This window comes from Flavobacterium maritimum, assembly GCF_040049085.1.
GTDB classification, from domain to species: Bacteria; Bacteroidota; Bacteroidia; order Flavobacteriales; family Flavobacteriaceae; genus Flavobacterium; species Flavobacterium maritimum.
Map to the genome: position 1 here is coordinate 1 of NZ_JBDLZY010000005.1, position 57,671 is coordinate 57,671.

Consider the following 57,671-nt stretch of genomic DNA (forward strand, 5'->3'; position numbering starts at 1 on the left):
ACCCTGTTCTAACGAACGGGGTTTTTTCGTTTAGAACGCTTTTTTAAATTAGACTATATTATTCCATAATCTGAACAAGAAGAGAAAACTTTAAGAGCGTAGTACTAATAAGTTAATTGCTAAGAGTTTATAAAAGTATTTTTTGTATGTTTGTAAGTGTAAAAAAAACACTTAATCATGAAAAAAATAATTTTTGTAGCTTTATTAGCGCTAACATTAACTTCTTTCGTTAGAAAAAAGACAGATTACTTTTTTGTCAATGCAGATCAAAGTATAAAAGTTGAATTTAATTTAAACCAAAATAATACGCCATATTACAAGGTTTTCTTCAAAGGTCAATTGGTTGTCAATACTTCTGATCTTGGAATCATAAGAGAAGATGCGAATTTCTATAGGGATTTGTCAATAGTGAAGGTTTCTAAAGCGCAAAAAATTTTCAATGAGTATTCAATGCTTCAAGGCAAACGAAAAAATATTGGGTATGCTGCCAACCAATACACCATTCAATTAAAAAATAAGGATGGAAAATTAATGAATATTATTTTTCAACTTTCTCATGATGGGATAGGATTGAGGTATCATTTTCCTGAAACTTCAAAAGAAATCAAGAAAATTGTGGAGGAAAAAACCACCTATAATTTTGACGGTACTACAAAGGCTTGGTTGCAACCGATGTCAAAAGCTAAAACAGGATGGAAGGAAACCAATCCATCCTATGAAGAGCATTATGCCATGGGTGTGCCCGTAAATACAAAACCAGAAATAGGAGAAGGTTGGGTATATCCTGCTTTATTTTATGCCAATGACACCTGGGTTTTGGTTTCTGAAACTGGTTTACGTGCGAATTATTGTGGTAGTAGATTAGTCCATAATGACACCGCAAAGGCTTTACAGGTAACTTTTCCTCAAAAAGAAGAAATCTTCCCAGGCGGAGCCTTAAATCCTGAATCTGAACTACCATGGTATACTCCTTGGCGAATTATTACAGTAGGGTCGTTGCAAACGATTACAGAAAGTACTTTGGGAACTGATTTAGCAGATCCATCAACTGTTGAGGATACTTCTTTTATAAAAAGTGGTATTTCATCCTGGAGCTGGGTTTTATTGAAAGACGAATCTGTAAATTACGAAACTACCCATAAATTTATTGATTATGCAGCAGCCATGAATTGGCCGTATTGTTTGATTGACGCTGATTGGGATACGCGAATTGGTGATGAAAGAATGAAAGAGCTATCGGCTTATGCCAAAGGCAAGAATGTTAAACTACTCGTTTGGTACAATTCGTCAGGGTCATGGAACAGCACAGAGTACCATCCTAAAAGCAAATTGATTACGCATGCCGACAGAGTTAGAGAGTTTACCAGATTGAATGAGATGGGAATCGCAGGAATCAAGGTGGACTTTTTTGGTGGAGACGGACAATCGATGATTGCCTATTATCATGATATATTGACGGATGCTGCCGCTCACAAATTAATGATTAATCTTCACGGCGCCACTTTGCCAAGAGGATGGCAACGTACCTATCCGAACTTGTTGACAACGGAAGCAGTTAAAGGATACGAATACATTACTTTTTTTCAAGATATTGCCGATTTAGCACCTACACATTGTGCGATGCTTCCTTTTACCCGTAATGTTTTTGATCCGATGGATTTTACTCCGATGGTTTTGGATTCGATTCCAAATATTACTCGTAAAACTACACCTGCTTTTGAATTAGCCTTACCCGTTTTATTCCTATCAGGAATTCAGCACATGGCCGAAACTCCCGAAGGAATGGCGAAAATGCCTGCTTATGTTGTGGATTATTTAAAGGATATTCCAACCAATTGGGATGAATCTAAATTCATTGACGGTTATCCCGGAAAATACGTCGTTATGGCGAGAAAAAAAGATAATGTTTGGCATATCGTGGGCATCAATGCTGAAAACACTGCAAGGGAGATGGAGATTGATCTTTCGTTTGTTTCGAATGCCTCTGGTTTTATGATTTCTGAAAATGAAAAAGGATTTCAACTGAATCTAGTGTCAAAAAGTACTAAACTAAAAGTTACGATGAAACCTCACGGTGGGTTTGTAGCGAAGCTGTAGTTCTATGTCCGGAATTCAATTCATTCAAAACCTCGAAAGTTGGCGCTTTCGAGGTTTTTTATTTTTTTTAAAATTCAAACCTAAAACCTACTTGATTGGTACTTGCTATTAAGGTTACTTTATGTGTCGAAATGTAATTGTCAGCTAAACCATCGTTGTACTTGCTAAGAGCAGATTTGATTTTTTTAGGATAACCTACTTTTATCGGTATTGAAGCAACCAAAAGAGCACCGCCTATTATGGCCGCTGTCATATCAGTACGTTCGGAACTAATAGAGGGAGAACTGTAGGGATTGCCACTATTGTATCCTGAAACAGTTGTGTTATCCGTATTGGCTCCAACAATCAAATTGGTTGCGATAAGGCCAAGTCCGCTATAAAATAGAACATTGCCCCATGTTTTTTTGTTTCGGCCTGCATTATAAAGCGCTAATGCTTCAGTATTGTCAGACAAAAGTTTTCGTACTTCGTCCGGTGATAATTTTTTATTATCTGCATTATAGACCGTTCCTCCACTTTTGTATTGGAGTTGTTGTGAGAAGCTTGCCAATGAGATTGTCAAAAAAAGCGCAACGATAATTTTTTTCATGGGGTTTTCTTATATTTAGTTTATTTCTTAAGGGAATTTTTAACAAAAAATTTCCAGTAAAAATAAACATTTAGCTTTAAAAAACGTAAGAAATTTAAATTGGTTATTAGAAGAATTGAGTCTAAATTATATAAGTATTACAAACAAAAAAGCCCGGAAGTATATCTTCCGGGCTTACTAACTAGTTCCATATTTAAACCAAACCATTTAACTTATTTATGGGTATAGAAAACTAATCTATTATAGTTAGTGTATTATTTAACTGAGAATTTAAAACTTGTTTTTGTTTTGTAGTTTTCTCCTGGATTCAAAATCGTAGATGGGAAATCTTTTTGATTTGGTGAATCCGGATAGTGTTGTGTTTCCAAACAAAAACCGGTTCTGTGGGCATATGTTCCACCATTTCTCATCGGTAAAGTTCCATCTAAGAAGTTACCTGAATAGAATTGGATTCCCGGTTGATCAGTATATACTTCCAATAATCTTCCGCTTCCTGCATCATAGGCCGAAGCTGCAAAACGATAGCCTTTGTCCTGATTGTTTAAAACCCAGCAATGATCGTAACCCAATCCTTTTTTCAACTGATCGTCTTTGGCTCCAATTTCTTTTCCGATGGTTTTCGCTTTTCTGAAATCGAATGGCGTATTGGTTACGTCTGTTAATTCACCTGTTGGAATAAGTGTTGCATCTACGGGAACTAATTTATCAGAATCGATAGTGATTTCATGATCTAAGATTGGCTTAGAAAAATCAGAAGACAAATTGAAATAAGAATGTTGTGTCAAATTCACAACCGTTTTCTTGTCGGTTGTTGCTTCATAAAGGACGTCTAATGAGTTGTCATTATTCAGTGTATACGTTACAAAAACGGTCAGGTTTCCAGGATAGCCTTCTTCCATGTCTTTACTCACATACTTCAGTTTTAGCGACGCGCTGTCTCCACCTTTTGCTTCTTCGGCTGTCCAAACGACTCTGTGAAAGCCTTCTGGTCCACCATGCAAAGCATTAGGTTCGTTGTTGATAGCTAATGAATATTGCTTTCCGTCTAAAGTAAATTTTCCTTTTGCAATTCGGTTACCATATCTTCCGATAAGGGCTCCAAAATAAGGATTGGCTTTCATGTATTGGTCCAATGAATTAAAACCGATAACAACCTCTTCGGATTTACCTGCTTTATTAGGTACTTTTAAAGAAGAAATAATACCACCGTAAGTGATAATATCCACTTCCATTCCTTTTTGATTTTTAAGTTTGTAACTGTCAATTTTCTCTCCTTTTGGAGTAGTTCCGTAAGCAGATTTTTCGATTGTTACCACTTCAGTGGCTTTTGCTTCTGCAGTAGTATCTTCCACTTTTTTATCGCTTTTACATTGAACATTCATACTTGCAATACTTATTATGGAAATTCCATAAATGCAACGTTTTAATACATTCATAATTCGTATTTTTTTTAGTTTTTTAAAAGCCTTAAAGTCGAAAGTTTAAAAATTAACCAAAACTTTAATCCTATACATTAGGACTTTAAGACTTTATGACATTAGACGTAAATTATAGACCATGTTGAAACAAATGATAGTACGCTTCGTTAGCATTAATTTTATCCTTGAATTCTCTAACGGTAGTTTTCTCATCGATAACAAGCAATTCTATGCCTGCAATATCGGCAAAATCTTCCATATATTCGGTAGTAATAACTTGACTGTAAACGGTATGATGTGCACCACCAGCTAATATCCATGTAGTTGCTGCAATATCTAGGTTTGGTTTGCAATCCCATAGGACGCGGGCAACAGGAAGTTTAGGTAAATCAGCCATAGGTTTTACTGCTTCAACCTCGTTCACAATTAATCTGAAACGGTTACCCATATCAATTAAGGAAGCATTGATTGCATTTCCGGCAGCAACATTAAACACCAAACGAACAGGATCTTCTTTTCCTCCAATTCCTAATGGATGTACTTCGCAAGAAGGTTTGGCATCTGCAATAGAAGAACAGATTTCCAACATGTGCGAACCTAAAACATATGATTTTTGAGGGGTGAAATGATAGGTGTAATCTTCCATGAAAGAAGTTCCACCTTGATTTTCAAGACCTACATTCATTACTTTCATAGCACGGAGTAAAGCGGCTGTTTTCCAGTCACCTTCACCACCAAAACCGTATCCATCCGCCATAAGACGTTGTACTGCGATTCCAGGAAGTTGTTTTAATGAACCCAGATTTTCAAAAGTATCGGTGAACGCTCCAAAACCTCCTTCTTCCAGGAATGCTCTCAGTCCTAATTCAATGCGGGCAGCTTCTACCAATGAATCTCTTTGTGCTCCTCCTTTTTGAAGTGCAGGAGCCAAGTTATAAGATGCTTCATATACTTCCACTAATTTATTCGTATCAGCATCGGATACTTTTTCAATTTGTTTGGTTATATCCGAAGAGTCGAAACCATTTACCGAAAAACCAAAACGGATTTGGGCTTCGACTTTATCACCTTCGGTTACAGCAACTTCACGCATGTTGTCTCCAAATCTTGCCACTTTTAAGTTTTGGAATTCATCCCAACCTAAAACGACTCTGGACCAAATGCCTAATTTTTTCTGAACACGTTCGTCTTCCCAATGACCAACTACTACTTTACGTTTTTTACGCATTCTTGACATGATAAAACCAAACTCTCTGTCTCCGTGAGCCGATTGGTTTAAGTTCATAAAGTCCATATCGATAGTACTCCATGGAATTTCAGCATTGAATTGCGTGTGCAAGTGGCACAACGGTTTTTTTAGAATACTTAATCCGCCAATCCACATTTTAGCTGGCGAAAAAGTATGCATCCAAGCCACAATACCAATACAGTTTTTGTTTGAATTCGCTTCTAAACATACGTTGGTAATTTGAGCTGGAGATTTAACGACATCTTTATATACTAATTTTACCGGTATATGTGATGACGCATCTAAACCTTTTGCTATAATTTGTGAATGTTCGGCTACTTTTCTTAATGTTTCTTCACCGTATAATTCTTGGCTTCCTACTACAAACCAAATTTCTTTTTGCGATATATCTATCATTATATTTTGTTTAAACGTTTATTTTTTGACTTATTTATTTGTTTAACTGTTTAATGGGCTTTGCGATTAAACGATTCAACAAATAAACGATTTGACTATTGCCCGTAATACGAATCTTTTCCGTGTTTGCGTTCGTAATGTTTTTTGATTAAGGAATCCTTTAATCTTGGGGCATTTGGGTTTATTTGTAAAGTCAGGTATGCCATTTCGGCCACTACTTCCAGAACTTTACTGTTATAAACCGCTTTTGCTGCATTCTTTCCCCAAGCAAAAGGACCGTGATTTCCTATCAGAACCATTTCTACTTCTTCATAAGAAAGATTTTTTTCTTTGAAGCAGTCTAAAATTTGAATTCCGGTATTGTGCTCATAATTTCCTTCGATAAGTGCATCACTCATTGGAGCTGCACAAGGAATATCGGATGTTAAGTGATCGGCATGTGTGGTTCCAAAGATTGGAATGTCTCTTTGTGATTGCGCCCAAGCAACCGAATAAGTAGCGTGAGTATGCGCCACACCGCCTATGTTTGGCCAGTTTTTATACAAATAAGCATGTGTTTTTGTATCCGATGAAGGACGCATGTTGCCTTCGATAATGTTATTGTCGAAATCTACGATAACAATGTCTTCCGGTTTCAAATCTTCATAAGGGACACCACTTGGTTTTATGGCAAAAACACCATTTTTTCTGTCAACGGCACTAACGTTTCCAAAGGTGTAGACTACCAAATTCAAAGCGTTCAATTGCATATTCGCTTCGTAGCATTCTTGTTTTAAATCTTTATACATAGAGCTCATCTTGTAATTTTTTAAGGGATGGATCTGCGAAATAGCTTAATTGTTCATAGGCCAAAAGTAATTTGTGATAAGCCGCTACTTTGTCTAATTGCGGAAAGTATTCACCATCAAAACCGCTACCCATTTTTTGGCTGGCTTCAATTACATTAGGATATATTCCTGCTGCAACCGCTGCATAGATTGCTGCACCAAGAGCTGGTGTTTGGTCTGAAGCAGCAATTTTGATTGGCTTATTTAAAACATTTGCCAAGGTTTGCATGATATAAGGTGATTTTCTGGCTACCCCACCAATCCCGATTACACTGTCTATTTTCACTCCTTCTTCTTCAAAACGATCTACGATTTTTTTAGATCCAAAGCAGATGGCGTTTACTAATGATTTGAATAAATGAGGCGCTTTCGTACCCAAAGACAAATTAGAAATAGCACTTTTGATTTCCTGGTTGGCATCTGGTGTTCTTCTTCCGTTAATCCAGTCTAAGGCGATTGGCACGCTTTCGGAAACTGGAATTTTCTCCGCCTCTTCCGTTAATTTCACGATTAATTTATCGCTGATTTCTTCTTTTAATTGTTCTTTTTGTGTGTCATTCAAAAGGGTAGAAGTAGCTAATAAATTTTCTGTTGGCCAAAGCAGTAATTCTTTGTACCAAGCCAATAAGTCTCCAAAAGCGGATTGACCAGCTTCAAGACCTACATAGCCCGGAATTACAGAACCATCTACTTGTCCGCAGATTCCACGAACTGTTTTAGTTCCAACTGCTTCTTCCGAAGCGACCAAAATATCACAGGTTGAAGTACCCATCACACGTACTAATGTGTTTTCTTCTATTTTAGCTCCAACAGCTCCTGAATGTGCATCAAATGTACCTACTGCAATAACGGTATCTGTAGAAAGTCCTAATCGGCTAGCCCATTCTTGGCTTAGATTGCCCGCAACAACATCAGAAGTATAGGTTTCATCGTATAATTTTCCGCGAAGTGCAGCTAGATAAGGATGCAATTTTCCTAAGAATTCTTCTGGTGGTAAACCGTTCCAGTCTTCATGCCACATCGCTTTATGACCTGCGGCACAACGACTTCTTTTGAAGGATTTTAAGTCTTTATTATCAATCAATAAATACGTCATTAAATCGCAATGTTCCATCCAGGTATAAGCAGCATTTCTTACGGCTTCATCTTCTCTTGCGATATGTAGAATTTTTGCCCAAAACCATTCTGATGAATAGATTCCTCCTTCATATTTGGTGAAATTTTCTCCACCCCAGTTTGCAGCTAATTCATTGATTTCGTTTGCTTCATTTATAGACGTATGATCTTTCCATAAGACCATCATGGCATTTGGATTATGTTCAAAACCTTTTGTCAAAGCCAAAGGTGTTCCGTCTTCGGTAACCGGTACTGGAGAGGATCCTGTGGTGTCGATACAAATGCTTCGTATAAGAGAAGGGTCTACTTTGCTGTTTTCAACAACATATTTTATGGTAGTTTCCAATCCTTCGATATGATCTAAAGGGTGTTGACGAAACTGATTGATAGAGGCGTTACAATATTCTTTATTTTTCCATCGCTTGTAGTGACAAACGTTTGATGCTAATTCTTGTCCATTCTCAGTGTCTATTAACATCGCTCGAACAGAATCTGTTCCATAATCTAATCCTATTACATAATTTTTCATCACAAATCTTTTTAAATATGTACAAATATAATATAATTATTTTATAAGTGTATAAAAAACACTTAATTTAATTTGGCAATATAATTTTTATGAAAACAGCAACATAACAGCTGTTTGCGTATAAAATAAAAAACAAATGTTGTGTTTACACTTATTGTGTTGCGATTATTTCATTTTTAGCTTCAAGACAGTCACAGAATAGGCAGGAAGGATCATTGTCGCTTTGTCACTTTTTAACTTATATTCGCTTTCCGTCGGACTTATTTTCTTTGGATTAGCAAAAGAATTCTCGTCTTGTAAATTTGGACTGGTAAGTGTTGTAAGTGTTCCTTTAGGTTGCAATTTGCTTCCTTTTAAATCAACACTAACCTCTTGTGCAGTTGCAGCAGTATTTACCAATTTTACAATTACTTCTTTGGTATTTACATCTTTCACCGCTGATGCATAGAGATTGTTTTGTCCTGTTACAGCTTTTCCGTCTTTGGTAATATTTATTAAATCGGTTCCTCTATTGGTTGCGAATAATTTTTGCACATAATAGTTCGCAGAACCATAGGCTTCTAAATTATTGAACCAAAGTAAATCCGGCGTCCACTGCCAAGCTTCTTCATGCGCCATCAAAGGAGCGTAGGAGGTAAGGTTAACCACTTCAGCATTTCTTTCTAAACCGGTCATAAAAGCAGCTTCAGAGAATGCGCATTCCCAGTTGTTCCTGTTGTCAGGACTTGCGATGGCTACGCTTTGTGCGGCATATTCTCCAGCAAATACTTTAGGTCCTTTTCTGTCGTATTTGTCATAACGGGTTGCGTTTTCTCTAAACCATTGTGGGCTCTTATAATAATGCTCATCTACGATTTCTGCATTCAATTTTTTAAGTTCTTGCATGCCATAGTCAAAATAGTCTCCTTCTGGAAACGGACCACTTCCGGAAACGATAATCATTTTTGGATATTTAGCTTTAATGGCTTTTTCAAATACTTTGTATCTTTCAATGTAATCTGGTCCCCATTGCTCATTTCCAACACCAATATATTTTAGGTTAAAAGGTTTTGGGTGTCCCATATCAGATCGCACTTTACCCCAAGGAGTGTCCACGCTTCCGTTTGCGAATTCAATCAGGTCTAAAGCATCTTGTACGTACGGATCTAATTCGGCTAATGGAACTAATTCTCCGGTATTAAATTGACAAGCCATTCCACAGCTTAAAATAGGTAATGGTTGTGCGCCTAAATCTTCTGAAAGTTGGAAATATTCAAAAAATCCTAAACCAAAAGTCTGGAAATAATCAGGAGCCGGCTTGTGGCTGAATTCGGTATTCCAACGGTTAATCAATGTTTCTCTTTTCTCAACATCGCCCACAGTTTTTTTCCATTGGTAACGCTGTGCCAAAGTTCTTCCTTCAACGATACATCCTCCAGGGAATCTCAAAAATCCCGGTTTCATATCATAAAGTAACTGAACAATGTCTTTACGCATTCCGTTTTTTCTGTTTTTCCAAGTATCTTCCGGGAATAAAGAAATCATATCCAAATCGATAGTTCCTGTTCCTTCAAAGGTAATTTTCAATTGAGCTTTTGCTTCGGTTTGCGTAGCTGTAAATGACGCAGTATATGCTTTCCAGTCATTAGCTGTTGGTACAATACTGGTTTCGCCTAGAACTTTTTTGTTTTTATCAATAAATTGGATGATGATTTTTTTGATGGAGCCGTTAGGATTTGCCGCTTTTAGCGAAAGATTGTATTTGGCATCTTTCTTAATTCCCATCCCACGGAATCCCTCATTAATCATTGAAAATCCTTTGTCATCATTGATCAATACTCTGCAAAAATTAGGATTGGTTTTGTTTTCCAATACTTTGATAGTGGTGGCAATACCCGATTGTTTGTTGAAAGAATGCTTGTCACTATTTGGTTGTTCCCAACCCATAAGTGGTGCTTCAAATTCAAAAGATCGGTTTTTGATCATTTCCGCATACAATCCTCCATCCGCTGCAAAGTTGATGTCTTCAAAAAAGACACCATACATCGTTGGCTGAATTTTAGTTACGGTATTGGTGATATCAACTTCTAGATTCGTTTTTTGCGCATTGGCATACAAACCATTTAGCAAAAGGCCGCAGAGGGTTATCTTAGTGATTAAATTTTTTTTCATGCTTCTTTATATTTATTTATTTTAAAAATCTTAGTCCCGATAGCTATCGGGATAGAATCCTAGTCTCTTAATTTATTTTTTCCCATTATAATTAATCCACACCTTCATTTTTCCTACGCCTCTGTTTGACCAGGAATAATATGGAATGGCTTTTAATTTTTCAGTTCGGATGGTATTTACACCTTCCAAAAGGGTTGGTTCGTTTGTTACTTTAAAAGTATCACCGGCATTAACAGTAATTTTATCAAAATCGGTTGCGTTGTCAATTTCTTCGATAGCATATACAATAGGGCCATATTCTAAAGCTACTTTTCCGACGTTTCCTTCTACTTTGCTGTTGGTAACCACTTCTTTTACTTCCATTGGAAAGTCAAGTGCAATGGTTTCTCCTTTTTTCCATTTTCTGGTGATGGTGATGTATCCTTTATCTTCTTGATAAGCGATAGGTTTTCCGTTTATGGTTACGGTAACTTTCGCGTTTGAAGCATTTTTATAAGTGTATAAATCTCCCGGTAAAACTTGGTTTCTGGCCCAACTCGGGATACGTAATTTCAGGGTGAATTTTGCTTCTTTTTTTGGTGTAACCGTAATGGCAACTTTACCATCCCAAGGGTAATTTGTTTTTTGAGCAATTTCTAAATTAGTATTTTCTAATGCTACTGAAGCAGTATTCGAAGCATATAAATTCACATATAGAACGTCTTTGCTTGTCGAATAAATCAATCCCGGAATAGAAGGAATGAAGCGGATTAAATTGGTAGGGCAGCAAGAACAGTCAAACCAAGATTGACGGGTGCATTCCCCACGGTTGAATTTATAAACCCCATCTGATTCTAATGCATTTGGATAAAAGAATTTTTTTCCGTCCAAAGACAATCCGGAAATAAGGCCGTTGTATAAAGAACGTTCGATTACATCAAAGTAATCGGAGCTTCCCGATAAATTATGCAGTCTGTGATTCCAGTACACATTTCCAATAGCCGCACAAGTTTCGTTATAAGCAGTAAGGTTTGGCAATTCATAGTTTTCACCAAAAGCTTCTCCATCATGCTTCGCGCCAATACCACCAGTTATGTACATTTTTTTGTTCACCATATTATCCCATAATTTGTTCACCGCATTAAGGTAGGCCGAATCGTTTTCTAAAGCGGCTATGTCAGTCATTCCGGCATACATATAAACCGCTCTTACGGCGTGACCCACAGCTTCTTTTTGTTGAATAACGGGAATGTCATCTTGTGAGTAAGCACCATATAATGCATGGTTTTTTGGATTTCCTCTGTTGTCCAAAAAGTATTTGGCCAAATTCAAATAAGCTCTGTTGTTGGTGATTTGATAGAGTTTTACCAAGCCTGTTTCTACAATTTGATGACCGGGAACACCATGAACTTGGTCGGCCTTGTCGCCGAAAGTATGCACCAACATATCGGCATTTTTGATGGCAATATCTAAGAAGTTTCTTTTTCCTGTCGCTTCAAAATGCACTACCGCAGCTTCAATTAAATGACCGGAATTGTACAATTCATGACTGATTTGCAGGGATTCCCAACGTTTTCCTTCTATTACGGGTACCCATGGGGCTGGTGGTTTGGCAGGATTGATGGTTCTCCAAGTGGTTATATAACCGTCTTTTTCCTGGCCAATTTTAATAATGCCGATGAGCGAATCTAATAGTGTTTCCAGTTTTGGATTTGGTTCACTGATTAAGGTATTCGAAGCTCCTTCGATAATTTTGTACACATCGGTATCGTCAAAAGGCATTTGACCTTTTACAGTTCCTTGCATTTTGCCCCCTGCAATTAAGAAATTATCCAGACGACCTTCTTCCTCACATTTGTGAATAGCATATTCTATGGTTTTTTCCTGAATCTTTTTTATGATGGGTAACCAAAAGGCATCGGTCACCTTAACATTCTGAATGTTCACCGGTGTGATGTTATAACTTAAGGTCTTTTGTGATGCGTCCGTTTTTTTGGTGCGTTGCTGCCCATGTCCGTACACGGTCATTAACAGGGAAACGGCTATTGTTGTTTTTTTGATGAATGTCATTTTTCCTAATATTAATCGTTTTTATTTCACTGGTACAACCAAAGGCCAAAGTGCATCGTCCCATTGTAATTGGTCTATTTTTAGGACAGGTCTTCCGTTTTGTTTGGCGTCATACGCATGAAAAACAATATAGTCTTTCCCGTCAAAAGTGTACGCACTGTTGTGCCCCGCTCCATACCAGTTTTCGTTTCCTTGAATAAGGAGTGTTCCGCCGCCTTCGTTTAATGATTTTCCATCTTTATCAAAGTATGGACCTGTAATATTTTTGGATCTTCCAACGACTACTTTGTAGGTGCTTTTTTCGCCTCTGCAGCACAAGTCCCACGAAAGGAACTGATAGTAATAACCATTCTTTTTAAATATAAATGGAGCTTCGAGTGCACCATCTCCGGGATCAGTATCAGCTAATTCGAAAGTTCTTTTACGTTTTGATATTGTATACCATTCTTCAGGCTGTGCCACTGATTTTAGATTGGCATTTAATTTTACCATTTTGAGACCATTCCAAAAAGAGCCAAAAGCCAACCAAGGGGTGTTGTTCTCATCAAAAGTCAAATTGGGATCTATGGCATTCCATAAATCACGATTTGGAACTGATTGGATGACAATTCCGTGATCGACCCATTTGTATGCCGGGTCTTTTGGGTCCAAAGTGGTATTGGTTGCCAAGGCTATCGCCGACGTATTTTTTGCGAAAGCAGAAACTGAATAGTATAAATAGTAGATGTTGTTGTGAAAGGAAACATCCGGTGCCCAAATATGATTATCGAAATTAGGGACAACTTTATCTACCCAGACTGGCTTTTCTTTGAATATAGCCGGTTCCGGTTTCCAGTTTTTTAAGTCCTTGGAACTAAAGACGCTGATTCCTTTTCCGGTGCAATACAAATAGTAAGTATCTTTTTGTTTAATCATTACCGGGTCATGAACGGTAATATCTTGTGCCATTGATGACGCCCCGATTAAAACAACTAGGGATAAGAATAGGTTCTGTATTTTTTTATGTAATTTCATGTTTCAATTTTTTAAACCATATAAGTCATTTGATAAAATGTTTAAATGGTTTTATTAATCGTTTATGTTTAAAGCAATTCCTGAAAACTGGAACTGCAAACGGTTTACTAATTTTTATTTTTAATCAATTCCTGAAAACTGGGATTGAAAACTGAAAACTGTCTACTGCGTTATCCCTTCGGTTGTCATAATCACTCGTTTCATTGTTCCGTCTTCATTGTAATACAAGCGGTCTATACAAACTGATCTTCTGAAACTGCCGCCATTAGGTTGGATGCTTCCATTGTGATAAATAAAATAATCTTTGCCTTTAAACTCAATAATGGATTGATGGTTGGTATTGGAGTTCCCTGCTATTTCATTCAAAATCCCTTTGTATTCCCAAGGTCCGTTGATGGATTTACTCATGGCGTAGGCAATTTTTTCGGGGAACTGATAAGCATAGGATAAATAATACCAATTATTTTTTTTGTGAATCCAAGGTGCTTCGGTGAAATTAGGTAAGGAGATGGTTTGTATTGGACCATCAAGTTCAATCATATTCGATTTCAATTTTGCATAATGACAAACGGTGTTTCCCCAAAATAAATAGGCTTGTCCATCATCATCAATCATCACGGTTGGGTCAATATCGTCCCAGCTAATATTGGTTTGGGTAGTCATGTCATTGGTGATAATTGCTTTTCCCAATGCATCTTTGAAAGGTCCGGTTGGACTGTCTGAAACAGCAACGCCAATCGCTTTTCCATTAATAGCTCCGTGTTCAACAGTAACATACCAGTAGAATTTTCCATTGCGTTCAATAACCTGAGCAGCCCATGCATCTGCTTTTGCCCATGCGAAATCAGTCACTTTTAGCGGTACCGGATGTTCTTGCCAATTCACCATATCTGAAGATGAATACACCAACCATTCATTCATTTTATAAAAATTAAAATCGTTTGGCGCTTCATCGTGACCAGCATACAGATACACCTTGTCTTTGTAGACTAATGCGGCAGGATCGCCGGTATATTTGTCTTTGATGATTGGGTTGTTGATCGCTGGGGTTGCAGTGCTGTTTGCTCCATTGGCGGAAGCCGAAACTCCATCTTGTCTGATTGTTTTACAAGACGATACCAAAGCCAAAAGAGATAGTGTAATAATTGTATTTTTCATTTTCATTTTTCTTTAAAAAGAATAAAAAGAAGGTGGTGTTGGTGATAAATGCCTTTTCCAGTGATTTAAAAAAGGCATTTGTATTTAGTAAAAAGACTAATTTATTTTTTTACCCCAGACCGGTTGTCCTCCTGAAGTCAATCCGGAATAGGTTAAGGTTACTTTTCTTGTAGCCGCTTCCCAATCCCAGGCGTCGCTTACTTTACATTGAATTCCGTTTACGGTAAGCACTTGTTTCGTACTATCGTAAGACCAGGTTCCTGTAACTGCGCCGCTTATTTTTTTATCAGCAGTTAAGTATATTGTAACTGATTTTTGAATCGTTTTATATTGGTAATTCATCGTAATCTGTTCCCATTGTCCTATAAAAGAGGCTTCAGTAACAGTTGTTTTTGGAACTCCTGCATAGCGTTCTGGAGCAATTACCGGCCATCCGTCTTCGGTCCATTGAATGGCTCGAACATGACCCATCATTAAGGCATTAGACACATTAATTCCCGGTACACCTTCCGGCAAACGAGCCTGAGAAGAGTAAAACCATTCTTTGGTATCCGGATTTTGGAATACGGAACAATGAGAGAAACCAACCCATCCGGTATGGTAGTTAAAGGAATACGGATGTGTAAGCATTGGCCAACAGTCGGCGCCATTTGTAACATCGCCACCATTGATGCCAATGTACGGACCGGTTATGTTTTTTGAACGGGCAACACGTGTGTTATAGGCAACAGATAATTCGTCATAAGCCATAAACAAATAGTAATAGCCAGTATCTTCATTGTAAATAATTTCAGGACCTTCCGAAGCTTGCCAGCGGCTATTTCCGCGTTTTGCAATACGGGTTCCGTAATCACTCAAAGTTTCTAATTTATCTGGTTTTCCTGTTGTCGGATTAAGTTTTAAGGCTGCAATACCTGAATGCCAAGAACCGTAAATTAAATAATGTTCCCCTTCTGGAGTTACTATAAAACTTGGGTCGATCGCATTGAATTTGAAATAAGCCTCCCAGTCATTACCACCGTTTCGTACATAGCTTTTTACACCATCCGGTTCAGAGCAAACGACCATTCCTTTGTCTGTCCAAACATTGGTAGCCAAATCATCGGTTTCTGCCAGACCAATAAAAGCTCGTTCTGACCATGAGGTGTTGTAGTCTGTTCCTACGATAGGTTCAGTAACCACAATACTGTAATACATTCTATATTTATTGCCTACTTTTTTAACATGAGGAGCCCAATACCCGTAAGATGGATTTTCTATTGGAGGAAGAGCAGGAACCATGCGGGCTCTCTTATTGTTTAAGGAATCTTTCACCCAGGCTGGAGCTGTAGTCATAGAGGGTCCCATGAACTCCCAAGTGATTAAGTCTTTGGAACGTCTGTAAAAGAAATGTCCATTTCCATCATGGGCATTTCCGTAAGAAGCATCTGTTTGATACATGTAATAATAATCACCACACTTTTCAACAGTAGGATCGTGCACATTAGCCAAATTCCATTGTGAACGGCTACCCCAAGAAGCAATCGAAGTATAATTATCCGAATATGTTGGCCCTTTAAATGTTGGCGTCGGTGTGGGTGTCGGAGTAGGGGTTGGCGTCGGTGTTGGTTCTGAAGCCGGATCATCACCAGAGCAGCTGCTAACGGCCACTGCGATTAAAAAAGGCGTCAGATACAAAACTAATGTTGAAAGGAATGTTGATTTTTTCATCGTAATGTTTTTTTATTTAGCTTCTAAAACCACCACTGAAAATGCAGGGATTGTGATTTCCAGTTTGCCCTTTTTTATTTCAAAACCTTTGAAAACGGTTGGTTGAATTTTTGTTGGATTATCAAAAGAATTGTAATCTTGAATTTTTGGAGATTTTAAAATACTTCCGCTAATATTTTTTAGCCCAAGTTCTTTTAGGTCAATTTCTATTTTCTGATCCTTTTTAGCGTCAATATTTACTAATGAAATATGAGTTAATCCGGTTTTGTCTTTTGATGCTGATACGGATAAAGCCGGAAGAGTTTCGCCATTAAGGGTATATAAAGGAGAAGTAAATGCAAGAGGTATTAATTGGGCATCTTGATGTACACGGTACATTTTCATGATATGATACGTAGGTGTCAAAATCATTTTGGCTTTGTCTGTAAGAATTACAGCCTGTAAAACATTTACACATTGCGCTAAATTTGCCATACGAACCCTGTCAGCATGATTGTTGAAGATGTTAAGAGTCGCTCCTGCTAAAACGGCATCTCTCATGGTATTTTGTTGGTATAAAAATCCAGGATTTGTTCCTTTTTCTACCTCATACCAAGCTCCCCATTCGTCTACAATCATAGCAACTTTTTTGTCTGCATCATACTTATCCATAATGGCCGAATGTTTGGTAACCAACTCCTCCATTTTCAAAGCTGATTTCATCGTTTGGAAGTATTGATCTTCTGTATAATCTACACCATCTCCTTTTTTAGCCCAATCGATTACTGAATAATGATGAACACCAACACCACCCAGCATATTTATGGGGATGTTTTTCATTAAAGTTTCGGTCCAATTATAATCGGCACTATTTGATCCTGAAGCAATACGGGTTAAACCACCTGTATTTTCCCAATCGGACATGAAAGTGGCATATTTACGGTATTCTCCAACATAATAATCTGCTGTCATATTTCCTCCGCAACCCCAAGCTTCATTTCCAATTCCCCAAAATTTTACTTTCCAAGGTTCTGTTCTGCCATTTTTTTTACGTAAATCACTCATCGGACTTTTACCTCCAAAGTTGGTGTATTGTACCCAATCAGCAAGTTCTTGAACAGTACCACTACCAACATTTCCTGAGAGGTAAGGTTCGGCTCCAAGTAATTCGCATAGGTTTAAAAAATCGTGTGTTCCAAAACTATTGTCTTCAGTAGTCCCGCCCCACCATGTATTTACGATTGTTGGTCTGTTTTCTTTTGGACCAATACCATCTTTCCAGTGATAGGTATCTGCAAAACAACCACCAGGCCATCTTAAATTGGGTATTTTTAATTCTTTTAATGCAGCAACAATGTCATTACGGACACCATTTGTATTTGGTATTTTCGAAGTATCTCCGACAAAAAAACCACCGTAGATCGATCTGCCTAAATGTTCTGCAAAATGGCCGTAAATGTTTTTGTTGATCGTAGGCGCATTTGGAGTATTTTTTAGGGATAGGACTGTAATTTCTTTTTGTGCAACAATTGTTTGATTACAAAAAGTAAAAACAAATAAGATAAATAAGGCTTTTTTCATGTTGTCTTTAAGTTATAATATCACGTGGCAAACTTTGTAGGGCTTACCACATGATATTAAAAATTCTAATTAATTCTAACTAATTCTAACTAATTCAAAAATATGTATGCTAATTAATAACTTGGATTTTGAACAGTTCCAGGGTTGTTATCCATTTCTAATTGTGGAATTGGGAAAAATTCTCTTCCTGCTGCATAAGAGTTGAATTCAACATCTCTTGCTTTTAACCAAGCTAATTTTGTTGGGTTTTCTAACCATCCCCAACGACGGATATCATCAAAACGGTGTCCTTCTAATGGGAATTCTAAGAATCTTTCGTGTCCAATTTGTTCTCTCATACCGTCTTGGCTTAAGCCTGGTTTTGCCGTACTTAAGTTAGGTAAACCTACTCTGTTTCTCACCATTTGGATGTAAGTGTAAGCTCCTGCAGTATCTCCGGTTTCATTCAAACATTCAGCATACATTAACAATACATCAGCATAACGTAATAAACGCTCGTTGATTCCTGAACGCCAGTCGTATTCGTTTGCGTATTCTCCGTCAGAATTTTGATATTTTCTACAAAATAAGTCATTCAAATCTCCTGGATTAGCTGCATAAAAAGTAGCGAAATCCTGTCCGTACAATTGCATTCCTCCTGGTTTGTTGTAGAACATAGTAGCGTCTAAACGAGGATCTACTGCTCCAGAAGTTGTTAATTCATCATGGTATTCATTAAACAAAGTCCATGTTGGTTGTACGTCTGTCCATCCAAAAGCTCTTGGTCCGTAAGTAATAGCTCTGGCAGAAGTTTTTCCCCAACCGGAAGCTGGAGCACCACCCCAACCTAAATCAACTCCACCTGCTTCTCTGCTGAATTGTACTTCGAATAGGGATTCTGAATTGTTTTCGTTTTTATCAGTAAAGTTATCACGATAATTTGATACCAAAGAGTAAACACCTAAATCAATTACTTTTTTGAAGTTTGTTTTTGCATTTTCAAAATCTTTAGTGAACAAATATGCTTTTCCTAAATATCCTAAAGCGGCTCCTTTTGTAGCGCGACCTTTTTGACCTGCATCTAGACCGGAAACATTATCATAAGATGCTGGAAGTAAATCGGCAGCTGCTTTAAAGTCCGCAATAACCTGTGCCCAACCTTCTTCGTTTGTTTTTTGAGGGTTGTATACTGCAATTTCAGTTGGTAATGGCACGTTTTTAAACATGTTTACTGCATGAAATAAGTACAATCCTCTCAAGAAATATGCTTGACCTAAAATTCTGTTTTTAAGTGTTTCGTCAGTCATTGCGATCCCAGGTACATTTGTCAAAACTTGGTTACAACGATAAATACCTTGATAATAAGTTTCGTAAGCCCAACCGTAGATAGCAGAGTTTGACACATTAGAGTTAAAACGTCCTACGTTATACATGGCATCCCATGGACTGTTACTTCTGGTATCATCTCCTTTTAAATCTAATAGCAAAGGAGTGCTTCGCATATAAGTACCATCGGTCAATAAACTTCCGTATGCTGCATTTATACCTTCGATGGCATCTTGGTCCGTTTTCCAGAATGACCCAGCTGTTTCTACATTAGGATCAACTTGAAGTAAATCTTCATTGTCAACGCAACTTGTTGTTACAACAGCCAGTGAAAGAAAACCAGCCAGATAATTGAATATTATTTTATGTTTCATTTTGATTCGTTTTTAATTGGTTTGCTAATTTTAAAAATTCAAGTCTACTCCTATAGAAATTGTTCTAGGATTTGGGAATGAACCTCCGTCGTATCCTCTGGAGAACAATCCGTCATTGCTGTTGAAATCAGGGTCGTATCCTTTGTATTTACTTAGGATCAATAGGTTTTGACCATTAACATACACTTTTGCTTTTTGAATAAAACTTGCTTCTGGAACCGGGATTTGGTATCCTAATTCTAAAGTTTGTAATTTTATGTAATCTCCACTTTCAATAAATCTGTTTGAATCTCTTCCGTTTGCATTTGGATCACCAATAATTGGACGAGGAACATTGGTATCTGTATTTGTAGTTGACCAGTAATCAAGCATATCTGTACTGTGATTTCCGTATTGTCCTACCATTAAATTACGGTACATAGCATTAAACACTTTGTTTCCGCCGCTTCCTTGCCAAAACATAGAGAAGTCCCAATTTTTGTATGAGCTGCTAAAGTTTAGACCGTAGCTGTATTTTGGAATAGAAACCCCTTGAAAAGTTCTGTCAAGATCACTAATCATTCCGTCTCCATTTGTGTCTTTGAATCTGATATCTCCAACTCCTGCATTAGTTTGTGTTGGGGCAGCAGCAATTTCAGCAGCATTTTGGAAAATTCCATCTGTTTCGTATGCATAAATCTCACCGATAGATCTTCCTACTTCTGTTTTGGAAGCCGCACCGTAGATTGGATTTCCATCAAGACCGATTTGTAATACTTCATTATTCATTGTTCCTAAGTTAGCAGAAATACTATACTTGAACGCATTAGTGTTGTTGTTGTAGGTTGCAGAGAATTCGAAACCATTATTTCTAACGGCACCTGCATTTGTAACTACACTGGCAGGGAAAGCTCCAGTTGAATAAGGTAACGGAACACCAATCAAAAGGTCAGTTGATTCTTTAACATAATATTCAGCAGTAAACTGTAAATCATTATTAAACAATCCTACTTCAAGAGCGACATTGGTTGTTTCAGTTTCTTCCCAGTGTACATTAGGGTCAATTGAACTTACCACAGTTGTACCAGGAGCCAATTCATTGTTGAAGTCATAGCCCGCAAATCCATTAATTGTTGGAGAATAAGCGTATGGACCAATTGTATTGTTTCCTAAGATACCGTAACCACCTCTTAATTTAAGATTGCTTACCCATTCTGGTAATTTTATGAATTTTTCGTTACTGATTTTCCAAGCACCAGAGAAAGAATAAAAATTACCAGTATTGTTTTCTGGGCTAAAAAGAGACGTTTTATCTTGTCTGAAGTTAGCAGTAAATAAATAACGATCATCGTATGCATAATTTAATCGGCTTAAGTAAGACACATTCGTAATCGTGTTTTCGTACTCACCTGCACTTGTAGCATCAGCATATTCTAAATGACTAATTTCACCCGGTTGGTAACCAACACCTCTTGACCAGTGGTTGTAGTTGTCGGCTCTTTCTTGTACCCAACCTGCCAAAGCATCAATTTTATGCTTGTCAATAGTTAATGAGTAGGTCAATAAGTTGTTAAGGAAAGTTCTTTGTTGACTTCCTGTAGACACGTCTAATGAAGCTTCGTCGTTTGTAGTAATATAATACCATCCTAAATCACTTGGCGGTACAAATTTTCTGTTTTGCCAATCTAAACGGTCAAAACTCGCGTCAATTTTGTATTTTAAACCTTCAACAATTTCAAGTTCTCCCCAAATATCACCAATGAAACGGTTTCTTTTTCCGTTGTTTGTGATTAAGTTATTGTATCCAATAACGTTCATGGAGATGGCTCTTTGTGTTAAGTTATCAGTACCACCGTATCCGCCTAATCTGTTTTCGTCATAAACCGGCATGGTAGGAATAGCACTTAATAAATCACCAATTGGAGATTGTCCGGCATTGTACTCGTTAAAATTTTCTTTATCTGATTGTGTAAATCCAATTTTAGAACCGTATTTAAATTTTCCTTTTTTACCGGTTAAATTTAAAGTAGTAGATAATCTTTCATAATCTTGTGGCGTTTTTAAGTAACCTGTATTTTTGAAATAATCCACATTCATGTTGTATCCTAAACTTTCAGCACCACCGCTAAAAGTCAACGAATGGTTTTCTATAACCCCAGTTTCAAAAGCAGCGTCTTGCCAATTTGTATCAACATTATTGATGTAGTAAGGGCTGTTAGGGTCGTTTCCTGGAGCGATTGTTAATCCGGCATTTTGCTCAGCTGCAGTAGTAATGTTTTGGTAACCTACTCTGTCTGTTACATCCCATTCTTTAGCAACGGTTTGAACTCCAAAAAGAGATTTGTATTTGATGTCAAATTTACCTGCTTTACCTTTTTTGGTTGTAATAATGATGACACCGTTTGCTCCACGAACACCATAAATAGCAGAAGAAGAAGCGTCTTTTAAAACTTGCATGGATTCGATTTCACCAGCAGAAAAATCATAAGGACTGTCCACAATCATTCCATCTATTACAAATAAAGGATTGTTATTACTGAAGGAGTTAATTCCTCTAATTTTAATATTTACAAATCCACCAGGTTCTCCTGAAGACTGCACTGTTACACCGGCAACCTGACCTTGAAGCATTTTTGCCGGGTCATAGGTAACGGTTTTTTTGGCATTCTCCATGTTTACCACACTGATTGATCCTGTAAGGTCAGATTTCTTTTGAGTTCCGTAACCAATAACAACTACTTCGTCAAGCTTAGTAAGATTGTCTTTTAAAGCAACATTTATTTTAGCTTGGTCTCCAACTGTAATTTCCTGGTTAACGGATCCTACATATGAAAAAACAAGAACATTATTTGAACCGGCCTTTATTGAATATTCACCATCAAAACCTGTAATAGAGACAGTTTTGGTTCCTTTTACTAAAACATTTACTCCCGGTAGGGGCATTCCATCTTTTTCGGATGTTACAATTCCTGTAATCGTCTTATCGTTTTGAGCCATAAGTACATTGGAAGAAAATAGCATAAAGACTATTGCTAATAGCCACTCTTTTTTTCGCAACAAAATATGGCAATAAAAAAATAATTGTTTGGTTGTTATCATACTGTTTTTATTTAGGTTAATTATAAGTGTGTGTTTTACATTTGTAAATTTAATTAAAAAAAATCTACATAAACAAATTAATATGATAAAAAAAATACTGAAAAATAATATATTCCATAATTTAAATGTAGAAACAACACTTAATAATTATAGTTTTCTAAAAAAAACAGAGGTTTTTGGAATTAATTTGTGTAAAATTCACACTTTTAGTTAAAAAAAACCATATTTCTATAAAAATCGGCTGATGTTAATTATTTGATAAAACAGCCAATTATTTTCGTTGGGAAGTAATTTTAAACTATGGCTGAGTGTGTTTTTGTAAAAAAAGTAGTGTTATTACAACGTTTTTTCTAATGGAAGAGAGAGATTTAAAGACGTTAAATCGCTAATAATTTTCTCAATCGATTGAAATTATAGAAAAATGCATTTTTAAGTTTGTTTTTTTCTTTAAAAATAGGGTTTGTTTTTCATTAATTGAAGGGCGCAACTCCCTATAAATGAAATCAGAATAAATCTGGAAGATTCTTTATAAAAGTAGGGTTAGAGAACTTATTTAAGTTAATTTTGAACTGTTATTTTTGGGTTTTAAATTACTAAGTGTAAAATCTACATTAATAAATTATGAAACCTATAAGGAAGTTTATATATTTACAAAAAAAAGAAGTATGTTAAATAGTTATAGTTCTGCCGATAAGGTCTTATTAGCAGTAGATTGTATCATTTTTGGATTCGACCATGAAGGATTAAAAATACTTTTAATTAAGAGAGATTTTGAACCTGAAAAAGGGAAGTGGTCTTTGATTGGAGGATTTCTAAAAAAAGAAGAAGTATTAGATAGCGCTGCAATAAGAATATTGAATAGTTATACAGGTCTTCAGGATATTTATATGGAGCAGTTGCATGCATACAGTGAAATAGATCGTGATCCAGTTGAGAGAACTATTTCGGTCGCGTATTATGCCTTGATTAACATCGAAAACCACAATGCAGAGATGATTCAGAACTATCATGCACAATGGTTTAGTGTTGCGAATGCACCCAAATTAATTTTTGACCACGATACGATGTTAAGGCATGCCATTAGAAGATTGCGTTACAGAACTTCCACTAAACCTGTTGGATTTGAACTTTTACCTGAAAAATTTACCATGCGTCAATTATTAGAATTGTATGAGGCTATTTTAAGTAAAGAATTGGATAAAAGAAATTTCATCAGTAAAATAAATTCCTTAGATATTCTGGTGAAACTGGATGAAAAAGACATGATGTCATCTAGAAAAGGCTCTTACCTGTACAGATTTGATAAAGAAAAATACGATGCAAAATTGTTGAATGATTTTGTGCTCAACTTATAAATGATTTAGATTTTTGTAATTCAATTATAAAAACACCTGTAATCAAAAAAGGAAGTCTCTAAAAACAGAGGCTTCCTTTTTTTTTAAAATTACTAACTAACTATGAAAAAACTATTCTTAGATTTTTGAGTACTACAATTTTAAATATTTTCAGAATAGTTTTATAAGGTGGACTGCTGAGAAAAATGACAAACAGCAGTCTGAGAAAATGTTTTTAACTATTCCCTTTCTTGTAATCCGCTAGAAATGTAGCCAAACCACTATCTGTAAGAGGGTGTTTCATTAGACCTTCAATTGCACTCAATGGACCTGTGATTACATCGGCGCCAACTTTTGCACAATTCAAGATATGCATGACGTGACGTACAGATGCAGCCAAAATTTCGGTTTCGAAACTGTAATTATCGTAAATTAATTTTATTTCTTCAATTAAGGCCATTCCGTCAGTAGAGATATCGTCTAATCTTCCGATGAAAGGGGATACATAAGTAGCTCCTGCTTTTGCCGCAAGTAAGGCTTGGCCAGCAGAAAACACCAATGTACAGTTTGTTTTTATTCCTTTATCCGAAAAGTATTTGATGGCTTTTATTCCTTCTTTTATCATCGGGATTTTTACCACAATTTGCGGGTGTAAAGCAGCCAGTTTTTCTCCTTCTGCAATCATTCCGTCAAAATCAGTCGAAATAACTTCTGCACTTACGTCGCCATCAACCAATTCGCAAATTTTTACATAATGTGCAATGATATTGTCTGCACCTGTAATTCCTTCTTTTGCCATAAGCGAAGGATTGGTGGTTACACCGTCAAGAATTCCTAAATCATTAGCTTCTTTTATGTCTTTTAAATTTGCGGTATCTATAAAAAATTTCATGTCTTTATTTATTTAATGTTTGTATTTGTTTTTTTGAGATGCTGAGGTTCTAAGATTCTAAGTTTTTGACCTCAGAGTATTACTACCTTAGCAGCTGAGTATCAATTTGCTCTCTTCTATGTATTTTACAATTTCTGCACAAACGCTTTCGCTGGTAAATCCAAATTTCTGATCCAAAACACTGGCCGGTGCAGAGTAACCAAAATGCTCTAATCCAATTACTTTTCCGCTATCACCAATCAAGCCTTCCAGGTTTACCGGAAGCCCTGCTGTCAGTCCAAAAACCAATTTCCCTTTTGGGATAATGCTCTCCTGATATGATTTTGATTGTTGTTTGAACAAACCTTCAGAGATGATTGAGGCTACATTTATATTTAGATTTTTTTCTTTTTCTAAAATCACGGCAGCATCCAAAAGTGTCGAAACTTCAGATCCGTTTGCGATTAAAGTGATGTCCGGATTTTGGGTTGCTTTTACTAAATAACCACCTTTTTTAGCTTCAGTCGCGTCTGTGTATCTTGAAGTTCCGTTGGCCGGAATGTCTTTGATGTTTTGTCTGGAAAGAATTAAAGCAGTCGGTGTATTGGTGTTTTTTAAGGCCATATCCCAAGCTACTGAAGTTTCAATAGCATCAGCAGGGCGGAGGGCTAACAGACTTTGATGACCAGCATGATTTTTTATTTTTTCCAACAAGCGCATCTGTGCTTCCTGCTCAATAGGTTGGTGGGTAGGCCCGTCTTCACCTACTCGGAAGGAATCGTGTGTCAGGACATATTTTACCGGTAATTCTTGAATTGCAGCCAATCGGATAGCTGGTTTCATATAATCTGAGAACACAAAAAACGTTGCCACTACAGGAATTACACCTCCGTGAAGGGCAATACCATTAGCAATAGAAGTCATGGTCAATTCTGCAACTCCTGCCTGTAAAAAGGCTCCGCTAAAGTCATTTTTTTGTAAAACAGATGATTTTTTAAGGAAGCCGTCTGTTTTATCACTGTTGGATAAATCTGCCGAAGAAACAATCATGTTTTCTACATGTTCAGCTAAATATCCCAAAACCGCAGAAGAAGCATCTCTGGTGGCTGCATTTGCTTTTTGAACCACATTGCTTAAATCCAGTTCAGGCAGTTTGCCGGATAAAAACGAATCCATTTTTTGTGATAATGCTTCATTTTCTTTTTTCCAAGCGGCTACATGATGCTTTTTGTAAGCAGCATCTTCCTCTTTTTTAGCCAATATTTTTGAATAATGCGTTTGAACCTCTTCGTAAATATCAAAAGGACTTTCAGGATTTGCTCCCAGATTGATTAGGGTTTTTACGTAATCTGCTTTGGTATCACCAATAGGTTTTCCGTGTAATTCGCATTCTCCTTCATACATATCGCCAGTTGCAGTAACACAACCTTTACCCATAATGGTTTTTCCAATTATTAAGGTTGGTCTTTCCGATTCTTCCTGTGCTTCGTTTAATGCTTTTCTGATTTGTTCGTGGTCATGACCGTCTATAGTGATAACTTTCCATCCCCAGGCTTCATATTTCATGGCGGTATCTTCAGAGGTAACTTCATCCGTCATCGATGAAAGTTGCACATCATTCGAATCATAAAACATGATGAAATTATTTAGGCCTAAATGTCCAGCAATTCTACCGGCTCCTTGAGAAATTTCTTCCTGAACCCCACCATCAGTGATGAAACCGTATATTTTGTGATTGAAAAGTCCTTCGAATCTGGCATCCAAAAATTTGGCTGCAATAGCCGCACCGACACCCATTGCATGTCCTTGTCCTAACGGTCCTGAAGTATTTTCTATTCCTCTTAGTACATCAACTTCCGGGTGACCTGGTGTAACAGAACCCCATTGTCTGAAATTTTGTAAATCGTCTTTTTTGTAATTCCCCAATAAATAATATTGCGCGTACATTAAAGCAGATAAGTGTCCTGCATCCATAAAGAAACGATCTCTAAAAGGCCAATCCATTTCTGTTGGATCAAAGTTTAAATATTCTGTATATAGAATGTGAAGGAAATCGGCACCTCCCATGGCGCCTCCCGGATGTCCTGAATTTGCTTTTTCTACCATCGAAATGGCCAAAGCTCTTATGTTATCAGCAGCTAAATTGTCAATTTTTTTATTCATGTCTAGATTATAAAATTATATATGCTTGGATAAGATTCGTTGTAGCTGAATCTTGAACTATTGTTATGCTAATTTTTTTTGCAACAGTAATTTTTTTACGGCAAATTTAGTTGGGGCATAAAAAAAATTATACGGACACTTGCCAAAGCTAATGGTGCAGATTAAATGATATTTTTTACGTATAGACCTGAAACGGTTAATTAACTGCTTGTTTGTGAGTCATTATATATATGTAACAATAATAAGTGTAAAAAATACATTTACAAATGTAAACAAATTTTTTATACAAAAACAAATAATTTTATTTTCTTGTTATTTTTAAATGGGAATCGTATTTATTTTGCCAAAAAAAAATGGCAATACTATTTTTTTCAAGGTAGTATTGCCATCAATTAATAGTTATTTATTCATAGCGATATATTCTGAAGGGGTCATTGTAAAATGCTTTTGAAAATTTCGACCGAAGCTTGTCTGCGATTTATAACCCACCATTTCGGCAATTTCGTACATTTTATAATTCTCGTTCAAAAGTAGTTCTGCGGCTCTTTTTAAGCGCACAATATTGATTAATTCATTAGGACTCAAATTCGAAATATCTTTAATTTTTCGATATAAAGTCGAGCGGCTCATGTTCATTATTTCGGCCAAAGACTCAACGCTTAAATCAGAATCAGTAATGTTGTTTAGAATTTCCTGGTCTAATTTTTTTAGGAACTTTTCATCGGTTTTGCTGTGCCCAATACTTTTGATGTGCGAAAGAGGTGAACTAGCATAGTAGTTCATAATTTGTTTTCTGTTTTGTATTAAATTATCTGTCTGAACTTTTAAATAATCCATCGAAAAAGGTTTTGCAATGTAAGCATCGGCTCCCACTTCAAGACCGTCAATTTGTGACTTCAGTGAACTTTTGGCGGTAAGCAAAATAACTGGAATATGGCTTGTTTCTAAATTTGTTTTAATTTTTTCACATAAGGTAATTCCATCCATAATAGGCATTGAGACATCGCTTATAACAAGTTGAATATTTTCGCTGTGAATTATTTTCAATGCATTTTCGCCGTTATCAGCTTTAAAAATAGTGTAAAGCGGAGATAATTCCATTGAAATAAAATTCAATAAATCTGCATTGTCTTCTACAACTAAAACTTGCGTTTTTTCGTGTTTACTTTCAATTCCAACAATTTTAGATTCCCTTCTATTTTCCTCTTTTTCAGATTCATTGTAAAGCATAAACGCTTCTTCCTGATGAAGTGGGACTACAAGTTCAAAAACATTGAGGGTTGGATCTGCAATTAATTGCAGATTCCCGTTATGTAATTGTGTTAGCGAATGTGCAAGCGAAAGTCCAATTCCGGTTCCGGAAGAACCATCCATATTATCAACCCTGAAAAAAGGTTCGAAAATTTTATCTTTTAAGTGAAATGGGATTAGATTTCCGTCATTTTTCACGATTAAAGTTAGTTTGTTTTCATCTCTAAAAAGCGTAATTGAAACTTTGTCTTTTGAATATTTAATGGCATTACCCATCAAATTGCTCAGGATTTTTTTGAACGCTTCTTTGTCAACAAAGGCAAAAATATCCTTTTGGCCCAGTTCCAATTCAAATTTAATGCCTTTTTCTTCAATTAATTGGCTGAATCTCAAGTGTAATTTTCTAGCCATTGAAGAAATATTTGTTTCTACAAAAGTGAGTTTCAATCCGCCAATTTCTGTTTTTCTAAAATCTAATAATTCGTTGACTAATTTTAACAATCGCGACGTATTTTTCTTCATTATAGAAAGATTTTGAGGAACTTCTGGTGATTTGTGTTCCATTGTCAAAAGTTTTTCCAACGGACCTTTTATCAGTGTTAGTGGTGTTCTAATTTCGTGTGCAACATTCGTGAAAAAATCAATTTTTGCCTGATAGATTTCTTTTTCTTTTTCGTCGTTTAAATGTTTTATTTTTAGGTTGTTTTTAATTTCTGTCAAGTTTTGCGAATAACGAATAATGTAATAAAGGAACCCACAAATAAGCAGAAAATAGAAAATATAAGCATAAGTACTGGCCCAAAATGGTGGTAAAATTTTAACTTTTAATTCAATTTCTTTGCTCCAAATGCCAAAACTATTTAACGATTTTACTTTAAAAACATAATTACCGGGTCTTAGGTCAGTAAAGAACACTTTATTGTTGTGCCCCAGATAGACCCAATCATTATTTACGTTTTCAAGTTTGTACCAATATTCTGTAAGCTCTGTAGCCGTGTAGTTTAATGATGCAAATTCAAGATTAAATGACGATTGGTTGTTGTTTAGTTTTAGTTCGTCAATATGCGAAATAGATTGTTTTATGGGAGAATCATTTATACTGGCGTCAATATCTTTATTGTTGATTTGAAGATTAGTAATAAAAATTGAAGGGGAGTGTTTGTTTTTTGTAAAATTATTTGGATTAAAACTAATCATTCCGTTTAGATTTCCAAAATACATGTCGCCGTTCGTATCTTTAAAAGCCGATGCATAATTAAACTGATCGCTCAACAAACCATTCGCTTTTGTATAAACTTTAATACTTTTATGATCTGAACCAAATTTTACCAGACCTTTAGAAGTGGTTAGCCATAAATTTTTAGTGTCATCTTCTAAAATCGCATACACTACATTACTCGGAAGTCCGTCTCTAGTGGTGAATTTTTTAAAAGTCCTAGTTTTTTTATCAAATAAATTCAGTCCATTTTCGGTGGCAAACCATAAATTTTTAGAACTGTCTTCAAAAATATAATTGATTGAATTATCGCTGATTCCTTTAGTGTCTTTATAATGATAAATAAAGACCTCTTTCTTTTTGGTTTTTGGATTGTAGTAGAATAGACCATCTCGAGAACTTCCAGCCCACAAATTTCCATCGATATCTTCTATGAAAGTGGTGTAAAATATAGTTGTTGGAAATGTTTTTAAAGGCTCAAAATTATCCTTTTGTTCATTATACAAATAAAGTCCTAAATTGGTAACTACGATCAATTCATTTTTTTTGGTTTCATAAAATGAGAAAATAAAATTACTGCGTAAACCAGAAGATGGATTATTGGCACTATAATGTTTTATAACCTTACCTGAATTTTTATCTAAAATATCCAAGCCATACTCAAATGTTCCGACCCAAATTTTGTCTTTTCTAGACATTAAAGCGTGAATGTTGTAATAGGGGACACTGCTTTTGCTGCCGTTTGGCAAATACGAAGTAAACTGTTGCGTTTTCGGGTTTAATCGGTTTAAACCGGCATCTTCAGTACCAATCCAAAGATTACCATTGTCATCTTTAATAATTTTTCTTACGGCACCTCCGCTAATGGAGTTTTGCCCTTTTTGAGGGAAATATTTTTTGAATTGTGTGTGTTGTTTTTGATAATAATTGATGCCGCCAAAATAGGTTCCAATCCAAACTCCGTTTTCTTTATCAATCGTTATTGAATAGGCCGCATTATCTGAAATTGCATAGGGATCATTATAGTTTTTTTTGAGATTAACGGTTGTTTTCGTTTTCAGGTTGTAAACATACACTCCGGATTCGCTTGCAATCCATAGCTCGGTATTATTTCTTTTTCTGAATTTTCGTACATAGACTGGGTTTTTAGTCGAAAATTCTAATCTAGAAGTTGTTTTGCCTGGAATATTGTAAACTAGAACGCCATCAGCATGTGTACCAATTACAATATTATTTTTGTCCAAAGCATAAATAACAGAAATATTTAAGTTGCCTGAAGTTGCGGGAGTTATAAGTGGTTGATTTTCAAACGAAAGGCTTTCGTTAGAATAATGATAAATTTTGTTTGAAGAAGAAACCCAGATTTCGCCATTTGCATCCTGTGAAATTGAAGTCGCAGTAAAATATTTGTCTGGATTAAAAGTTTCGGTTTCTTTTTTTGTTGTTGAATATTTGTATAGAATGTTTCCTGAAATAAACCAGATATTCCCTTTTTTATCATGATTTATGTCGTTAATTCTATTGTTTATGGCTTCATTCAAAATCGTAAACCGATCTGTTTTTCTATTGTATTGATACAAACCTTTATCGGTACCAACCCAAATTATTCCTTTGTATTCATGTAAAGACCTTATGAAATTACTTCCTAAGCTATGAATTGGGTCTCCATTGCTCCGATACGTTTTAAAACGATAACCATCAAATCGGTTCAAACCATCCTTAGTTCCAAACCACATAAAGCCATCTTCATCCTGCAAAGAGGTTAAAACAGTGTTGTGGGAAAGGCCTTCTTCGGCTTGAAAATGTTTAAAATAATAGTCTTGTGCCTCAATAAAATTTGAAGAAAAAATTAAGGGAAATAAAAAAAGAAAGAATTTACGCATCGTTATGTTTTTTTATAATTAAACCTATGTTCAGCAAATTGTGTCAAATTTCAACAGAATGTTGCAAGGTGTTATTTACTTGATCTTTTTTATGCAATTTGAATCATTTTATATTAAAAATGACACAAATGAAGCATTTTATTTTGAATTAAAAGCATCTACTTTGTCTTTTAAATAAATGAATTTGATATTTTTTGTGCTAGATAAAAAGCAAAGTATCAATAGAATAAAGTTTTTTGAAAGCATCATTACTAATCTTATAATATTACCCTAAAATATAAAAATGAAAAATATTCAGATGACTTCGGTTATTACGTTGGTGCTTTTTCAATTTAGTTGTAAAAACCACAAAGAGGAAACTATAATAGTAAAAAAAGGTTCAATAATAAGCAATGATTTTAGTAGAAAGAGAGCTTGACAGTAGAAAAATGGATAAAATAATTGACGGTAAAAGAGTCAATTTATATTGCAAGGATTGTTTCGAGCTACGCTATAAATGAAGATATTATTTGAATAAGAACCCAAATTACAATTAATCAGTATTGAATTATGAAATATAAACTATTATTATTTATTACCCTATTTTCTTTAAACGGTTTTGGACAAGCCAAGGGAAAAGAGGTTCAAATTGAACCAATCAATTTTTCCAAAGTAAAAATTACCGATTCTTTTTGGCAACCTCGTTTGAAAAACCATGCAGCAAGTACATTGAGCACTTGTATTTCCCAAATTGAAAGTCAAACAGGGCGTATAACTAATTTTGTAAATGCAGGGAAAAGGTCAGGAAAACATTCCGGGATTTTTTATGATGATTCGGATGTATACAAGGCATTAGAAGGTATTGCATACACTTTGATAAATAATCCCGATCCAAAATTAGAGAAAACAGCTGACGATTGGATTGATAAGATAGCAAGTGCCCAATTAAAGGATGGTTATATTAACACTTACTATACTTTAACAGGATTAGATAAGCGATGGACCAATATGGACAAGCATGAGGACTATTGTGCGGGACATCTTATAGAAGCTGGAGTAGCTTATTATCAGGCAACTGGAAAAACAAAATTGTTGGATGTTTCCAAAAAGATGGTAGATCATATGATGTCTCTTTTTGGAGAAGGAAAACGCCACTGGGTAGCTGGACACGAAGAAATAGAATTGGCTTTGGTAAAACTCTATACCATCACTAACAACAAAAAATATTTAGATTTTTCGAAATGGTTGTTAGAAGAAAGAGGACATGGATACGGAACTACGGGTGTAGCAGGGGAATGGGATATCAAATATTACCAAGATGTTAAACCTGTAGCAGAACTGACTGATATTTCTGGACATGCTGTTCGATGTATGTATCTTTTTTCGGGTATGACTGATGTGGAAAAATTGGAAGGGAAATCAAGATATTCCAAAGCATTGAGTTCTGTTTGGGATGATGTGGTTTTACGAAATATGTATATTACTGGAGGTATTGGTTCTTCTAGGGCAAATGAAGGATTTACTGAAGACTATGATTTACCAAATCTGGATGCTTATAGTGAAACATGTGCTTCAGTGGGTATGTGCTATTGGAATTCGAGAATGAATCAATCATCTGGTGATTCTAAATATGTGGATATTTTAGAGCGATCTATGTATAATGCTGTTTTGGCAGGGGTTTCTATTAGCGGAAATAAATTTTTCTATGTAAATCCATTAGCATCTAAAGGGACTCACCACCGAAAAGCGTGGTACGGCACCGCCTGTTGTCCAAGTCAAATTTCACGTTTTATGCCTTCTGTTGGAAATTATATTTATGGAAAATCGGACAATGTGATTTGGGTAAACTTATACATAGGTAGTTCGGTGGATATTTCTGTTGGGAAAAACAAAGTCGTTTTGCAACAAGAAACCAATTATCCATGGAATGGCGACGTGAAACTTAAGGTTCAATCCTTGTCTTCTCCCTTGAAAAAAGAAATGAGACTTAGAATTCCTTCCTGGTGCAAAAAATATACTCTTTCATTAAACGGAAAAGAAATTGTCAGTCCAGTTTTAGAAAATGGATATGCTGTATTAGAAAACGAATGGAAAAAAGGAGATGAAATTAGAATCTCCATGAATATGCCTGTTGAGGTGGTTAAAGCGGATGATCGCGTGAAAGAAAATACCGGAAAAAGAGCCATTCAAAGAGGGCCAATTGTGTATTGTTTAGAAGAAATAGACAACAAAACTAATTTTGGTTTTGAAAGTGTTTCTGAGAAAACAAAGTTTGAAACTGTTTTCAATCCCAACTTATTAGGTGGAATTATGGAAATAAAAACGGTTTCGGATCCCAAAAATGTCATAAAATTTATTCCTTATTATTCTTGGGATAACAGAGAGGATAGTAAAATGAAAGTATGGATTGATTATAAGAATAATTAATTTTTTTTTGAAAGCAGCATATTGTTTTTCAAAAAATATTTAACTGTTTTTCAAAAAAAATAAATTTTAAATCAAACTATGTTCATAAAAAATTAAAAAACAAAACTATGAAAAGAGTAATACTGGTGCTGCTGACTTATTTAGGAACAATTAATTCAAATGCTCAAAAGTCTGAAAATGTAATAATTATAACGACTGATGGATACCGAAATTTTGAAGTTTTCAATGGAATGGATATCGAAATAGCAAAAAATAAAAAATTTAATCAAAATGACAGTACTTATATTTTTAATAAATATTGGGATGATGACACAACAAAAAGAAGGGAGAAATTAATGCCTAACTTTTGGTCAATTTTTGGAAAACAAGGACAAATTTTTGGAAATATAAATTACGGAAATAAGGTTAACAACGCTAACCCTTATTGGATAAGTTTTCCCGGATATAGTGAAATTGCAACCGGTTTTGTGGATTTGAAAATCGACTCTAACCAATATCCGAATAATCCTAATTTAAATATTTTACAGTATTTAAATTCTAAAGATAAATTTAAGGGAAAAGTAAGTGTTTTTTCTGCGTGGGAAGCCTTTGATAGAATTTTGAATGAGGAAGCCTGCGGTTTCCCTATTATTTCTGCATTTGACCACGTCGGAGGTGATAACCCCACTAATAATCAAAAACTCATCAACGAAATGCTTTCAGATTCTCATATTGATTATCTCAAACCATGGTACAAGATGAGTCCTGATGTATTCGCTTTTAGTGAAGCGATGGAAGAATTAAAAGTAAATAAACCGAATGTATTATGGATTTCTTTTCTGGAAACAGATACTTGGGCACATAGGGGACAGTATGCATTCTATTTGAATGCAGCTCATCAGGTAGATATTTATATTAAGAAAGTATGGGATTTTATTCAGAATGACCCAAAATACAAAGATAAAACTACACTGTTTATAACTACGGACCATGGTAGAGGCAATATTATAAAAGAGGAGTGGACTAGTCATGGGAAAAATATTCAAGATGCTTCACAAATTTGGTTTGCTGCGGTAGGGCCACAAATTAAGCCATTAGGGGAAATTAAAAAGGAAAATCAAATATATATTGAACAATTTGCTCAAACAGTTGCTAATCAGTTAGGGGAAATTTTTAAATCAACTCATCCTGTAGCTAAAAAAATTGATTTCGAGTGATTTCGCTTACGTAAAACTATAAAATAATTTAACATTTAAATTCGCTTCCACTATGAAAGATCCATAATTTATTGAATGTAGGCTGCTCATAGTAGTTCCTGCAGTAGAAGACAAATACATTTAAAAAAAATATAAAATGTAGTCTGTTTTTTTTATCAAGATTCTATAGCTGTGTGCAGTTACTGATGAGTAACGGTTAAAGCCACAGAAAAAATTAGTTTTCAAATGATTTGATCTTATTTTTTAGAATTTGCGTCTGTCTAAAATAATTTGTGCGTTAACCAGATAAGTAAAAACAAAAGAAAGTAGTAATACTTATACCGAAAGACTTTATATGAAAGTTTGCATTTCCTTATTCTTTTATAAATGAAAAAATTAAAGTATTAATAACTAAATACAAACCTTTGATAGATTTCAAAGCAACGAATTAAATTACGGAATAAGGTTTTAATATGTTGCTATTGATTTCACTCAAAATAATAAATAATTAAGCATATTATGAATAAAAAATCAGTTTATTTATTAGTTGTATTTTTCTCAATGTTCTTAGCAGGACAGGCTTTTTCACAAGAGAGAAAAATTCAAGGACAGGTAATTTCAGAAAAAGATGGTTTACCACTGCCTATGGTAGACGTCGTTGTGAAAAATTCAAAAATATCACAAAGTACAGATATGGATGGGGGGTTCAGTTTGACAATTCCTGAAGAAATTAAAAACATTATTTTAGAATTTTCTTTTATTGGGTATAAAACTAAAGAAATCAAAATTGAAAATCAAAGCACTGTAAAGATAACTTTAACCGAAGAAGAAAACAAATTGGAAGAAGTTGTAGTTGTTGGTTATGGGACACAACGTCAAAGCGAACTTACATCCTCTGTTTCTAAAGTCAAAAGTGAGTCGTTCAACAAAGGAATGGCTACTGATGCGGGTCGGTTAATTCAAGGAAAGGTTGCTGGTGTGGGAGTTATAAGACCAACTGGAGATCCAACTAGTACTTCTCAGATAATGTTAAGAGGTGTTGGGACCCTAAAATCAGGAACTGCTCCTTTAGTATTAATTGACGGGGTTCCTGGAGATTTGAATACTATTGCCGCCGAGGATATTGAATCTATTGACGTATTAAAAGATGGCTCTGCTGCTGCAATATACGGAACAAGGGGTAGTAATGGTGTTATTTTCATAACTTCAAAAAAAACAAAAGCAAATACCCCGTTGACTTTAGAAATAAGTCAACTTACTTCTATTCAAAGTATTGTTAACCCTTTGAATATGATGAATGCAAGTGAGTATCGAAAATTGGTAGATCAAAAAAAGCCTGGAGCTGCCGATTATGGATATAACACTAATTGGCAGGAATCTATTTTGCAGACTCCCGTTTCTAATGTTACAAATTTTAGTATAAAAGGAGCCAATAGTGAATCAAATTATGTTGCAAATGTTAATTACATTGCAGATGAAGGAATAGTTAAACGATCTGATAATAGTGTTTTAAATTCTAGAATTGAAGTAAATCACAAAATGTTTGATAATATTCTTAAATTTAATTTTAGTTTGATTGGTAGAGAGCAGCAATACCAAGCTTTAGGAGATGGTCAAAGTTTTCAAGGAGAAATTTATCGTAATTCACTTACACACAATCCAACAGATCGACCTAAAGATGATAATGGTGTATGGACAGAGCGATTGGCTATTAATGCGTATATAAATCCTCTTGCTGCATTGTATGAAACTAATGGAAAAAATATGAACAGGCAATTAAAGTCCATCGGCTCTGTAACTATTACTCCTATTGAATCTCTGTTTTTTAAAGCTTTAGCTTCACGTACTGGTTTTAATGAAACGAGAGGTTATTCTGAAACCAAGAGACATATTTCTACAGTTAAATTTGGAAAGAATGGATATGCCTCCCGAGGAACTACTAGTTCTGTAGATGATTTATTAGAACTTACTTCACAATACAAAAAAAGGTTTGATAGTCATGAAGTAACAGGATTATTAGGATATTCTTATCAATCGAATATTTTTGAAAATTATTATATGAATAACTGGGATTTCCCATCAGATGTTTATACATACAATAATATTGGAGCTGGAGCAGCTTTGAAAAGAGGCGAGGCAACGATGTCTTCTTTTAAAAGTGAATCTACATTGATTGGTTTTTTTACAAGACTTAATTACAATTTTGAAGATAAATATCTTTTTTCTGCCAGCTTTAGAAGAGAAGGTTCTTCAAAATTTGGAGAGAATAATAAATGGGGAAATTTCCCTGCAGCATCTGTCGGGTGGAATCTAGCTAAAGAGAATTTTATTAAATCGGCTAATGTTTTTGATAAATTAAAATTAAGGGTAGGATTCGGAGTGACGGGAACTATTCCAACCGATCCTTATATGTCTATGCTGCAACTCTCTACATCTGCTAACTTCTTAAATAATGGAACTTGGGGTCCAACATTGCAGCCAGCATCTAACAGTAATCCTAATTTGAAGTGGGAAACAAAAGAAGAATGGAATTTTGGTCTTGATTATGGAATTTTAAAAGGAAGAATTTCAGGAAGTATTGATCTATACCAAAGGACTACTAAAGATTTGCTTTGGAATTATCAAGTACCGGTTCCATCTTATCTTTATCCAAATATTATTGCAAATGCAGGAACTTTAGAAAACAAAGGAATCGAAGTACAACTGAATTTTGTTCCTCTTCAAAATGAAAATTTTACATGGAACGGTAATGTCAATTATTCGACTAATACAAACAAGTTAGTTTCTTTATCGAATGACTCTTTTCAATTAAAGTCTGGATTTATTGATGCGGGAACTACCTTAGATCCAATTCAACAAACTACACATCGTGTTGTTGTAGGGGGACAGATAGGAGATTTTTATGGGTATAAATCCATTGATATTGATACTAACGGTAGATGGATAATTGAAGGGCAAGATGGGAAACCAAAACCGATTTCTCAACAGTCACCTAATGATAAAAAAGTACTTGGAAATGGATTGCCAAAACATTTATTAAGTTTTAACAATAGCTTTATCTATAAAAATTTTGACTTAAATGTTGGAATGAGAGGTGCCTTTGATTATAATATTTTAAATTTTCAAAGAATGTATTTTGAATCGCCAGTAGCTTTAACAAGAGGGAATATTTTGTCGGATGCGTATCATCTAAGATACGGGAAAACCGTTTTGAGTGATACCCAGGAATTACAATATGTAAGTTATTATATTGAAGATGGAAGTTTTTGGAAAATTGACAATGTAACTTTGGGATACAATTTAGATCTTAATAACAAAAGCATTAAAGCCATTAGATTTTATTTAACTGGAGGTAATTTGATGACCTTTACTAAATACAAAGGTTTAGATCCTGAAGTAAATGTTACAGGACTTGATCCAGGGAATGATGTGATTGATAGATACCCATCGATGAGAACTTTTGCACTTGGGTTGAATTTTAATTTTTAAGAATTAGAAAATGTGTTTTAATAAAATAGAAAAGAAATGAAAACAGTATTAAAAAAAGGATGTTTCTTCATAATTATAATGCTAGGTAGTTTGCAGGCTTGTACTAATTTAGATGAAGAAGTTTTTTCAAGTGTCACAGAAAGTAGTTATGTACTCTCTCCTGGTGATGCAACAAAATCTCTTGGAGCAGTTTATGCGAACTTAAGACCCCAGATTGGATTTTATACCACTTATATTCAAAGTATAACAACAGACGAGGCGGTAATGCCAGCAAATGCTTCCGGCTGGAATGATGGTGGTATTTATCAACGTATGCATTTACATAGTTGGAACTCAGCACAAGCTCATTTGATTCCTCTTTGGAATATTAATTATAAGGGGGTTTTATTGTGCAACAAATTGATTGAACAATTGATGGGAGATGAAATACCCCTTTCGTCCACTGAAAACAAGTTGCAATTGATTGCCGAAGCGAAAACTTTAAGAGCTTATCATTATTGGCAATTATTTGACAATTTTGGAGATGTACCTTTGGTTACGGATACCTCTTTAGATTTACCTGTTACATCCCCTAGAGAAGATGTTTATAATTATGTTATTGCAGAATTATTAGAAGCAATAAATGATTTGTCGCCTGAAAAAACGACAGCCAATTATGGGCGAATTAACAAATGGGGTGCAAAAACTATTTTAGCAAATATCTATCTAAATGCTGAAGTTTATACGGGAACTTCTCAATATCAAGCTTGTCTTTCACAATGTGACGATATAATTAACTCCGGAAAATACCAATTAGACGCGAATTTTTCGGATCCATTCAAAGCTAAAAATGAAAATTCAAATGAAAATATTTTTGTAATTGCATTCGATGATATTTATGGTACGGGTTTTAATGCTTACCATGTTACTTTGCATTCTGCGAATAAAAGGACATTTAATACTGCAGACAGCCCATATGGCGCAGGATGTTATAAAGCAGTTCCTCAATTTATTGATACTTACGATTCAGAAGATACGAGACTTAAATCGACTTGGTTATCAGGGATCCAATATGCTTCCGATGGGACAGTTTTAACTGGTGCGTATGAATCAAAAAATAAACCTTTAGATTTTGTTAACTCAATGCCTGATGGATTGTATACAGCAGAGGCAGATGGATATCGATTTAATAAGTATGAAATTCCGTTGGGATCTAAAACTAATTTAAGTAATGATTGGGTACTTTTTCGTTATGCTCAAGTGTATATGATGAAAGCGGAATGTTTACTTAGAACGGGAGATGCAAGTGGAGCAGGTGTATTAGTTTCTCAGGTTAGACAACGAGCTTTTAAGTCCACAAATCCTGCCAAAGCTACAGTAACCGGGTCTGATTTGTTGGGAAAATCTTCTTATGTTTATGGAAATGTTGCTAACTATATTTTGACACCTCAGGCTTCATCTTTTCCAGAACAATTCGGACGTTTTTATGATGAATTAGGTTGGGAATTTGCAGGGGAAATGTTTAGAAGAAGAGATATGATTAGATTTGGACATTATACCAAAGCTGAATGGTTATCACATAAACCGAGTGAGGCTTATCGTACTATTTTTCCGATTCCCCAAACTGTTCTAAATACAAATCCTGATTTGAAACAAAATTCAAATTACAATTAAATTGATATAGCTACTAATTAGACTACCTGATAAGAATCAAACTAATTTGTTAATTCGCATTAGGTAGTCTTAGTAGTTTTCAAAGCTCGGAGCATAAATTTTTAATTTTTGTTTAGATTTTTCTATTAATGTTTAGCTTAGTTCGTTTTTGACTTTTATATGTTGAGTGAAATCCGATTGGAGTCAACTAGTAAATAAAATATTAGGAAAAATCGTGTTAATAAAATTATTTTATCAGAGAAATATTCAAAACAGGACTCCCAAGACTTGAATTAAATTTTTTACCAACTTATTATTTATTCTAAAAAAATCAAACAAAAACAAACATGAAAAAAATCGCGTTGTTGCTTACTATTTTATTTTGTTCAAATGGTTTTGGACAATCCAAAGGACAACACATCCAAATTGAACCAATCAATTTTTCTAAAGTAAAGATTAATGATTCATTTTGGCAGCCTCGTTTGAAAAACCATGCAGCAAGTACACTGAGTACTTGCATTTCTCAAATTGAAAGTCAGACAGGACGTATAACTAATTTTGAAAATGCAGGAAAAAGATCAGGAAAGCATTCTGGGATTTTTTATGATGATTCGGATGTATACAAGGCATTAGAAGGTATTGCATACACTTTGATAAATAATCCCGATCCAAAATTAGAGAAAACAGCTGACGATTGGATAGCTAAAATTGCAAGTGCCCAATTAAAGGATGGTTATATTAATACTTATTATACTTTAGCAGGATTAGATAAGCGATGGACTAATATGGATATGCATGAGATGTATTGTGCTGGCCATCTTATTGAAGCCGGAGTAGCCTATTATCAGGCAACTGGAAAAACAAAATTGTTGGATGTCTCTAAAAAGATGGTAGATCATATGATGTCTCTTTTTGGAGAAGGGAAACGTCATTGGGTTGCCGGACATGAAGAAATAGAATTAGCTTTGATAAAATTATATAATATCACTAATAACAAGAAATACTTATATTTTTCAGAATGGTTATTGGAAGAAAGGGGGCATGGATATGGTTCCAAAGGGGATAATAGGAAATGGGATACTGAATACCACCAAGATGTTAAACCTGTAGCGGAAATCACCGATGTTTCGGGTCATTCTGTTAGAGCTATGTATCTTTTTGCAGGAATGGCTGATGTCCAAAGTATGACTGGAAAACCAAAATATTCCAAAGCATTGAGTTCCGTTTGGGATGATGTGGTTTTACGAAATATGTATATTACTGGAGGTATTGGTTCTTCTAGGGCAAATGAAGGATTTACTGAAGACTATGATTTACCAAATCTGGATGCTTATAGTGAAACATGTGCTTCAGTGGGTATGTGTTATTGGAATTCGAGAATGAATCAATCATCTGGTGATTCTAAATATATGGATATTTTAGAACGATCTATGTATAATGCTGTTTTGGCAGGGGTTTCTATTAGCGGAAATAAATTTTTCTATGTAAATCCATTAGCATCTAAAGGGACTCACCACCGAAAAGCGTGGTACGGCACCGCCTGTTGTCCAAGTCAAATTTCACGTTTTATGCCTTCTGTTGGAAATTATATTTATGGAAAATCGGACAATGCGATTTGGGTAAACTTATACATAGGTAGTTCGGTGGATATTTCTGTTGGGAAAAACAAAGTCGTTTTGCAACAAGAAACCAATTATCCTTGGAATGGTGACGTCAAACTTACGGTTCAATCCTTGTCCTCCCCTTTAAAAAAAGAAATGAGACTTAGAATTCCTTCCTGGTGCAAAAAATATACTCTTTCATTAAACGGAAAAGAAATTACCAGTCCAGTTTTAGAAAATGGATATGCTGTATTAGAAAACGAATGGAAAAAAGGAGATGAAATTAGAATCTCCATGGATATGCCTGTTGAGGTGGTTAAAGCGGATGATCGCGTGAAAGAAAATACCGGAAAAAGAGCCATTCAAAGAGGGCCTATTGTGTATTGTGTAGAAGAAATTGACAACAAAACTAATTTTGGTTTTGAAAGTGTTTCTGAGAAAACAAAATTTGAAACTGTTTTTAATCCCAACTTATTAGGTGGAATTATGGAAATAAAAACGGTTTCGGATCCAAAAGATGTCATAAAATTTATTCCTTATTATTCTTGGGATAACAGAGAGGATAGTAAAATGAAAGTATGGATTGAATATAAGAATAATTAATTTTTTTTGAAAACTATCTGCAAAAAATGAAAAAAGCATTGACCATATTGTTGCTATTTCCAGTTCTATTAATGGCACAAAAGGAAATAGTCCAGGCAAATTATACAAATAATCGTAGCCCATTGGTGGCAAAACCATATATCGAATTACCACTCGGAGCCATAAAACCTATGGGTTGGCTTGAGGAACAGATGAAGCGAATGGCAAATGGAATGACAGGGCATCTAGATACAAAATATTCAAAAGTGGTTGGATCCCGCAACGGATGGCTGGGTGGAGATGGAGATGTATGGGAACGAGGTCCATACTGGATTGACGGTCTTTTGCCATTGGCTTATATTATGAAAGACCAAAAATTAATTGAAAAAGTACAACCATGGATAGAATGGACTCTTGCCTCACAAAAAGAAAGCGGTTATTTTGGTCCTGATACGGATCGTCCTAAAGAAGCAGGTTTGCAGCGTGATAATGCAAAGGATTGGTGGCCAAAAATGGTGGTGCTCAAAATAATGCAACAATATTATTCGGCAACAAACGATAAAAGAGTAATTCCGTTTTTGACTAACTACTTCAAATACCAGTTGAAAGAATTACCTAAAGATCCTCTTGGGAGATGGACTTTTTGGGGAGAACAAAGAGGGGGTGATAACCTAATGGTAGTCTACTGGCTTTATTCCATCACAGGTGATAAATTCTTGTTGGATTTAGGCGAGTTAATCCACAAGCAAACATTTGATTGGACAGATGTATTTATGAATCGAAACGATTTATCAAGTCAGAATAGTACGCATGGAGTAAATTTGGCGCAAGGTTTTAAAGCGGCAACAATCTATTCTCAATCCAATAATGATTCTAAATATGTGTTCGCTCCTAAAAAAGCAATAAAAGATATGCGTTCCACCATTGCTTTCCCGACGGGATTATGGGCAGCTGATGAAATGTTGCGTTTTGGAAATCCAACGCAAGGTTCTGAGTTATGTACTGCAGTAGAAATGATGTTTTCATTAGAAAAAATGCTTGAAATCACTGGTGATGTGCAATGGGCGGATCAATTAGAACGTATTACATTTAATGTTTTGCCTTCTCAAATTAGTGCTGATTTTAATGAAAGGCAATATTATCAGCAAATCAATCAAATTGCCATAACAAAAGAATCAAGGAATTTTGTAACTGTTCATAAAGATACGGATAACTTGATGGGCTTGCTTACAGGATACCCATGTTGCACTACGAATATGCACCAAGGTTGGCCAAAATTCACTCAAAATCTTTGGTATGCTACGGCTGACAATGGTATAGCAGCGTTAATTTATGCGCCTTCTGAGGTAGTGGCAAAAGTGGCAAACGGCACTAAGATAAAGATTACAGAATCAACTAATTATCCATTTAAGGAAAACATAAATTTTAAATTTGAATTTGTTGATAAAAAAATAAAACAAGGTAGTTTCCCTTTTCATCTTCGAGTTCCATCTTGGTGTGAAAATCCAGAGATTTTGTTGAATGGAAAAAAACTGGAAGTGTCATTTCAAGCCGACAGAATTATAAAAGTTAGCAGAGATTGGAAAAATGGAGATGAGTTGTTAGTTAATTTTCCAATGAAAGTGGCAGTAAGTTATTGGTATGACGGTGCTGCGGTTATAGAAAGAGGTCCGTTATTATATGGTTTAAAAATGAATGAAAAATGGGAACAAAAAAATGATCCTGTCAAGTTTGGGGATTACCATGAAATAACTTCAGATTCACCTTGGAACTATTGTTTGTTAAAAAAATATTTGAAAGAAGAAACGATCCAAACATCAGTTGGAATAACCCAGAAATCAGTGATAGCTTCTTATCCTTGGACTTTGCAGGATGCTCCCATAACACTTAATGTAAAAGCGAAACGAGTAGTATCTTGGGAAAAATTCAAAGGCTCAGCTGGGGCAATTCAATATTATTCGCAAATAGGGGATCAATTATCTGATGAAATAGAGGCTCTTCAAGAAGAGACAATTGAATTAATTCCATTTGGTTGTACCAAATTAAGAATTACCGAATTTCCTGTACGTTAGTTTTTAGATCCCAGAAGTTTTTTATTTTTTATTTATAACACTATAATATAATTCGTGGGCTAAATTAATTTTGTGCCATGAGTATAAGAATGAATTAAAGTATTTTATGAAAGTCTTTAAATTATTTAGTGAAAGTCTGAATTAGTAAATAAGCATAGTTAAAAGTTATGTTTTAATATTTTATCTACCCTCATTAATAAATTTATTTAATATTAATAAAAATGAACATCTATAGAAAAATGAAAAAAATCCCTTTTATTCTAACAATCTTTATGAGTGTTGTAATGGTATCGTGTAAAGAATCCGATAAAGATATTTTGCCTAAAGAAAGTTTTGAAAAAGAATTTGAGGGCAAACAAATCTCTCTTTATAACTTACAAAATAAAAATGGCATGGTTTGTCAAATAACTAATTATGGCGCTCGTGTAGTTAGTTTGTTGGTTCCCAACAAAGACAAAAAACGTACTGATGTTGTCCTAGGTCTTGAATCAATAGATCAATATCTTAAGAATGGAGAATACCTTGGGGCTATAGTGGGGCGTTATGGAAACAGGATTGCCAACGGTAAATTTAACCTGAATGACCAGACATATACTTTGTTCAAAAACAATGGGCCGAATTCACTTCACGGAGGTAAGAAAGGATATGCTGACGTGGTTTGGGATGCGCATGCTTTTACTACTAAAAAAGGAGAGAATGCCATTGAATTGAGCTATCTGTCAAAAGATGGCGAAGAAGGTTTTCCTGGGAATTTACAAATAAAAGTGACTTATACTCTTACGGATGAAAATGAGCTAAAGATAGATTATTGGGCTCAGACCGATGCTGCGACAGTAATTAATTTAACCAATCATGCTTATTTTAACTTGAAAGGCGCAGGAAATGGCGATATTTTTTCTCATAATCTAACGCTTTATGCTGATAATTTTACACCTACAAACAGTACTTTGATCCCTACAGGTAAAATTCAAAAAGTTGCAAATACTCCTATGGATTTTAGAACACCTCATACAATCGGAGAGCGCATAAATGAAAATACTATCGATTTAAAATATGGTTTAGGATATGATCACAACTGGATTTTAAACAAAAATCCTGGTAAATTGACTCTTGCCGCAAATGTTTCTGAACCTTCCACAGGTATTGAGATGAAAGTTTTGACGACGGAGCCAGCTATTCAGTTTTACAGTGGTAATTTTTTAGATGGGAAAATTATAGGAAAAGGAAAAAAGCAGTACAATCATCGTACAGCATTTTGTTTGGAAGCACAGCATTATCCGGACTCTCCTAATCACGCCAATTTTCCTTCAACAGTATTAAAACCTGGCGATACTTATACTCAAAGTACAATTTATCAATTTGGTTTAATGAAGTAATAATGGAATAATTTGTGAAAACATTGGTTGCGGGTGGTTTTTTTTTTGGTTAGTTAATTAACTGCCCGTACCAATGTTTATTTTGCAGAATTTTTATAGTTATATTGCCATCTATGTCATTAGTTAGACCAATATAAGAAACAAAAATTGAATTGATAAACGAGCTAAGAAATATAAAATTTAGCGAAGTTTATAAAAGTAAAAGAATTCGGAACCAAGTTTATTATATATTGTTTTACAAAGAATTTCGAATAATCAAAGCACTTTTGTTTTCTATTTGTTCTTTTTTTCCTTTCAAAATCATTTGAGTCAAAATTTTTCCCATGGCTTCAAAGTTGGTCGAAATAGTGGTGATTCCGTTTTCAACTACCTTTTTTAATGGGGTTTCATTATAGGAAATAATTCCGTAATCGCTACCCAGTTGAAGGTTTTGAAGTTTGGCTTTTTCAATTACCCGAACCAAATCTCTGTCACTTGGAATAATATACACTTCCCCTTTTTTTATTTCTCGATTACTGAATTCAGTGATGATTTCGTAATCTAGTTTGTAATCTTTGCAAAAATTCTCAAAGCCTATTTTCATTCCTAGAGGCTCCCTGAATCCTGGAAAAATCATGATTAATTTTTCATATTTGCTTAATCTTGCTTTTCCTTTGTATAAACCTTCGTAGATATCTTTTTTATGATTTTGATATACTGCGGGATAGGATTTCAGTTCAGGATTAGTTTGGTCCAATATATAAACTTCGTTTACTGGTAGGGTTTTGATTATCGAAGCTGCTGCAACTAAGTTGGTTGGCATAATGATGTATTTTGTGTAGTTGCCATTACTGTCATTTATTAGTTTTTGGAATACCTGGGTGTTGAAATTATGAAAGAAAATATCCACCTGAACATCTTTTCCAATGTTTTCTAAAAAGGAATTATAGAGGTCTTCTTTGAAAATATTTAACTCATCGAAAAGCAGAAAAATCCGTTGTTTAATTCTGACTTCAGTACTTTTTACATAGTATCCTTTCCCAAGAATAGCATAGATTATTCCTCTTTTTTTTAATTCTTCGTAGGCCTGTAAAACCGTATCGCGGGACAGGGAAAATTCCAGACATACTTTGTTTATGGAGGGGAGTTTTTCATCTTTTTTCAAATGGCCTTCCTCAATCGTTTTCTCTATGGATAAAATGATTTGTTTGTACTTTGGAACACCCTGATTGTTCTGAATATTTATGATTTTCATGAGTAAGCTTTTTTGCAAATATACAAAAACCGGTAGGTACCGGTATGTTAAATTTAACTTTTATTTTACATTTGAATTTTAATATTTCGTAAAAAATTAATGTAAAAAAAACACATATCATATTTTATATCAAATTATATTAAATAAATAATTTGATTTTAAGTATAAAATAAGGCATTTTTTTTTGTGAATTAGTCAATAAAAATGAAATTGAAGATCATTGAATGTGTCCTTGAAAAGCGAATGGATAGATAGTGACATTTAGCCAGAACACCCCAAATAAGGGTTAATTTAAGAGAACAACCGAACGTACAGAAAGATTTACTTTAAACTAAAATGAAGAATAGTGATAATTCCGAATGAACTGATTTAGAACCCAATTTCAGGTTTATTCATCTACAATTGAAACCACTATTTTTTGTCTTTTTTAAAGGATAATAGATTGCCAAGAATAACTAACCAATTTTTAAAAACTATGAATTTATGAAAAACATGAAGAATGTAAATCAGATGTCAAGAATAAAAACATTCTTAACATCTAAACTCACTCTGTCATTAGTCGTTATGGTCTCTTGTATTAGCTTGCAGGCTCAAAATACTATTACAGGTTCTGTTGGAGATCAAACTACATCCCAGTCAGTCTTTGGAGTTTCAGTAACTGTCAAAGGAACAAAAAATGCAACCATAACAGATGTTGATGGTAATTATAAATTAAATGTTTCGGATCCTAATGCTACATTAGTTTTCTCTTATATCGGATATGTTACAGTTGAAGAGGCTATTGCAGGCAGACAAGTGATAAATGTTTTACTTAAAGAAGAAAACAATACGCTAAACGAAGTAGTGGTAATTGGGTATGGTACTGTCAAAAAAAGCGATTTGACAGGAGCAGTTGGAGGACTTAAAGCCAAACAATTAGACGCCCAAAGTAACACCAATTTAGGTAGTGCCATACAAGGTAAAATTGCAGGTGTAACTGTAGAGTCTGCAGGAGGAGCTCCTGGTTCTGGAACTAGAATTCAGATTAGAGGTGCAGGGTCATTAAACAATAATAATCCTTTGATATTAGTAGATGATATCGCAGTTGCTTCTATGAACAATCTGAATCCAAATGACATTGAATCAATACAAGTGTTGAAAGATGCTTCTGCCGCTGCAATTTATGGGTCAAGAGCAGCAAACGGTGTGATTTTGATTACTACAAAGAGTGGTAAAAAAGGAGAAATGAAAGTTACTTTTGATACTTTTTATGGTGTTTCCGATGTTACTAAAACCTTAGATTTGTTAAATCAGGAAGAATGGGCAAAGGTAAGTAATGCTGCTTATAGTGCTGCTGGAAAAGCTCCTTTGGACATTGCTTTAAATCCCCAAGTGCCTGGTGCAGGAATTGATTGGCAAGATGAAATATTTAGATCAGCTTCTACACAAAATTATTCATTAGGACTTTCTGGGGGTTCAGATAATTTAAAATATAATATGTCATTAAGCTACTTTGATCAAGAAGGAGTAGTAAAAGAAACAGATTATAACCGTGTCAATCTAAGGGTTAAATCGGATTACAAAAAGGGTATTTTTAAAATTGGGGAAACAATAATGTTGACCAAAGAAAACAGAAATGATTTGCCGGGTGTACCTGGACAAGGAAGAAATGTTGTCGGATCTGCTATATCAATGCTTCCAGGGTTTGCAATTTATGATGAAAATGCTGTAGGTGGATATGGAGGTGCATCAGGTGCGGTTACAGATATATTCAATCCTGTTGCGGCTTTAAACCTTTTTGATGTAAAAAACGACTATTATCAAGCATTGATAAATACCTACGCTGAGGCAACTTTCTTGAAAGACTTTAAATATAAGTTAAATGTGGGAGCAACATTTTCTGAGCATAAAAGTTATGCATATACTCCACGTTATGAAGTAGGAGGCTTTTTCAAAAATTTGAAAAATGTTTTAAGTGAAGGTAGTGATTTGAACCAATATTTTCAAGTAGAGAATACCTTGAACTATTCAAAACAATTCGGTAAACATTCTGTAAATTTACTTGTTGGGCATACTGTTTATGAAAACAATTTCCGCTCTATTTTTGGATCAGTACAAGGAATGCCGGATGGTATAGAAGTTCTGGCTGGTGCAGAATTACCTGCAGTTTCAGGTTACGCTACCGAGAATAAACTGATCTCCTATTTAGGACGTGCAATATATTCTTTTGATAATAAATATATTCTTACGGCGACTTTTAGACGTGATGGGTCATCTCGTTTTAGCCCGGAAAATAAATGGGGAAATTTCCCTTCAATTTCAGCAGCATGGGGAATAGATAAAGAAAAGTTTTTTTCTGATCTAAAATTACCGGTATCTGAATTAAAGTTACGTGCCAGTTATGGAGTATTAGGGAATCAAGAAATAGGAGATTACCAATATCTTGGACTAATTACATCAGGGATAAGCTATGGTGTAGGGGAACCTAATACACTTTGGATAGGTAATATTCAAACAGATTATCCTGCCATTGGTTTAAAATGGGAAGAGACCTCGACAGCTAATATTGGTTTAGATTTAGGTTTATGGGATGGTAAATTGACTTATACCTTTGATTATTTTCAAAAGAATACATCGGATTTACTTTTACGTGTGCCAATTCCATTGTCAGTTGGTTCAAGTACTGACCCTTATACTAATGCTGGTGAAGTATCAAACAAAGGTTTTGAGATGGGATTAACTTATAATGAAAAAATAAATGAGGTTAATTTCTCTGTAACGGCAAATATATCAAGCATTAAAAATAATGTTGAAGAACTTAGTACCGGTAGTCAGATTTTGGCTGGTTCTAGTGGATCATTCCACGGTGCTCCTGTGACTTACAGTAAAGTAGGGTATCCTATTTATTCATTTTTCCTTGTTAAGACTGATGGATTGTTCCGATCTGAAGCTGAACTGGATGAGCATAGTGTAAATGGTACCCGAATCCAACCTAGAGCTGAAGTGGGTGATATCAGATATGTTGATTACAATGGAGATGGACAAATTAGTGAGGCAGACAGACAATACAGAGGAAGTGCTTTTCCTGATTTTGAATATGGTGTACGTCTTCAGGCTGATTGGAAAGGTTTTGATGCGTCTCTTGTTGTTCAAGGTGTTGAAGGAAATGAGATCTATAACGGTAATAATACTGACTTAGCAACAGTAAGAGCGAATACTAATTATTCTAGTGCAACTTTAGATTCATTTACTTTCAATCCGAACTCTAATTTTCCTAGATTGAATATTGATGATCCAAATAATAATGCGGCTGATTTTTCAGATCGTTTCCTTGAAGATGGTTCTTATCTTAGATTAAAAACGATTCAAGTAGGATATACGCTTCCAAGTGATATGACTAAAAAAATATCAATTGAAAAATGTCGATTATATCTTGCAGGTGATAACCTTGTTACTTTCACTGATTATACAGGATATAATCCAGATGTTTCAGCGGATGGACTTGGCGGTAGAGGGATAGATTACAAATCTTATCCATTAAGCAAAACAGTTGTTTTTGGTGTACAACTTAACTTTTAAATCGAAAAACATGAAAAATAAATTAATCATATTATATTTTATCGGAGGATTGGCTTTGTTTAGTTCTTGTTCTGATAACCTTGAATTAGAGAATCCAAATAAATTAACAACCACTTCTTTTTGGAAAACTGAAGCAGATTTGGAGTCTGGATTAGCTACTGTTTATAATGTATTGGTAGATAACAATAACGCAGGTTATTGGGAAATCCAAGCGATGCAATTGAAAGAAAACAGAACAGAAAACTTTGTTGCAAGAAATGATGTTCCAGGACGTTATGCCGTTTCTAGCTATAAGAATACTCCTAGTACAAATGAGACTACAGGAATGTATAAAGCGATGTATATTGGTATATTTCGTGCTAATCAAGTAATTAGTTATGCTCCTCAAATCACAGGTATTGATGAAACAAAAAGAGCGCAATTAGTTGCAGAGGCTACTTTTCTTCGAGGATTGAATTATTTTAATTTGGCAATTGAATTTGGAAGTGTTCCAATTTTTACTGAATTAGCAACAGAATCTTCAGATTATTTTAAAGAAAAATCAACAGAAGAAGAAGTTTGGAATCAGGTAATTGCTGATTTTCAACATGCTGCCACTAGTCCGCTGCCTGAAATTTATCCTGCAACTTTAAAAGGAAGAGTGACAAAAAATACGGCAATCGCTTATCTTGGAAAAGCTTATTTATATTTAGGAGACTGGGCAAAAGCCGAAGAGCAATTTTCTAAATTAGTAGATAATGAAGTGGCTAATGGGTTTGGTCTTTTGGATGATTATGCACAATTATTTGATGGTAAACATGAAAATAGTAAAGAATCAGTATTTGAAATTCAGTTTAGCAGACAAGGTGGTGCAACTATCTGGGGAGGAAATCCATCAGAAAGAACAAGAGCAACAACAATGGCTCAAGAATTAGCTCCTGGAGAAGTGGGAGGATGGTTTGAGTTATTGCCAACTAAAGTATTGTTAGACGCGATGACCAAAGAGAAAACGGTTGACGGCGGTTTTGACCCTAGAGCTCTAGCTACTTTGGCTTGGAACTATCCGGGCAGTACGTACTATAACTATGATTTTGCATCAAAGTTTGGGGCGAATGCGATATGGATAAGAAAAAATCAAAACTGGTGGAACAATGATGAAGGAGATTGGAAATCTGAGTTGAATGAATATGCAATGCGTTATGCTGATGTGCTTTTAATGCTTGCTGAAGCAAAAACAATGCAAGGAAAAGTTGCTGAAGCCATACCTTTGGTAAAAAGAATTAGAGATAGAGCGAAATTGGCTAATATCACAATGACAGGATGGAGCCAAACTCAAATGATGGATGAAATCATGCACCAAAGAAATGTTGAATTCGCACGTGAAGGACTTCACTGGTATGATTTAAGAAGATGGGGAACATTAGAAACAGTAATCCAAGAAAGTCAAGTTGGCGGTTATCTTAATTACACACCTAAATACAACTATTTCCCAATTCCGGAAAGTGAGTTAAACAATAATCCTAAGATGACCCAAAACGGTAGTTGGTAATAAGGGTTATATCTTTTAATAAATAAAAGATTAAAATAAGAATTTGACAAATGATTAATGGCTACATAGTAGTGTATTAATCATTTGTCATCTCTTATAAAAACATCACCATTATTTAATGTTTATTTGATAAAAATAATCAGATTACAAAAATTCATTATACATGAAAAAAGCAACAATTTTAACCTGCGTTTTTACATTTTTTTCTTTAATTGTAAGTGCGCAAGAAAAACCAAGCAGTAATGATTGGGAAAATCCGGCAATATTTCAGATTAATAGAGAACCGGCAAGAGCCGCGTTTTTGCCTTATGCTGATGAGGCATCGGCAATTGCAGATGATTATACCCGTTCCCCTTGGTTTCTTACCTTAGATGGGAAATGGAAATTTAATTGGTCGCCAACACCAGACCAACGCCCGAAAGAATTCTTCAAAACAGATTTTAATACAATCAATTGGAAAGAGATTACAGTTCCTTCTAACTGGGAATTAAATGGGTATGGAATTCCGATTTACACTAATATTATCTATCCATTTGTTAAAAATCCACCGTTTATAGATCATGCAGATAATCCAGTAGGGTCTTACCGTCGTGCTTTCGAGTTGCCAGAAAACTGGAACGGACGCCGTGTTTACCTTCATTTTGAAGCAGGAACTTCAGCGATGTATATTTGGGTAAATGGAGAAAAAGTAGGGTACAGTGAAAACACAAAAAGTCCAACTGAATTTGATATAACTAAATATGTAAAAGAAGGTAAAAATCAGGTTGCGGTTGAGGTATATCGCTGGAGTGACGGCTCTTATTTAGAAGATCAAGATTTTTGGCGCCTGTCAGGAATTGACCGTGATGTTTATCTTTATAGTACGGCTAATACCCGTATTGCAGATTTCTTTGCACGTCCGGATCTTGACGATTCCTATAAAAACGGGAGTCTGTCTGTTGATGTCAAACTCAAAAATATGAATGCGGTTGCAAAAAACAACCAAACTGTTGAAGCTAAATTAGTAGATGCAAATGGAAATGAAATTTTCAAAAAAGCAATAAAAATAAATTTAGGGGCTAATTCAACAGAATCAACCACATTCACACAAAATGTTTCATCGCCTAAATTATGGAGTAATGAAACGCCAAATCTTTATACTTTATTACTTACACTAAGGGATGAGGAAGGAAAATTTATTGAAACGCTTTCTACGCAAATCGGCTTCCGAAAAGTAGAATTGAAAAATGGACAATTATTGGTTAATGGTGTTAGAATTATGGTTCACGGTGTCAATATTCATGAGCACAATCCTAAAACTGGGCATTATCAGGATAAAGAAACCATGATGAAGGATATCAAGATGATGAAGCAACTAAACATTAATTCAGTGCGGTGCAGTCATTATCCAAATAATTTAATGTGGGTTAAACTATGCAATAAATATGGTTTATTTCTCGTAGACGAAGCTAATATAGAAACTCATGGCATGGGAGCTGAATTACAAGGTTCCTTTGACAAAACAAAACACCCTGCGTATCTGCCTGAGTGGAAAGCTGCTCACATGGATCGTATTTACAGCTTAGTCGAACGCGATAAAAATCAACCATCTGTTATTCTTTGGTCTTTGGGGAATGAATGTGGAAATGGACCTGTTTTTCAAGAGGCTTATAATTGGATCAAAAAGAGAGACAAAACAAGACTGGTTCAATTTGAACAAGCTGGAGAAGAAGAAAATACCGATGTGGTTTGCCCAATGTACCCAAGTATGGAATACATGAAAGAATATGCTAAACGCAAAGACGTAAAGCGCCCATATATCATGTGTGAATACTCGCATGCTATGGGTAACAGTAGTGGAAATTTTCAGGAATACTGGGACATTATCCATAGTAGTAAAAATATGCAAGGAGGGTTTATCTGGGATTGGGTAGATCAAGGATTTGAAATGACTGATGAGGTAGGACGTAAATATTGGGCTTATGGTGGTGATATGGGAAGTCAAAATTATACGAATGATGAAAATTTTTGTCACAATGGATTAGTTTGGCCAGATCGCACGCCTCATCCGGGTGCTTTTGAAGTAAAAAAGGTGTATCAGGATATATTATTTTCAGGGGTTGATTTGAATAATGGACTTATTCAGGTAGAAAATGGATTTGCTTATACAAATCTTGATAAATACCTTTTTAAATATGAGATTTTAGAAAATGGATTGGTTATTAAGAGAGGTACTGTTGATATAAATCTTGCACCGCAATCCAAGAAGCAAATTCAAATTGAATTGCCAAAATTACAATCAAAAGATGGAGTTGAATATCTTTTGAATATTTATGCTTATACTGTTGAAGGTACTGAAGTGTTGCCTCAAAATTTTGAAGTGGCTAGAGAACAATTTTCAATTAGTGAGAGTAAATATTTTGTTAAAGCAGTAGATAAAGGGTCAAAACCTACTGTTAAAGAAACTAAAGATGGTATTACACTTAGTGCGTCTGGTGTTGAAGTGACAATAAACAAAAACACAGGTTTGATTCAGGATTACAAATCTAGTGGAGAACGTTTTTTCAATCAGTTACCGGTTCTTAATTTTTGGCGTGCTCCAACGGATAATGATTTTGGAAGTTATATGCAAGTAACCAGTAATGTGTGGAGATCGGTGGGAAGATTCAGCAGTTTGAATGCTATTGAGGTTAAAGAAGAATCAGGTAAAACAACTGTTGTGGCAACCCTTTTCTTAAAAGACGTAGCGTCTACATGTACTATTACTTACTCGATGAATTCGGATGGAAGTCTGACCGTTCAAAACTCTTTCAAAGCAGGAAATAATCCATTGGCAGAAATGCCTCGTTTTGGGATGCTGTTCTCTCTCAAAAAAGAGTTGGATAATTTTAGTTACTATGGAAGAGGACCTTGGGAAAACTATCAAGATAGAAATACCGCTTCTCTAAAGGGAATTTATCAAAGTAAAGTTGCAGATCAATATGTTCCTTATACGCGCCCTCAGGAAAATGGATATAAAACGGATGTTCGTTGGTTAACACTTACAAATAATTCAGGGAATGGAATTGAAATAGAAGGTTTACAGCCGCTAGGAGTTAGTGCACTGCATAATTATCCAGAAGATTTTGATCCGGGTTTAACCAAAAAATACCGTCACACCAGTGATATAACTCCTCGTAAGGAGGTTATAATCTGTGTTGATTTAGCTCAAAGAGGTGTGGGTGGAGATAACAGTTGGGGAGCTTTACCGCATGAACAATATCAATTGAAAAATAAAGAATACAGTTATGGGTTTGTTATCAAACCTAAAAAAAATTAAAGGAGTTGAAAAATTATGGCTTTCTTGGAGTATATGAAAAGTCATAAAAAGAAGTAAGCCCATTAAAGATGATGACATTTAAAACAAGAATTATGAAAGAAAAACTAAACTCCAATTTTAATAAGAAATACATGTTCACTTTATGTTTCGTTCTAAGTGTCATCAATCTGTCGGCTCAGAAAGTAACCATTCCTATAGCGACTGACAGCAATCTTATTCTCTTGCAGACGGATGCTTCTAATACATTGAAAACAATTTATTTTGGCAAACCTCTCGAAAATGAAAGTGAGTACCCTGGTGTTCTCGATGCCTATAATTTTAACGATTCCAATGCAGGAGTCTACAACGGTGCTTATACTCCGGCAGGAACATGGAACTTATCTGAACCGGCTATACAGGTCAAGCATGCTGATGGAAATCCTTCTTTAGAACTCAAATATATCAGTCATAAAAAAGAAAGAGTTGATAACAATGCTACACTGACAAGAATTCTTTTGAAAGATCCTGTTTATCCATTTGAAGTTACCTTGTGCTATAAAGTTTGGGCAAAAGAAAACATCATCGAACAGTGGACGGAAATAAAACATAGTGAGAAGAAAGCTGTTTTACTTCAGAAATTTGCATCGGCTAATTTATATTTCACCAATAAAGACTTTTATCTTACCAGTTTTCAAGGAGAATATTTAAAAGAAATGCAACCTGTTGAGTCTAAGCTTTTGCAAGGGATCCGAACTATCGATTCAAAAATGGGAACTAGGGCAATGCTACTGCAAACACCAAATTTTATTCTATCCTTTGGTAAACCCGCTTCCGAAAATCAAGGAACGGTAATGATGGGACAATTGGCTTGGAGCGGGAATTTCAAAATGGATTACGAAATCGACTCCTATAAAAATCTTCGCCTTATCGCAGGAATTAATCCATTTGCATCCGAATATTCGTTACAACCTAATGAGGTTTTCAAAACTCCCGCTTTACTGTATGCCTTATCTAATAATGGGACAGGAGAAGCAAGTCGAAACCTTCATGATTGGGCAAGAAAATACCGATTGCTTGATGGGCAAGGTGAAAGACTTACCTTGTTGAATAACTGGGAAGCGACCTATTTTGATTTTGATGAAGATAAAATAAGCGCTTTATTTAAGGATGCCAAAGATTTAGGGGTTGACATGTTCTTGCTGGATGACGGATGGTTTGGTAATAAACATCCCCGAAATAATGATGATGCTGGTCTTGGAGACTGGCAGGAAAATGTTAAAAAACTACCGCATGGTTTAGGTCATCTGGTAAAGGAAGCCAAAAAAGAAGGTGTTAAGTTTGGTATTTGGATTGAACCTGAAATGGTAAATCCAAGAAGCGAATTGTACGAAAAACATCAGGATTGGGTGATTCGTCAGCCTCAAAGACCTGAAGTGTATTATCGAAATCAGATGGTTCTTGACTTATCGAATCCAGAAGTGCAGGATTTTGTATTTGGAATTGTAGACAATTTGTTTGTCAAAAATCCGGAACTGGCTTTTATAAAATGGGATTGTAATGCTGTAATTTACAACGCTTATTCGGCTTACCTTAATAAAAAAGGAATTCCACAATCTAATTTGTATATCGATTATGTCAAGGGATTGTACAAGGTTTTGGAACGTATTCGCGCCAAATATCCAAAAGTACCCATGATGTTGTGCTCTGGCGGAGGTGGTCGTGCTGACTATGAATTTTTGAAATATTTTACCGAATTCTGGCCAAGTGATGATACGGAGCCTGTAGAACGCATATTTCTGCAATGGGATTACTCTTATTTCTTCCCTGCAATTGCCACCGATAACCATGTTACCGACTGGGGGAAGCAACCTATTAAGTTTAGAATTGATGTAGCGAGTATGGGTAAATTAGGTTTTGATATTGTTGCCAGTCATTTGAATGAAAAAGACAAAACATTCTGTAAAGAGGCCATCGCAAATTACAATTCTTTCAAAGATATTGTTTGGCACGGTGATTTATACCGCTTAGTAAATCCTCATGAAAATGATATTTCGGCGGTAATGTATGTCAATCCTGAAAAGAGCAAATCAGTCGTTTTTAATTATTTGGTAAACAACCGTTATAAATTAACGGCAACCCAACGACCTGTTGTTCTGGACGGATTAAATCCAAAGAAAAAATACACAGTAAAGGAAATTAACTTGTATCCGGGAACTACTTCAACGATCGCTTCAGATAAAGTATACACAGGAGATTTTTTAATGAAAGTTGGAATCAATCCAAATGTTACCCTGCAAAGAACTAGTGTTATTCTTGAAATTAATGAAGTAAAATAGGACAAAAAACACAATTAGAATATACGTTTTGATTTAGTAATCAAACCTCGGATGGTAAACATTCGAG

At 35.1% G+C, this 57,671-nt stretch carries 30 protein-coding genes; 13 read left to right on the forward strand and 17 right to left on the reverse strand.

Translation table 11 applies throughout. The features are described from left to right. Nucleotides 1-177: 177 nt before the first annotated feature. On the forward strand, nt 178-2,097 hold the full coding sequence (locus ABEB23_RS11515; protein ID WP_348812751.1) for a glycoside hydrolase family 97 protein: 1,920 nt from the start codon (nt 178-180) through the stop codon (nt 2,095-2,097). A 67-nt stretch (nt 2,098-2,164) separates the two neighbouring features. Here the strand turns inward: ABEB23_RS11515 and ABEB23_RS11520 are convergent, their stop codons facing one another. The 13 genes from ABEB23_RS11520 to ABEB23_RS11580 all read right to left on the reverse strand — a co-directional run bounded on the left by ABEB23_RS11520 (nt 2,165) and on the right by ABEB23_RS11580 (nt 22,620). Further along, complete coding sequence (locus tag ABEB23_RS11520; RefSeq protein ID WP_348812752.1) at nt 2,165-2,686, reverse strand: hypothetical protein; 522 nt, start codon at nt 2,684-2,686, stop codon at nt 2,165-2,167. Nucleotides 2,687-2,940: 254 nt separating this feature from the next. After that, the gene (locus ABEB23_RS11525) at nt 2,941-4,122 is read right to left on the reverse strand and encodes an aldose epimerase family protein (protein WP_348812753.1); all 1,182 of its coding nucleotides are present in this window, start codon (nt 4,120-4,122) and stop codon (nt 2,941-2,943) included. 112 nt (nt 4,123-4,234) lie between these two features. Next, entirely contained in the window at nt 4,235-5,749 is a 1,515-nt protein-coding gene (gene araA / locus ABEB23_RS11530; RefSeq protein ID WP_348812754.1) for an L-arabinose isomerase, read from the reverse strand. A 95-nt stretch (nt 5,750-5,844) separates the two neighbouring features. Then, nucleotides 5,845-6,546, reverse strand: coding sequence for an L-ribulose-5-phosphate 4-epimerase (locus tag ABEB23_RS11535; protein WP_348812755.1), 702 nt, complete (start codon nt 6,544-6,546; stop codon nt 5,845-5,847). Then, nucleotides 6,530-8,221, reverse strand: coding sequence for a ribulokinase (locus tag ABEB23_RS11540; protein WP_348812756.1), 1,692 nt, complete (start codon nt 8,219-8,221; stop codon nt 6,530-6,532). Before ABEB23_RS11540 ends, ABEB23_RS11535 begins: the two co-directional genes overlap by 17 nt. A gap of 165 nt (nt 8,222-8,386) precedes the next feature. Beyond that, nucleotides 8,387-10,372 (reverse strand): alpha-L-arabinofuranosidase family protein, encoded by a 1,986-nt coding sequence (locus ABEB23_RS11545; RefSeq protein WP_348812757.1) that lies wholly within the window; start codon nt 10,370-10,372, stop codon nt 8,387-8,389. Nucleotides 10,373-10,444: 72 nt separating this feature from the next. Further along, entirely contained in the window at nt 10,445-12,421 is a 1,977-nt protein-coding gene (locus ABEB23_RS11550; RefSeq protein WP_348812758.1) for a glycoside hydrolase family 127 protein, read from the reverse strand. 21 nt (nt 12,422-12,442) lie between these two features. Next, nucleotides 12,443-13,435 (reverse strand): arabinan endo-1,5-alpha-L-arabinosidase, encoded by a 993-nt coding sequence (locus tag ABEB23_RS11555; protein ID WP_348812759.1) that lies wholly within the window; start codon nt 13,433-13,435, stop codon nt 12,443-12,445. A gap of 162 nt (nt 13,436-13,597) precedes the next feature. Then, nucleotides 13,598-14,593: a glycoside hydrolase family 43 protein gene (locus ABEB23_RS11560; RefSeq protein ID WP_348812760.1), complete on the reverse strand. Its 996-nt coding sequence runs from the start codon at nt 14,591-14,593 to the stop codon at nt 13,598-13,600. Between the two features lie 96 nt (nt 14,594-14,689). Then, a complete protein-coding gene (locus tag ABEB23_RS11565; protein ID WP_348812761.1) occupies nt 14,690-16,303 on the reverse strand; it encodes an arabinan endo-1,5-alpha-L-arabinosidase in 1,614 nt (537 codons plus the stop codon). Between the two features lie 12 nt (nt 16,304-16,315). Beyond that, nucleotides 16,316-17,863, reverse strand: a complete 1,548-nt coding sequence (locus ABEB23_RS11570; protein ID WP_348812762.1) for an alpha-N-arabinofuranosidase — start codon at nt 17,861-17,863, stop codon at nt 16,316-16,318. A gap of 113 nt (nt 17,864-17,976) precedes the next feature. Next, complete coding sequence (locus ABEB23_RS11575) at nt 17,977-19,542, reverse strand: RagB/SusD family nutrient uptake outer membrane protein (protein ID WP_348812763.1); 1,566 nt, start codon at nt 19,540-19,542, stop codon at nt 17,977-17,979. 30 nt (nt 19,543-19,572) lie between these two features. Next, entirely contained in the window at nt 19,573-22,620 is a 3,048-nt protein-coding gene (locus ABEB23_RS11580; protein WP_348812764.1) for a SusC/RagA family TonB-linked outer membrane protein, read from the reverse strand. Between the two features lie 665 nt (nt 22,621-23,285). Between ABEB23_RS11580 and ABEB23_RS11585 the strand changes: the two genes are divergently transcribed. Continuing rightward, entirely contained in the window at nt 23,286-23,975 is a 690-nt protein-coding gene (locus ABEB23_RS11585) for an NUDIX hydrolase (protein WP_348812765.1), read from the forward strand. Between the two features lie 214 nt (nt 23,976-24,189). Here ABEB23_RS11585 and fsa read toward each other — a convergent pair whose 3' ends face one another. The 3 genes from fsa to ABEB23_RS11600 all read right to left on the reverse strand — a co-directional run bounded on the left by fsa (nt 24,190) and on the right by ABEB23_RS11600 (nt 31,338). After that, a complete protein-coding gene (fsa, locus tag ABEB23_RS11590; protein ID WP_348812766.1) occupies nt 24,190-24,846 on the reverse strand; it encodes a fructose-6-phosphate aldolase in 657 nt (218 codons plus the stop codon). Between the two features lie 87 nt (nt 24,847-24,933). Continuing rightward, nucleotides 24,934-26,988, reverse strand: a complete 2,055-nt coding sequence (locus ABEB23_RS11595; RefSeq protein WP_348812767.1) for a transketolase family protein — start codon at nt 26,986-26,988, stop codon at nt 24,934-24,936. Nucleotides 26,989-27,387: 399 nt separating this feature from the next. Beyond that, nucleotides 27,388-31,338: a hybrid sensor histidine kinase/response regulator transcription factor gene (locus ABEB23_RS11600; RefSeq protein ID WP_348812768.1), complete on the reverse strand. Its 3,951-nt coding sequence runs from the start codon at nt 31,336-31,338 to the stop codon at nt 27,388-27,390. Nucleotides 31,339-31,887: 549 nt separating this feature from the next. On the opposite strand from ABEB23_RS11600, the gene ABEB23_RS11605 reads away from it, so the two are divergent. The 7 genes from ABEB23_RS11605 (at nt 31,888) to ABEB23_RS11635 (ending at nt 45,671) form a co-directional block, all read left to right on the forward strand. Further along, nucleotides 31,888-33,744, forward strand: a complete 1,857-nt coding sequence (locus ABEB23_RS11605) for a glycoside hydrolase family 127 protein (RefSeq protein ID WP_348812769.1) — start codon at nt 31,888-31,890, stop codon at nt 33,742-33,744. A 107-nt stretch (nt 33,745-33,851) separates the two neighbouring features. Then, nucleotides 33,852-34,940, forward strand: a complete 1,089-nt coding sequence (locus ABEB23_RS11610; RefSeq protein WP_348812770.1) for an alkaline phosphatase family protein — start codon at nt 33,852-33,854, stop codon at nt 34,938-34,940. 498 nt (nt 34,941-35,438) lie between these two features. Further along, the gene (locus tag ABEB23_RS11615; protein ID WP_348812771.1) at nt 35,439-38,408 is read left to right on the forward strand and encodes a SusC/RagA family TonB-linked outer membrane protein; all 2,970 of its coding nucleotides are present in this window, start codon (nt 35,439-35,441) and stop codon (nt 38,406-38,408) included. Between the two features lie 36 nt (nt 38,409-38,444). Next, on the forward strand, nt 38,445-40,061 hold the full coding sequence (locus ABEB23_RS11620; protein WP_348812772.1) for a RagB/SusD family nutrient uptake outer membrane protein: 1,617 nt from the start codon (nt 38,445-38,447) through the stop codon (nt 40,059-40,061). A 326-nt stretch (nt 40,062-40,387) separates the two neighbouring features. Beyond that, a complete protein-coding gene (locus ABEB23_RS11625) occupies nt 40,388-42,244 on the forward strand; it encodes a glycoside hydrolase family 127 protein (RefSeq protein WP_348812773.1) in 1,857 nt (618 codons plus the stop codon). A 26-nt stretch (nt 42,245-42,270) separates the two neighbouring features. Continuing rightward, nucleotides 42,271-44,295, forward strand: a complete 2,025-nt coding sequence (locus ABEB23_RS11630; protein ID WP_348812774.1) for a beta-L-arabinofuranosidase domain-containing protein — start codon at nt 42,271-42,273, stop codon at nt 44,293-44,295. Nucleotides 44,296-44,516: 221 nt separating this feature from the next. Then, on the forward strand, nt 44,517-45,671 hold the full coding sequence (locus ABEB23_RS11635; RefSeq protein WP_348812775.1) for an aldose epimerase family protein: 1,155 nt from the start codon (nt 44,517-44,519) through the stop codon (nt 45,669-45,671). 235 nt (nt 45,672-45,906) lie between these two features. Here the strand turns inward: ABEB23_RS11635 and ABEB23_RS11640 are convergent, their stop codons facing one another. Further along, on the reverse strand, nt 45,907-46,905 hold the full coding sequence (locus ABEB23_RS11640) for a GntR family transcriptional regulator (RefSeq protein WP_348812776.1): 999 nt from the start codon (nt 46,903-46,905) through the stop codon (nt 45,907-45,909). Between the two features lie 483 nt (nt 46,906-47,388). Between ABEB23_RS11640 and ABEB23_RS11645 the strand changes: the two genes are divergently transcribed. The 4 genes from ABEB23_RS11645 (at nt 47,389) to ABEB23_RS11660 (ending at nt 57,604) form a co-directional block, all read left to right on the forward strand. Next, entirely contained in the window at nt 47,389-50,463 is a 3,075-nt protein-coding gene (locus tag ABEB23_RS11645; RefSeq protein ID WP_348812777.1) for a SusC/RagA family TonB-linked outer membrane protein, read from the forward strand. 10 nt (nt 50,464-50,473) lie between these two features. Further along, nucleotides 50,474-51,991 (forward strand): RagB/SusD family nutrient uptake outer membrane protein, encoded by a 1,518-nt coding sequence (locus tag ABEB23_RS11650; protein ID WP_348812778.1) that lies wholly within the window; start codon nt 50,474-50,476, stop codon nt 51,989-51,991. A 163-nt stretch (nt 51,992-52,154) separates the two neighbouring features. After that, nucleotides 52,155-55,289 carry a beta-galactosidase, LacZ type gene (gene lacZ / locus ABEB23_RS11655; protein WP_348812779.1) on the forward strand — a complete coding sequence of 1,045 codons (3,135 nt, stop codon included), beginning with the start codon at nt 52,155-52,157 and terminating at the stop codon, nt 55,287-55,289. A gap of 92 nt (nt 55,290-55,381) precedes the next feature. Then, the gene (locus tag ABEB23_RS11660) at nt 55,382-57,604 is read left to right on the forward strand and encodes an alpha-galactosidase (protein ID WP_348812780.1); all 2,223 of its coding nucleotides are present in this window, start codon (nt 55,382-55,384) and stop codon (nt 57,602-57,604) included. Nucleotides 57,605-57,671: the final 67 nt, after the last annotated feature.

Coding starts and splice junctions, on each gene's coding strand:
- ABEB23_RS11575 (WP_348812763.1), bottom strand. CDS start 19,542: ATGAAACATAAAATAATATTCAATTATCTGGCTGGTTTTCTTTCACTG.
- ABEB23_RS11620 (WP_348812772.1), top strand. CDS start 38,445: ATGAAAACAGTATTAAAAAAAGGATGTTTCTTCATAATTATAATGCTA.
- ABEB23_RS11565 (WP_348812761.1), bottom strand. CDS start 16,303: ATGAAAAAATCAACATTCCTTTCAACATTAGTTTTGTATCTGACGCCT.
- ABEB23_RS11595 (WP_348812767.1), bottom strand. CDS start 26,988: ATGAATAAAAAAATTGACAATTTAGCTGCTGATAACATAAGAGCTTTG.
- ABEB23_RS11580 (WP_348812764.1), bottom strand. CDS start 22,620: ATGATAACAACCAAACAATTATTTTTTTATTGCCATATTTTGTTGCGA.
- ABEB23_RS11610 (WP_348812770.1), top strand. CDS start 33,852: ATGAAAAGAGTAATACTGGTGCTGCTGACTTATTTAGGAACAATTAAT.
- ABEB23_RS11540 (WP_348812756.1), bottom strand. CDS start 8,221: ATGAAAAATTATGTAATAGGATTAGATTATGGAACAGATTCTGTTCGA.
- fsa (WP_348812766.1), bottom strand. CDS start 24,846: ATGAAATTTTTTATAGATACCGCAAATTTAAAAGACATAAAAGAAGCT.
- ABEB23_RS11645 (WP_348812777.1), top strand. CDS start 47,389: ATGAAAAACATGAAGAATGTAAATCAGATGTCAAGAATAAAAACATTC.
- ABEB23_RS11525 (WP_348812753.1), bottom strand. CDS start 4,122: ATGAATGTATTAAAACGTTGCATTTATGGAATTTCCATAATAAGTATT.
- ABEB23_RS11520 (WP_348812752.1), bottom strand. CDS start 2,686: ATGAAAAAAATTATCGTTGCGCTTTTTTTGACAATCTCATTGGCAAGC.
- ABEB23_RS11640 (WP_348812776.1), bottom strand. CDS start 46,905: ATGAAAATCATAAATATTCAGAACAATCAGGGTGTTCCAAAGTACAAA.
- ABEB23_RS11625 (WP_348812773.1), top strand. CDS start 40,388: ATGAAAAAAATCGCGTTGTTGCTTACTATTTTATTTTGTTCAAATGGT.
- ABEB23_RS11550 (WP_348812758.1), bottom strand. CDS start 12,421: ATGACATTCATCAAAAAAACAACAATAGCCGTTTCCCTGTTAATGACC.
- ABEB23_RS11635 (WP_348812775.1), top strand. CDS start 44,517: ATGAACATCTATAGAAAAATGAAAAAAATCCCTTTTATTCTAACAATC.
- ABEB23_RS11615 (WP_348812771.1), top strand. CDS start 35,439: ATGAATAAAAAATCAGTTTATTTATTAGTTGTATTTTTCTCAATGTTC.
- araA (WP_348812754.1), bottom strand. CDS start 5,749: ATGATAGATATATCGCAAAAAGAAATTTGGTTTGTAGTAGGAAGCCAA.
- ABEB23_RS11570 (WP_348812762.1), bottom strand. CDS start 17,863: ATGAAAAAAGCCTTATTTATCTTATTTGTTTTTACTTTTTGTAATCAA.
- ABEB23_RS11600 (WP_348812768.1), bottom strand. CDS start 31,338: ATGCGTAAATTCTTTCTTTTTTTATTTCCCTTAATTTTTTCTTCAAAT.
- ABEB23_RS11605 (WP_348812769.1), top strand. CDS start 31,888: ATGAAATATAAACTATTATTATTTATTACCCTATTTTCTTTAAACGGT.
- ABEB23_RS11535 (WP_348812755.1), bottom strand. CDS start 6,546: ATGAGCTCTATGTATAAAGATTTAAAACAAGAATGCTACGAAGCGAAT.
- lacZ (WP_348812779.1), top strand. CDS start 52,155: ATGAAAAAAGCAACAATTTTAACCTGCGTTTTTACATTTTTTTCTTTA.
- ABEB23_RS11560 (WP_348812760.1), bottom strand. CDS start 14,593: ATGAAAAATACAATTATTACACTATCTCTTTTGGCTTTGGTATCGTCT.
- ABEB23_RS11630 (WP_348812774.1), top strand. CDS start 42,271: ATGAAAAAAGCATTGACCATATTGTTGCTATTTCCAGTTCTATTAATG.
- ABEB23_RS11650 (WP_348812778.1), top strand. CDS start 50,474: ATGAAAAATAAATTAATCATATTATATTTTATCGGAGGATTGGCTTTG.
- ABEB23_RS11555 (WP_348812759.1), bottom strand. CDS start 13,435: ATGAAATTACATAAAAAAATACAGAACCTATTCTTATCCCTAGTTGTT.
- ABEB23_RS11545 (WP_348812757.1), bottom strand. CDS start 10,372: ATGAAAAAAAATTTAATCACTAAGATAACCCTCTGCGGCCTTTTGCTA.
- ABEB23_RS11515 (WP_348812751.1), top strand. CDS start 178: ATGAAAAAAATAATTTTTGTAGCTTTATTAGCGCTAACATTAACTTCT.
- ABEB23_RS11585 (WP_348812765.1), top strand. CDS start 23,286: ATGTTAAATAGTTATAGTTCTGCCGATAAGGTCTTATTAGCAGTAGAT.
- ABEB23_RS11660 (WP_348812780.1), top strand. CDS start 55,382: ATGAAAGAAAAACTAAACTCCAATTTTAATAAGAAATACATGTTCACT.